42 protein-coding genes are annotated in these 54,461 nt (G+C 55.5%); 20 read left to right on the top strand and 22 right to left on the bottom strand.

Going from position 1 to position 54,461, the window contains the following annotated elements:
• A partial coding sequence (locus ACSZO1_RS07135; protein WP_437610945.1) for a hypothetical protein occupies window positions 1-203 on the top strand: 203 nt, incomplete at its 5' end.
• A gap of 85 nt (window positions 204-288) precedes the next feature.
• Here the strand turns inward: ACSZO1_RS07135 and ACSZO1_RS07130 are convergent.
• Entirely contained in the window at window positions 289-1,881 is a 1,593-nt protein-coding gene (locus ACSZO1_RS07130) for an ABC transporter substrate-binding protein (RefSeq protein ID WP_437610943.1), read from the bottom strand.
• 129 nt (window positions 1,882-2,010) lie between these two features.
• Between ACSZO1_RS07130 and pepT the strand changes: the two genes are divergently transcribed.
• Complete coding sequence (pepT, locus tag ACSZO1_RS07125; protein WP_437610942.1) at window positions 2,011-3,237, top strand: peptidase T; 1,227 nt, start codon at window positions 2,011-2,013, stop codon at window positions 3,235-3,237.
• A gap of 39 nt (window positions 3,238-3,276) precedes the next feature.
• Here the strand turns inward: pepT and ACSZO1_RS07120 are convergent, their stop codons facing one another.
• A complete protein-coding gene (locus ACSZO1_RS07120; protein WP_437610940.1) occupies window positions 3,277-4,053 on the bottom strand; it encodes an ABC transporter substrate-binding protein in 777 nt (258 codons plus the stop codon).
• Between the two features lie 24 nt (window positions 4,054-4,077).
• A complete protein-coding gene (locus tag ACSZO1_RS07115) occupies window positions 4,078-5,247 on the bottom strand; it encodes a methionine aminotransferase (protein ID WP_437610938.1) in 1,170 nt (389 codons plus the stop codon).
• A gap of 136 nt (window positions 5,248-5,383) precedes the next feature.
• Here ACSZO1_RS07115 and ACSZO1_RS07110 point away from each other — a divergent pair, with 136 nt between their 5' ends.
• Window positions 5,384-6,226, top strand: coding sequence for a LysR substrate-binding domain-containing protein (locus ACSZO1_RS07110; RefSeq protein WP_437610936.1), 843 nt, complete (start codon window positions 5,384-5,386; stop codon window positions 6,224-6,226).
• Here the strand turns inward: ACSZO1_RS07110 and ACSZO1_RS07105 are convergent.
• Window positions 6,223-7,890, bottom strand: a complete 1,668-nt coding sequence (locus tag ACSZO1_RS07105) for a methyl-accepting chemotaxis protein (protein WP_437610934.1) — start codon at window positions 7,888-7,890, stop codon at window positions 6,223-6,225. The two genes, ACSZO1_RS07110 and ACSZO1_RS07105, sit on opposite strands and share 4 nt — an antisense overlap.
• Before the next feature lie 282 nt (window positions 7,891-8,172).
• A complete protein-coding gene (locus ACSZO1_RS07100) occupies window positions 8,173-9,693 on the bottom strand; it encodes a carboxylesterase/lipase family protein (protein WP_437610932.1) in 1,521 nt (506 codons plus the stop codon).
• 132 nt (window positions 9,694-9,825) lie between these two features.
• Between ACSZO1_RS07100 and ACSZO1_RS07095 the strand changes: the two genes are divergently transcribed.
• Complete coding sequence (locus ACSZO1_RS07095) at window positions 9,826-10,260, top strand: DoxX family protein (RefSeq protein ID WP_437610930.1); 435 nt, start codon at window positions 9,826-9,828, stop codon at window positions 10,258-10,260.
• Window positions 10,261-10,395: 135 nt separating this feature from the next.
• Here ACSZO1_RS07095 and hglS read toward each other — a convergent pair whose 3' ends face one another.
• Together hglS and ACSZO1_RS07085 are read right to left on the bottom strand one after the other, a co-directional pair.
• On the bottom strand, window positions 10,396-11,736 hold the full coding sequence (gene hglS / locus ACSZO1_RS07090) for a 2-oxoadipate dioxygenase/decarboxylase HglS (RefSeq protein ID WP_437610928.1): 1,341 nt from the start codon (window positions 11,734-11,736) through the stop codon (window positions 10,396-10,398).
• Window positions 11,737-11,835: 99 nt separating this feature from the next.
• Window positions 11,836-13,161 carry an MFS transporter gene (locus tag ACSZO1_RS07085; RefSeq protein WP_437610926.1) on the bottom strand — a complete coding sequence of 442 codons (1,326 nt, stop codon included), beginning with the start codon at window positions 13,159-13,161 and terminating at the stop codon, window positions 11,836-11,838.
• Between the two features lie 302 nt (window positions 13,162-13,463).
• Here ACSZO1_RS07085 and ACSZO1_RS07080 point away from each other — a divergent pair, with 302 nt between their 5' ends.
• A complete protein-coding gene (locus ACSZO1_RS07080) occupies window positions 13,464-14,387 on the top strand; it encodes a LysR substrate-binding domain-containing protein (protein ID WP_437610924.1) in 924 nt (307 codons plus the stop codon).
• A gap of 68 nt (window positions 14,388-14,455) precedes the next feature.
• On the opposite strand, the gene ACSZO1_RS07075 is transcribed toward ACSZO1_RS07080, so the two are convergent.
• On the bottom strand, window positions 14,456-15,730 hold the full coding sequence (locus tag ACSZO1_RS07075; RefSeq protein ID WP_437610922.1) for an esterase-like activity of phytase family protein: 1,275 nt from the start codon (window positions 15,728-15,730) through the stop codon (window positions 14,456-14,458).
• A gap of 112 nt (window positions 15,731-15,842) precedes the next feature.
• Entirely contained in the window at window positions 15,843-16,406 is a 564-nt protein-coding gene (gene smrA, locus ACSZO1_RS07070) for a DNA endonuclease SmrA (protein ID WP_437610920.1), read from the bottom strand.
• Window positions 16,407-16,579: 173 nt separating this feature from the next.
• Between smrA and fnr the strand changes: the two genes are divergently transcribed.
• From fnr to ACSZO1_RS07055, 3 genes are all read left to right on the top strand, one after another.
• On the top strand, window positions 16,580-17,323 hold the full coding sequence (gene fnr, locus ACSZO1_RS07065) for a fumarate/nitrate reduction transcriptional regulator Fnr (RefSeq protein WP_437610917.1): 744 nt from the start codon (window positions 16,580-16,582) through the stop codon (window positions 17,321-17,323).
• 127 nt (window positions 17,324-17,450) lie between these two features.
• Window positions 17,451-18,401, top strand: a complete 951-nt coding sequence (gene uspE / locus ACSZO1_RS07060) for a universal stress protein UspE (RefSeq protein ID WP_437610915.1) — start codon at window positions 17,451-17,453, stop codon at window positions 18,399-18,401.
• A 158-nt stretch (window positions 18,402-18,559) separates the two neighbouring features.
• On the top strand, window positions 18,560-19,690 hold the full coding sequence (locus tag ACSZO1_RS07055) for a hypothetical protein (protein ID WP_437610914.1): 1,131 nt from the start codon (window positions 18,560-18,562) through the stop codon (window positions 19,688-19,690).
• 52 nt (window positions 19,691-19,742) lie between these two features.
• Here the strand turns inward: ACSZO1_RS07055 and pntB are convergent, their stop codons facing one another.
• Both pntB and pntA read right to left on the bottom strand, forming a co-directional pair.
• Window positions 19,743-21,137, bottom strand: coding sequence for a Re/Si-specific NAD(P)(+) transhydrogenase subunit beta (gene pntB / locus ACSZO1_RS07050; RefSeq protein WP_437610912.1), 1,395 nt, complete (start codon window positions 21,135-21,137; stop codon window positions 19,743-19,745).
• A gap of 11 nt (window positions 21,138-21,148) precedes the next feature.
• Window positions 21,149-22,681 carry a Re/Si-specific NAD(P)(+) transhydrogenase subunit alpha gene (gene pntA, locus ACSZO1_RS07045; RefSeq protein WP_437610910.1) on the bottom strand — a complete coding sequence of 511 codons (1,533 nt, stop codon included), beginning with the start codon at window positions 22,679-22,681 and terminating at the stop codon, window positions 21,149-21,151.
• A 551-nt stretch (window positions 22,682-23,232) separates the two neighbouring features.
• Between pntA and ydgH the strand changes: the two genes are divergently transcribed.
• Window positions 23,233-24,189, top strand: coding sequence for a DUF1471 family protein YdgH (ydgH, locus tag ACSZO1_RS07040; protein ID WP_437610908.1), 957 nt, complete (start codon window positions 23,233-23,235; stop codon window positions 24,187-24,189).
• Between the two features lie 210 nt (window positions 24,190-24,399).
• Window positions 24,400-25,791: a basic amino acid/polyamine antiporter gene (locus tag ACSZO1_RS07035; RefSeq protein WP_437610906.1), complete on the top strand. Its 1,392-nt coding sequence runs from the start codon at window positions 24,400-24,402 to the stop codon at window positions 25,789-25,791.
• A 246-nt stretch (window positions 25,792-26,037) separates the two neighbouring features.
• Here ACSZO1_RS07035 and ACSZO1_RS07030 read toward each other — a convergent pair whose 3' ends face one another.
• Entirely contained in the window at window positions 26,038-26,487 is a 450-nt protein-coding gene (locus ACSZO1_RS07030; protein ID WP_437610905.1) for a hypothetical protein, read from the bottom strand.
• 139 nt (window positions 26,488-26,626) lie between these two features.
• Here ACSZO1_RS07030 and rstA point away from each other — a divergent pair, with 139 nt between their 5' ends.
• Genes rstA through ACSZO1_RS07015 form a run of 3 tightly spaced genes read left to right on the top strand, consistent with a single transcriptional unit; the run spans window position 26,627 to window position 30,176 of the window.
• Window positions 26,627-27,361 carry a two-component system response regulator RstA gene (rstA, locus tag ACSZO1_RS07025; protein ID WP_437610903.1) on the top strand — a complete coding sequence of 245 codons (735 nt, stop codon included), beginning with the start codon at window positions 26,627-26,629 and terminating at the stop codon, window positions 27,359-27,361.
• The gene (rstB, locus tag ACSZO1_RS07020; RefSeq protein WP_437610901.1) at window positions 27,358-28,668 is read left to right on the top strand and encodes a two-component system sensor histidine kinase RstB; all 1,311 of its coding nucleotides are present in this window, start codon (window positions 27,358-27,360) and stop codon (window positions 28,666-28,668) included. The genes rstA and rstB overlap by 4 nt, the downstream gene beginning before the upstream one ends.
• A gap of 20 nt (window positions 28,669-28,688) precedes the next feature.
• On the top strand, window positions 28,689-30,176 hold the full coding sequence (locus tag ACSZO1_RS07015; RefSeq protein ID WP_437610899.1) for a carboxypeptidase M32: 1,488 nt from the start codon (window positions 28,689-28,691) through the stop codon (window positions 30,174-30,176).
• Window positions 30,177-30,241: 65 nt separating this feature from the next.
• Here the strand turns inward: ACSZO1_RS07015 and ACSZO1_RS07010 are convergent, their stop codons facing one another.
• Entirely contained in the window at window positions 30,242-32,971 is a 2,730-nt protein-coding gene (locus ACSZO1_RS07010) for an InlB B-repeat-containing protein (protein ID WP_437610897.1), read from the bottom strand.
• 108 nt (window positions 32,972-33,079) lie between these two features.
• Window positions 33,080-35,794, bottom strand: a complete 2,715-nt coding sequence (locus ACSZO1_RS07005) for an InlB B-repeat-containing protein (RefSeq protein WP_437610895.1) — start codon at window positions 35,792-35,794, stop codon at window positions 33,080-33,082.
• Between the two features lie 749 nt (window positions 35,795-36,543).
• Between ACSZO1_RS07005 and asr the strand changes: the two genes are divergently transcribed.
• Window positions 36,544-37,005 (top strand): acid resistance repetitive basic protein Asr, encoded by a 462-nt coding sequence (gene asr, locus ACSZO1_RS07000; protein ID WP_437610893.1) that lies wholly within the window; start codon window positions 36,544-36,546, stop codon window positions 37,003-37,005.
• 276 nt (window positions 37,006-37,281) lie between these two features.
• Complete coding sequence (locus ACSZO1_RS06995; protein ID WP_437610891.1) at window positions 37,282-38,094, top strand: trypsin-like serine peptidase; 813 nt, start codon at window positions 37,282-37,284, stop codon at window positions 38,092-38,094.
• Window positions 38,095-38,135: 41 nt separating this feature from the next.
• Here the strand turns inward: ACSZO1_RS06995 and hrpA are convergent, their stop codons facing one another.
• Window positions 38,136-42,038, bottom strand: coding sequence for an ATP-dependent RNA helicase HrpA (gene hrpA, locus ACSZO1_RS06990; protein WP_437610889.1), 3,903 nt, complete (start codon window positions 42,036-42,038; stop codon window positions 38,136-38,138).
• A 266-nt stretch (window positions 42,039-42,304) separates the two neighbouring features.
• Between hrpA and azoR the strand changes: the two genes are divergently transcribed.
• Complete coding sequence (gene azoR / locus ACSZO1_RS06985) at window positions 42,305-42,904, top strand: FMN-dependent NADH-azoreductase (protein ID WP_437610888.1); 600 nt, start codon at window positions 42,305-42,307, stop codon at window positions 42,902-42,904.
• Between the two features lie 39 nt (window positions 42,905-42,943).
• Here azoR and ACSZO1_RS06980 read toward each other — a convergent pair whose 3' ends face one another.
• Genes ACSZO1_RS06980 through ACSZO1_RS06970 form a run of 3 tightly spaced genes read right to left on the bottom strand, consistent with a single transcriptional unit; the run spans window position 42,944 to window position 46,091 of the window.
• A complete protein-coding gene (locus ACSZO1_RS06980) occupies window positions 42,944-43,267 on the bottom strand; it encodes a YdbL family protein (RefSeq protein ID WP_437610886.1) in 324 nt (107 codons plus the stop codon).
• A 12-nt stretch (window positions 43,268-43,279) separates the two neighbouring features.
• Entirely contained in the window at window positions 43,280-43,474 is a 195-nt protein-coding gene (locus ACSZO1_RS06975) for a YnbE family lipoprotein (RefSeq protein ID WP_437610884.1), read from the bottom strand.
• Complete coding sequence (locus ACSZO1_RS06970) at window positions 43,458-46,091, bottom strand: YdbH family protein (RefSeq protein WP_437610882.1); 2,634 nt, start codon at window positions 46,089-46,091, stop codon at window positions 43,458-43,460. The genes ACSZO1_RS06975 and ACSZO1_RS06970 overlap by 17 nt, the downstream gene beginning before the upstream one ends.
• A gap of 162 nt (window positions 46,092-46,253) precedes the next feature.
• On the opposite strand from ACSZO1_RS06970, the gene ACSZO1_RS06965 reads away from it, so the two are divergent.
• Window positions 46,254-47,246, top strand: a complete 993-nt coding sequence (locus ACSZO1_RS06965) for a 2-hydroxyacid dehydrogenase (protein WP_437610880.1) — start codon at window positions 46,254-46,256, stop codon at window positions 47,244-47,246.
• Window positions 47,247-47,285: 39 nt separating this feature from the next.
• Here the strand turns inward: ACSZO1_RS06965 and ACSZO1_RS06960 are convergent, their stop codons facing one another.
• Entirely contained in the window at window positions 47,286-47,561 is a 276-nt protein-coding gene (locus tag ACSZO1_RS06960; protein WP_437610878.1) for a putative hemolysin, read from the bottom strand.
• Window positions 47,562-47,901: 340 nt separating this feature from the next.
• Between ACSZO1_RS06960 and ACSZO1_RS06955 the strand changes: the two genes are divergently transcribed.
• The 3 genes from ACSZO1_RS06955 (at window position 47,902) to ACSZO1_RS06945 (ending at window position 50,470) form a co-directional block, all read left to right on the top strand.
• Window positions 47,902-48,792 carry a LysR substrate-binding domain-containing protein gene (locus tag ACSZO1_RS06955; protein WP_437610876.1) on the top strand — a complete coding sequence of 297 codons (891 nt, stop codon included), beginning with the start codon at window positions 47,902-47,904 and terminating at the stop codon, window positions 48,790-48,792.
• Between the two features lie 140 nt (window positions 48,793-48,932).
• A complete protein-coding gene (locus tag ACSZO1_RS06950) occupies window positions 48,933-49,925 on the top strand; it encodes a zinc-dependent alcohol dehydrogenase family protein (RefSeq protein WP_437610874.1) in 993 nt (330 codons plus the stop codon).
• 266 nt (window positions 49,926-50,191) lie between these two features.
• Entirely contained in the window at window positions 50,192-50,470 is a 279-nt protein-coding gene (locus ACSZO1_RS06945) for a putative quinol monooxygenase (RefSeq protein ID WP_437610872.1), read from the top strand.
• Window positions 50,471-50,669: 199 nt separating this feature from the next.
• Here ACSZO1_RS06945 and dbpA read toward each other — a convergent pair whose 3' ends face one another.
• The 3 genes from dbpA to ACSZO1_RS06930 all read right to left on the bottom strand — a co-directional run bounded on the left by dbpA (window position 50,670) and on the right by ACSZO1_RS06930 (window position 54,410).
• Complete coding sequence (gene dbpA / locus ACSZO1_RS06940) at window positions 50,670-52,049, bottom strand: ATP-dependent RNA helicase DbpA (protein WP_437610870.1); 1,380 nt, start codon at window positions 52,047-52,049, stop codon at window positions 50,670-50,672.
• 131 nt (window positions 52,050-52,180) lie between these two features.
• Complete coding sequence (locus ACSZO1_RS06935) at window positions 52,181-53,005, bottom strand: sugar phosphate isomerase/epimerase family protein (RefSeq protein WP_437610868.1); 825 nt, start codon at window positions 53,003-53,005, stop codon at window positions 52,181-52,183.
• A 10-nt stretch (window positions 53,006-53,015) separates the two neighbouring features.
• Entirely contained in the window at window positions 53,016-54,410 is a 1,395-nt protein-coding gene (locus tag ACSZO1_RS06930; RefSeq protein WP_437610866.1) for a sugar porter family MFS transporter, read from the bottom strand.
• Between the last annotated feature and the right edge of the window lie 51 nt (window positions 54,411-54,461).

Raw genomic sequence — 54,461 nt, 5'->3', positions numbered from 1 at the left:
TTCAGGCAACCGTCTGTGGTGTTTGCAGAGCTAAGATTGGCGGCTTAGCGTTGCACTTCGGAGTTGAATCCGCCGTTTTCTTCATCAGAATAACTTATCGTTTAACAGGTAACAGCAGGACGTTTTGGACGGGTTTACAGAATAAAAAAAACCTGACCTCGGTAAGATCAGGTTGCCACTTGGCCAACACCAGGGAAAATTAATACTTTATTATGTTTTTGCTTGCCTCATATAGTCAAGCAGTTTTGCTGTGCGCGTGACACGCGCCTCCCTGCCCCTTTTCGCACGTCATTTGATATCCACCTGATAAAAGATATGTTTGCCAAACGGATCAATCTCATAGCCTGAGACTTCCTTACGTACCGGCTCAAAAATGGTGGAATGTGCAATCATCACGGCTGGCGCCTGCTCATGCATAATCTGTTGCGCCTGCTGGTACATGGCAAAGCGTTTATCGCGGTCCTGCTCAGCGCGTGCTTTGGTGATCAGCTGATCAAACGGCTGGTAGCACCATTTGGCTGAGTTGGAACCACCCTGCGCAGAAGTACAGCTGAACAGCGGGCCAAAGAAGTTATCCGGGTCGCCCGTCGCCGTCGTCCAGCCCATCAGCGCCGCCTGATGTTCACCACTTTTCACGCGCTTCAGATATTCGCCCCACTCAAAGCTGACAACCTTCGCGTTGATGCCCACTTTCGCCCAGTCCGCCTGAATCATCTCCGCCATACGGCGTGCATTCGGGTTATACGGTCGCTGGACGGGCATCGCCCACAGATCGATAGCAGTGCCTTCCGCAATCCCCGCCTCCTGCAGCAGCTTTTTCGCCTGCTGCGGATCGTAAGCGTAATCCTGCAGCCCCTGATCTGCACTCCAGACGCCCGGCGGCAACAGATTTTTCGCCGCCGTGCCGGTGCCGCGGAATACCGCTTCGATAATCGCCGGTTTATTGATTGCCATGGTCAGCGCCTGGCGCACCTTAACATTATCCAGCGGCGCTTTTTGCGTGTTAAAGGCGAGGAAACCGGTGTTCAGGCCCGCTTTCTGCTGCAGGACAATATCCTTGTTCTCACGCATCGCTGGTAAATCAGCCGGGTTCGGGAACGGCATCACCTGACACTCATTTTTCTCCAGCTTGGCGAAACGCACCGAGGCATCTGGGGCGATGGTATACACCAGCCGATCCAGTTTCGCTTTGCCCTGCCAGTATTGCGGGAACGCTTTATACAGAATGCGGGAGTCTTTCTGATACTGCACCAGCTGGAAAGGCCCGGTGCCAATCGGGTCCATGTCCACTTTTTCTGGTGTGCCCGCTTTCAGCATCGCATCGGCATATTCAGCCGAGTGAATCGAGGCAAAATACCATGCCAGGTCCGCGAGGAACGGGGCTTCAGCATGCGCCAGAGTAAAGCGCACCGTATGGTCATCCACTTTGTCGATGGCGGTGATCAGGGAGCCGAACTCCAGACTGTCGAAATTGGTGTACGCCCCGCCAGATACCTTATGATACGGATTACTGGCATCTTTCTGGCGCATAAACGAAAAGATCACGTCATAGGCGTTGAAATCGCGTGTCGGGGTAAACACTTTATTGCTTTGGAACTTAACTCCTTTACGCAGATGGAAAGTATATACCTTGCCATCCGGGCTGATCTCCCAGCTTTCCGCCAGGCTCGGCACCAGTTCGGTGGTGCCAACTTTAAAATCAACCAGACGGTTAAATATCGGCGCGGCGCTGGCATCAACACTGGTGCCGGAGGTATACAACTGAGGGTTAAAATTTTCCGGCGAACCTTCAGAGCAGTAGACCAGCGTTTTCCCTGTCGCGGTGGCGGATAACGCCAGTGTCAGCGCAGCCAGCGCCAGTCCTGTTACTTTTTTTTGCATCCTGAACCTCGCTTTTTATTGACTTCCATCCCGGTGGATGAGTAAAACAAAAATACATCTGCTTAATAAATAACATGATTTATTACCATAGCGAACTGTTACCGCTATCGACAACGTTAAGGAAGCGCAATGAACGAGGATTTAGCCCGGCAGCTGACAGACCGTTTTTACCGTTATCTGGCGGTTACCAGCCAGAGTGACGCCAGCGCCACCACCCTGCCCAGCACGCCGCAGCAGCATGATATGGCCAGACTGCTGGCTGCCGAATTAGGTGAACTCGGCTTACAGAATATTGAGATCGATGAGCATGCCACGGTCACCGCCGTGAAGCCGGGTAACCGCTCTGATGCACCACGCATTGGTTTTATCACCCATATCGATACGGTCGATGTCGGCTTATCGCCGGATATTCACCCGCAGACGCTGCGTTTCGACGGCGCGGATCTGTGCCTCAATGCCGCTGAAGATATCTGGCTGCGCACTGCCGAGCACCCGGAGATCCTGCCGTATCAGGGGCAGGACATTATCTTCAGTGATGGCACCAGTGTGCTTGGTGCGGATAACAAAGCCGCGGTCAGCGTGGTGATGACGCTGATGGCAAATCTGTCGGGCGATCACGGCGATATCGTGGTGGCCTTTGTGCCCGATGAAGAGATTGGCCTGCGCGGTGCGAAAGCGCTGGATATTGAAAAACGTTTTAATGTCGATTTTGCCTACACTATCGACTGCTGCGAACTGGGCGAAGTGGTGTATGAAAACTTTAACGGCGCTGCCGCCGAGATCCATTTTACCGGCGTCACGGCGCATCCCATGTCTGGCAAGGGTGTGCTGGTCAATCCGCTGCTGATGGCTCACGACTTTATCAGTCACTTTGATCGGCTGGAAACCCCCGAGCATACCGAGGGGCGTGAAGGTTATGTCTGGTTTAACGATCTCAGTGGCAACGCCAGTGAAGCGCGCCTGAAAGTGTCGATTCGTGATTTTGATCTGAACACATTTGCCCAACGTAAACAGCATATCGCCGATGTCGCGGCGAAAATTGCCGCGCAGTACCCTACCGGCAAAGTGGAATACCGTATCAGCGACATTTACAGCAATATCAGCAACGCACTGGGAGAGGATCGCCGCGCGATTGACCTGCTGTTTGCAGCGCTGAAGCAACTGGATATTACGGCGAAAGTGATTCCGATGCGCGGTGGCACCGATGGCGCGGCGCTGTCGGCGAAAGGTTTGCTGACGCCTAACTTCTTTACCGGCGCGCATAACTTCCACTCGAAGTTTGAGTTTTTACCGATACCGTCGTTTGTGAAGTCGTATCAGGTGGCGGAAGCGATCTGTCAGCTGGCCGCGAAATAGGATCAGGATACAGGGAGGGAAACCCCTCCCTTACCGCAATTACTTCACACTGACATCAATACCCGGGAAGTATTTCTGCGCCAGAGTGGCAACTGTGCCATCCTGTTGCAGCTTCACAATTGCCGCATCCAGCTGTTTTTTCAGCTCTGCATCGTCTTTGCGCAGGCCATAACCGATACCGGAACCGAGAATTTTATCGTCTTCCACCGCCTTGCCGATAAAAGCAAAACCTTTACCCTGCGGTTTGCTGAGGAAGCCAGACTGACCCGCAGCAGACATCACCAGCGTGCCATCCACACGACCTGCGACCATATCGTTATATACCTGATTCTGATCCTGGTAGGATGTCACGGTCACGCCTTTGGTTTCCCAATGCTGTTTGGCATAGGTTTCCTGAATAGACCCCTGCAGCACACCGATATTTTTCCCTTTCAGCCCTTCCGCAGTGGGTTGCAGGCCCGCGCCTTCACGCCCGACCAGCTGGCTTGGAATACGGTAAATCGGCGTGGTGAATGCAATGCTTTTCTGGCGCTGTTCGGTAATATTCATCGCCGAGTTAATCGCATCAAACTTCTTCGCCGCCAGCGCCGGGATCAACGCATCAAAACTGCTCTCCACCCAGCTGCAGGTGATATTTGCAGCTTTACAGACAGCATTACCCAGTTCGATATCAAAACCTTCCAGTTCCCCGTGCGCATTACGGCTTTCAAACGGCGGATACTGTGACTCCACACCGTAACGCAATGACTGCTGCGCCATCACCGAAACAGAAGAAAGCAAGCCTACGGCAATCAACAGCGCATTCATTTTTTTCATCAACTTCCCCTCAGGATGGTTATTTTAGCGTGGCTTAACCTGGCACAGTGCCTGCGCACCTGCACGTAAGGTTGCCTCGTCTTTGGCGAACGAAAGACGGATTAATTTATGATCCGTGCCATCGGTATAAAATGCTGACAGCGGAATGGTCGCCACGCCGTGATCAACAATCAGACGTTTTACCATTTCGCTATCGGACTCGTCACTGAAATGCTGGTAGCTGGCGAGCATAAAGAACGATCCTGCCGACGGCAGCAGGCGGAACGATGAATCCTGCAGCAGCGACGCCAGTAAATCACGTTTTTGCTGGTAAAAGGTTCCCAGCAACAGATAGTTCTGCGGCGTGCGCAGATAGTCGGCAAACGCCACCTGCATCGGCGTATCAGCGGCATACATCATAAACTGATGCACCTTCAGCACTTCTTCCATCAGCGCCGCAGGTGCCAGGCAGTAACCGACACGCCAGCCTGTCACGTGGAAGGTTTTGCCAAACGACGAAACAATCACACTGCGCTGCGCCAGCTCCGGGTGTGTCGCCATCCCCTGATGCTGACGGCCATCAAACAGAATATGTTCATACACTTCATCGGACAGCAGCACGATATCGGTATGACGCGTGATTGCCGCCAGCTGCTCCAGATCGTCACGACTCAATACCTGTGCGCTGGGGTTATGCGGTGTATTCAGGATCATCATGCGGGTGCGCGGCGTGATGGCGGCACGGACTTCATCCCAGTTAATGGTGAAATCAGGTGCCTGCAGTTTCAGGCCGATGGCTTTCGCCCCCTGCAGCCGCACGATAGGCGCATAACTGTCGAATGCCGGCTCGAAGAAAATCACCTCATCACCCGCATGCACCAGACCCGCGATCGCCGAGTATAGTCCTTCGCTGGCACTGGCGGTGATCAGCACTTCGCTGGCAACATCATACTGCTGGCCGTAAAGATTCAGCACTTTCTCTGCCAGTGCCTCTTTCAGCGCGGCGTTGCCGGTCATCGGTGCATACTGGTTATGCCCCTGCTGCATCGCACGGGTAACGCCCGCCACCAGTGCTGCATCGCAGGGAAAATTCGGCGCGCCCTGTGACAGATTGATCGCGTTATGCTGCGCCGAAAGCTGACCAATCACGCTAAAAATAGTGGTTCCCACATCAGGTAATTTCGAACGTTGCTGCACTGCGGCGGTGATCGTCATAAACACTCCAGGCAAAAAGACAACTGCATAACCAGTTAGCAAAAACAGAATTCTATTCAACGCGCTGCCGCTTGAGCCGACAAGGGAAATGTTGTCATAATAGCCATGCATAAAACTCATAGCTCAGGAAACCGCAATGACCCGGCGTTCACTCCCGCTTAACGGCATTCACGCATTTATTGTTACCGCGCGCCATCTTAATCTGACGCGTGCCGCCACTGAGCTATGCATCACCCAGGGAGCGGTAAGCCGTAAAATCGCCGCACTGGAAGCCTGGCTGGGTTTTTCCCTGTTCGATCGCCACGCCCGTGGCCTGACGCTGACACCACGCGGTGCGGCGCTGTTGCCGGAACTGAAAAGTGGTTTTGAGCAGATGGTGAACGCCACCGAGCGGGCCAGTAAATCCGCCGGGACGGTGCGGCTGAAAGCCCCCACCTGTGCGCTGCGCTGGCTGCTGCCGCGGCTGGTGGCGCTGGAGCAGCAGCGGCCGGATATTCATATCTCGCTCACCACCACGACGGAGCACAGCACTCAGCTGGAAAATTTTGATGCGGCGATCGTCTACGGCCCGCCGCTGGAACAGGGACGTCTGCTGTTTGCCGAAGCGCTGACGCCGGTGCTGGCGGCCAGCCTGCTGAAGAAGACACCGTTGCAGCCAGCGGATTTAACGCAACTGACCTTTCTGCATCCCACCACCGACAGTACCGACTGGCAGCTGTGGTTACGGGCGCAACAACTGGAACTGGTGATGAAGCGTAATCAGCACTTCGCCACCATGGATCTGGCGATTAGCGCTGCTGTGCAGGGCTATGGCGTCACGGTGGCTGATGTCACACTGATTCAGGATGATCTGGCCGCGCAGCGTCTGATTGCACCGTTCAGCGCCAGTGTCAGAACCGGCGCGGTGTACAGCTTACTGCAGCGACCAGAGAAAGATGCGCCACCGTTCCTGGCGGAACTGGTGGCGTGGCTGAGTTAGAAGGAAATCCACTCGTCAGATTTTGCAGCAGACGCAGCCGCTACCGCAGGCCGCTTCAGACCGGCAGCTTTCGGCAGCGCATGCGTGGCAGTAGCAACAGCCGTGTCATGCTGTGACAGGCGGAACTTCGCCACCGAGCTTTGCAGCTCCTGAGTCTGACGTTCCAGCGCACTCGCCGCCGCAGAAACCTGCTCCACCAGCGAGGCGTTCTGCTGGGTCACGCTGTCCATTTCCGTAATGGCAACGCCCACCTGCGAAATACCTTTGCTCTGCTCTTCGGATGCCGCGGCGATCTGTTTCATGATTTCCGTTACGTCAGTGACTGACTTGAGGATTTCATTCATCGTCACACCGGCTTCATTCACCAGACGTGAGCCGTTATCGACGCGCTGTACCGAGTCGGCAATCAGGCTTTCAATCTCTTTCGCCGCACCGGCGCTGCGCTGGGCAAGGTTACGCACTTCGCCTGCAACTACCGCAAAGCCACGGCCCTGCTCACCGGCACGCGCCGCTTCTACCGCCGCGTTCAGCGCCAGGATATTGGTCTGGAAAGCAATGCTGTTAATCACGTTAGTGATTTCAGCAATCTTCTGCGAACTGCCTGAGATACCCTGCATGGTAGAGACCACATCGCTGACCAGTTTGCCACCTTTGCTGGCGGTAACGGATGCGTTGTCTGCCAGTGCACTTGCCTGACGGGCGTTGTCGGCGTTGAATTTCACCGTTGCCGTCAGCTGCTCCATACTGGCCGCCGTCTCTTCCAGTGCTGCCGCCTGCTCTTCAGTACGTGAAGAGAGATCGTTATTGCCGGAAGAAATTTCCGACGCACCGCGCCAGATATTGTCCGTACCACTGCGAATCGCCCCGACTGCATCACGCAGGCTGTCCTGCATCGCCCGCAGCAACGGCACCAGTTTACCCACGCAGTTACGTCCCATATCATCCACTGGCTGGCTAAGATCGCCATCCGCAATAATACGGAAATGTTCGCGGATTTTATCCAGCGGACGTACCAGCATGCTGACCAGATAGCGATCAGTAAACAGCAGGATCACCAGACCGGCGATCACTGCCGCAACAATAATGATTTTGGTCATCTGCGTCAGATGATCAACGGTCACACGGGTATCATCCAGCATCGCGTTAGCCGCAATATTAAACTTCTCGGCACTGGCGCCAAACGCGCGGCTCAGTGGCGGGGTGACATTGCGCGACTGCTGACGATACGCGTCCAGCGTGTCCTGCTGGGCTGTCTGGAACTGCGGCACCACGCCCTGATCCAGCAGTTTCTGCCAGTTTTCAATCACGTTATTGACCACGTCCGCATCCAGCGGACCCGGCGCCAGCTGCTTAAACTCTGCCAGCAGCGAACTCATGTTATCCAGAGACTTCTGTACAGAAGCCATATCAGCCGGGTCCACTGCTGCACCAGACTGACGCGTTTCAATTACCCGTGATAAACGTGTAACAAAGCGAAAATATTGATCGTTACCCTTACTCAGCAGGGTCATCTGATTAACGATATGACGATCGACTTCATTACCTTTCCCTAATGCGTTCAGGGAATAAACGCTGTAAAGACCGACACACAGCCATAACAAACAAAACAGGCCGAGTATCCACAGCATCACCGCTCGTATGGTGAAATTTTTTAAAATGTTCATAACTGCTCCAAATCGGTTGCAAGCCGGTTAGCGCCCCGGCACAGCCTGGGACTCATCACAGTTATCGGCAGAGCTTATGCTTATACATAAATAATTAACACGATAAATTCTTGTGCTTTATGACCATAGGATGACAAGGGATATTCGATGACCCTTTGTTTAAAAAGGATTTTTCGGCAAAACAGGCGAAAAAATATACATAATGCGGATTTATCAATAAACCTGGTAACAGATGAGCAGGTGACGATTCAGCACAAAAATACACAAATCGCGTGATGTCAGTCAGCTTAGTCTTACCAGACGCCGCATCAGCAGACGAAACAACTGCATCCGCCGTTTCATAAAACGCCGTATCAACGCGATATCCGCTTCCCCTTTTACCCCAAAATGCAGGGTCTGGTCACTGCGGCTTTGCCAGACCGGCCAGCGTACTTCGCCGTCAATATACTGCGATGCCGGATTCACCTCACGGGCGAAGCGCAGCCAGTATTCACTGACGCGCCAGGCAAACTGCCGGTCACCAGCGCTATAGGGCCGCTCACGGTCTGCCGGTGTCATATTGTGCAATGTATCAAGAACATAAGGCACTTCATTGCCATGCCAGACGCCATAGCGATACAGGCCGCGTGACTGTTCGGAGACGTAATCAAAGTAGTAGCGCCAGCAGGGTGCGCCCGCCCGCTGCTGCGCCTGCGCCACTACATATCCCATGGTGGTAAACACTAAATCACGCACCACCTGACGCCCCAGCAGGCGATCGTCCTGTCGCGGGTACAGCAGCTTAATCAGATAAAAGCCTGGCTTATGTTTCTGGCGCATCTGCCTCACGGCATTGCCGGTATCCAGGCCAAAGTGCTCCAGCACGCTGGCCTCATCACTGTTGCTGCCGATGATCAGGGGATAACGATGCTGGCGCGCGGCGCTGAATACGGTCAGCGGTGACTGCGGCAATACCCGGTCACCGGCAATCGCCACCGGGCCATTGCCCAGTTCGCGCGCCAGCGGCCAGAAGGCATCCGCAGGCAGTGCACGCAACTGTTCCGCTGTGGCATCAGGCAGATTTAACTGCCGCGCCACCGCCACCCCGTTTGCCAGTGCATCGCTGCGTGGCCGGTCTGGCAGTCCATACACGCTCTGTACAATTCCTTTATGAAACAAACCGATCGCCAGCGGCGAAGTAAACAACGCCAGCACACTGTGGCCACCACAGGATTCTCCCATAATGGTCACGTTGTGGCGGTCGCCGCCAAAAGCGTGAATATTACGCTGCACCCACTGCAGTGCAGCAATCTGATCCAGCAGGGCGAAATTATTGATCGCTTCACCTGGTGCATATTCAGCATCCAGAGCCGGATGCGCGAAAAAACCCAGATGCCCGAGACGATAATTCAGCGTCACCATGACCACTCCACGCGCCGCCAGTGCCGCACCGTGGTAGGGAGGCAAACTTCCGCAACCCAGCCGGTATCCTCCGCCATGGATCCATACCATCACCGGCAGTGGTTTTTGCGGCTGAAGATCTGCTGTCCAGACGTTTAAATACAGACAATCCTCATCCGGCTCCCCCGGGTCGCCGCCACCATAGGCGATACACTCCTCCCGGTTTTGCCAGCTGGCGTTCCCCCAGCCACTGGCATCGCGCGGCTCGCGCCAGGGTGGCACCGCATGCGGTGCACGCCAGCGTAATGGCCCCACCGGTGGTGCAGCGTAGGGAATCCCGCTGAAGACAAAAATGTCCTCTTCCATACGGCCATACAGTATCCCTTCCGCGATTTCCGCCGTGAATCGTTGCTCATTTTTCATTATTCTTTCCGTCACAGTCCTTCCGATCGGTAACGCGCGTAATAAATTGAAAAATATAGTCAATGAATTCCGGTTTGCTAGCCCGATCAAATTGACTACAGTCAACAGGTCTGTGACTTAAAGGAAAAGTTTATGTTTACTGCCATCAATAATGCCTTTGCCCGTTTTACCGATCACCCGGATTTTGGCAAGCTGCTGTTGCGGCTGACATTCGGTATCCTGTTACTGTTCCACGGCGAAGCAAAAATTCAGCATGGTGTAGGCTGGATCGCCAAACTGCTGACCGCACACGGGCTGCCCGGTTTTATCGCTTATGGTGCTTATATCGGCGAAGTTGTTGCCCCGGTGATGATTATCATCGGCCTGCTGACCCGCCCGGCAGCGTTTATTATTGCGGTGAATCTGCTGGTCGTCACCTGGCTGGTGAAAACAGGTGCGTTCTGGGCACGTACTGACGTCGGCGCATGGGCGCTGGAAGGTGAGGCACTCTACTTCTTTGGTGGGGTGGTCATCATGCTGCTGGGCGCGGGGAAATACTGCCTGGTGCGCAATCCGCGCTTACAGTAAAAGTTTAGTGATAGCAGAGAGGGAGAATGCTGGTTCGGTAACACTCTTGCTGCGCCGACTCCGGTGTTCCCCCTCCCTGACCTCCCCCATTTTATGGGTGGGGGAATCAGCCTGGCGATACCTGATCGCGCAGGTTCATACTAAGCCACAGCGCTGTTTACTGGCGCGTTCACGCAGAGCGTACAACTCAAGTTCATCACTGACGGGTGCACCCAGTGCCTGCTCAAACTTCTCGCGGCTGGCATGGCCTTGTGCCTGCGCCCGTGCCTCATCGCCCAGATTTGACTGGAAAATGCCTGCGGCGCTGACCGGCAGAAAATCTTCATACACAATGGGCTCCGCCAGCAGTAAACCGCGTTCGATTAGCGTTTCAATATCACTGTCCGCCGCGAAGGTCATCCCTGCCGCCTGTTCCGTACGGCGATACGCAAACCACGCCAGCTGTTCGCGGCGTAATGTCGCTTCATCATCGGGAAATGCGCTGAACACCTGTGCGAGATGCTGTTGATGTTGCTGGTTCTCGGCGCCACTGCCCGCCTGCGCCAGTAAACGATCATACAGCGCACGCCCTTTTGCCGTCAGCGCCACGCCACGCTGTTCAATCTCGCCAAAACGCGCAGTATGCGTGCCCTGTTCGCCGTCACGGAAACGCACCGGCTCATCCAGCGCTTTAAAACTGGTCTGCCGTAACAGAATCGGTATCCGCCGACGCGGCGGTCCTTCGATAATCGCCTTCGGCGCAATTCCCTGTTGTGGCATCAGTAACTGCACCTGATCGATATCGAGGGTGCGTGGCGTCAGATGATTAATATGGCACCCCGGGAAGCTGACCACATCCGCTACCAGCCGGTGCTGCTGATTCAGCGCCTGCCAGGTAGCGCGATCAACCGTGGTCTGCTGATGCCAGCGGAAGGTTTCCAGCGCCTCGCGCACAAACTCCTCTGCCTGCAGCTGATCAAAACCACCCTGCTGCTGATGTACCGCCACCAGTTCGCGACAGCGCGGGGTAAAAATATCGCGTGCGGCAAGGATTTCGCTGGCCTGCTGACGCAGCGTGTCGTCTTCAATCAGCTCCAGACGCAACAGCGAGGTAAACAGGCGGAAGGGATTGCGCCGCAATGCGGCGTCGTCGATTGGGCGAAAAACGGTGGAGTGCACCGGCACACCCGCCTGCGACAGATCGTAATAGCCCACCGGATACATGCCCATAATAGCAAACAGCTGGCGCAGCATTGAAAGTTCGGCAGCCGTGCCGACACGGATCGCACCGTGGCGTTCCACACTGATACGATCCAGTTCACCGGCATCGGCCAGCCGCCGCGCCAGGGCGCTGTCCTGCTGCAACACCTGCTGGTTAACCTGCGCCACCAGCCGCAGCAGTGCGCCATATTGTGGTACTTCCTGCTGATACATCGCCGACATCGCCTGGGAAAAGCGGTCGCGCAGCGTATCGGTACTGACCCAGAAGTCGCTCATTGTGCTTCCCTCATTTGCAGCGTTGCTGCAACTGTAGAGGATTGGCGACCCGCCGGAAAAAATTATGCTGGATTTGTGATCGTGGACTCAGGCCTGCGATCACGCAGGACGCTGATAGCCGAAATATTTTTTCCCCACCAGCATCAGCGTGGTCAGCAATGCCGGGAACGCGAGCAACAGAAAGACCTGCGAGAAACTCCAGCCCAGCGATAACAACTCCGCTCCGGCAAAAGCGCTCAGAATCGCGCCGACACGGCCGACAGCATGCATCCAGCTGGAGCCAGTGGCGCGTGCATGCGTGGGGTAATAACTGGCGGACAGCGCGTTCATCCCCGTATTGGCACCATTGAGACAAAAGCCGCTGCTGAACGCAATCACACTCAGCAGCAAGGCATCTGCAGGTGCAAAACCAATCGCCACCGTTGCCATGCCACCGCAGGCATAAATCACCGCCAGCGCCAGATTGGCGTTAAACCGATCCATCAACCAGCCCGCAAACAGTGAGCCAAGGGTGCCGCCCGCCTGATACATCGCGGTCACCAGCGCCGCCTGGGTGACACTCATGCCGATATCTTTAATCAGCGAGGGTAGCCAGCTGCCGAGCAGATACACCAGGAACAGCCCCATAAAGTAGCTCCCCCACAGCATCATACTGCCCGGCAGATAGTGGCGTGACAGCACGGTACGCACCGCCCCTTCATGGCGTGCCGGAATCGTGTGCTGGAAATGAGCATCGGCGGGCGTGCTGCCGGGTAATATTCTTTCGATGATGCCGCGCACCTGCGACGCGGATGCGCCACGGGTCAGCAGAAAGCGGACGGACTCGGGTAAATATTTGATTAGCACGGGCGCGACCAGCAATGGCAGCAAACCGCCCATCAGCAATACGGAATGCCAGCCAAAGCGCGGGATCAGCCATGAGGCGGCAAAACCGCCCGCTGCGGCGCCAAAACTGAAACCGCAGAACACCACGGTGATAATAAATGAACGTTTGCGTTCCGGAGAAAACTCCGCCACCAGCGTCCCCACATTGGGCATCGCCGCCCCAAGACCCAGCCCGGTGAGAAAGCGGAAAATCATCATCTGTTCGAGATCCTGCGACAATGCTGTCGCCAGGGTCCACAGGCCAAAGAAAAACACGCTGGCAATAATAATGCGCCGGCGGCCAAAACGGTCGGCCAGCGGACCGGCAAACAGTGCCCCCAGCGCCAGACCAATCAGCGCCGCGCTGATGACCGCCCCCAGCTGATGGTTGCTGACTTGCCATGATTCTTTCAGTGCTGGCGCAATAAAGCCCATCAGGGCGATATCCATACCGTCGAGCGCGACCACAATAAAGCAGAGCAGGATGATAAATTTCTGATAACCACTCAGTGCCGCCGTATTAATCAGCTGGCGCACATCAATTGTCTGACCACTGCTCAAGCTGTCGCTCCCTGTTACGCCGAAACCGCCTTCAATGACGTCAGCTACATCATCCGTCAGGTTTCATCAAAAAAAGTGAGCGCTATGATAGCGGATTGCTCAGGCGATGACGCGGGAAAATCAGACGCGGAACAGAAATATTCTCTGGTTTTGTGCGGCAGCAGACACTGTGTACCACCGGCAATATTGCACTGATGATATTTTGTTCAGAAGGCGAGAATGTTAAATTAAATTTGCAATAAAGTTAACAAAATCCAGTTATCGCACTTGCGTCACGGCTTCTCACCTCACTAACCTGTGGCATGGACAAAAATTACGTTTTTAATCAGCGCATTCGCCTGCGCCATCTGCACACATTTGTCGCCGTCGCACAGCAGGGCACGCTGGGGCGAGCGGCAGAAACTCTCAGCCTTAGCCAGCCAGCGTTGTCGAAAACGCTGAACGAGCTCGAGGAGCTGGCGGGCACCCGTTTGTTTGAACGCAGCAGGCTCGGCGCTCAGCTGACGACGATGGGCGAGCAGTTTCTGACGCATGCGGTGCGGGTGCTGGATGCCCTCAATCACGCCGGTCAGTCGTTCAGCAGCGCGATCAACGATCAGCCAGTGGTGCTGCGTCTTGGCGCACTGACCACGGCCGCAATGGGTATGCTGCCGGGCATTCTCGATCGCTTTCATCAGTTACAACCACAGGCGACGGTACAGGTCGCCACGCTGCACAACAACGTTTTAATCGCCGGGCTGAAAGCGGGTGAATTTGATATCGGCATTGGTCGTATGGCGGATGCCGATATGATGGCGGGCCTGACCTATGAACTGTTGTTTCTTGAATCCCTGCAGCTGGTTGTGCGCCCGGACCACCCGCTATTAAGTGACAATGTCACGCTATCCAGAGCGATGCAGTTCCCAGTGGTGATTTCGCCCGAAGGCACCGCCCCGCGCCGCCTGGCGCAGGCAATGATGGATGATCAGGGAAGCGCATTGCCACCAAACTGCATCGAAACGTCGTCGACATCGCTGGCACGTCAGCTGGCGTTGCGTTACAACTACGTCTGGTTTGTGCCCTCAGGGGCGATTAAAGAAGATTTGCTGCACAACGCGCTGGTGGCGCTGCCGATAGCCTCCCATGGCCCCGGGGAACCGGTGGGGATTATCACCCGCACCGGCACGCAGCACTGCCTGAGCGCTGAAATACTGCTGGCAACCATCCGTAAGAACCATTCAGTCTGAATCAGACACCCGATTAAGCCTGTTGCGGTGCAGGGGTGAATCCCCTTACGCCGCAACAGCGCTGCGTTTTACTTCAGGGGCTGGGGCAGATGCAGCAGCCACAGCTCACTGGTGGCTTCCTGCACGGGCAGCGGTTTAATCGCGAGGCTGCCATCCGCTTTTTTATCCACGGTCAGACCGAAGTCATTGTCGTTGGCGATAGCCAGCGTCTTATTATCGACCAGCGCCAGCCCTTCAGCTTTCTCCTGCTGCCAGCCCAGTTTACGCAAATCTGCCACCAGGGTTTTGCTGGCCAGTATGATGCCGCGCTGTTGCAGCTGATCAGCAGAGTCAAACTCCGGCGGCGGCTGATCGTATGCCGCCAGATCACTGGCTTCACGCAGATCCACCAGCCAGATTTTATTCTGCGGCTGCTTATCCTTATCACTGCCCTGTTCAATCAGCAGCAGACGATCATTATCCAGCGCCACCACGTCGCCGATTTTCGCATCTTTGGCTTTCTTATAGCTGCTGATATCAATCGGATAACCGTACATCGCGGTTTTACCGCTGGCCGGGTCATAGCTCACCAGGCGGGTAAACTGAGCGCTGTTTTTGCTTTTACCGTCAATATCCAGCGTGCTCTGCACCGCCCCGATAATCCGCCCGTCCGGCATACGGGTGATGCCTTCAAAACCGCGGTTCGGCTGCCGCCATTTAATAATTGACGGCAGGCCGCTGGCGACACTTTTCTCGCCTTCGGCGGGCGTCGGACCTTTTTTCTCCAGAATATTGCCGTTAGCATCCACGTGAATCATAAACGGACCGTATTCATCACACAGCCAGAATCCCCCTTTGCCATCCGGGGTGATGCCTTCCGTGTCCAGCCCGCGGCGGTCGTAACGCAGCCGTTCCAGCGTATCGCTAAGCGGCACTTCGCCCGTGGCGCCAATTAAATTATCCGGCAACGGCAGACCACTGACGGGCGCCCCCTGTTCCTGTAGTGGATGGGCGTTCGAGGCCTGCGCGCTGTTACTGTCCACCGTGATGGTCATCAGTAATGGCGTGAAATCTGGCGCGGCAAAAATCTTCGCTTCCCGTCCGTCGGTTTGCGGTGCATCGGCATTCGGGCCACGATCGGTGACGGTGGCAAACACCAGTTTTCCCTGCTCTTTTTTCATAAAACTCAGCCCGGAGCCGACACCGACCGGAAAGCCCTGCGGGAAAGCCTGAGTAAAGGCGCCATGATACGCCACGCGGTCGTGCTGAGGAAAAGTGACAATGTAACGTTCGGTTTTGATGTCCGCCGCCTGAGCGGTGACAGCCGCAGCGAATAACGAAATTGCCAGCAGAGATAAGCGCATGATGACCCTCATTGAGTAAGCGATGCATCAGCATAGGCAAGCTTTAAGACAGAATTGTGACACTGCGCCAGCGGATGTCGATGTGATATGCCGCTGGCGATACGCGGCGCTTTCAGCGGCTGCGTTTGGCGTGTTTCTCGCGATTATCGAGGCGCGCCTGTTCCGTTTTGCGTAACCCGACATACATCGCCCCGCTGCCGCCGTGATACGGCTGCGCGACGCAGAAAGTCTGTACCTCTTCAAACTGCTGCAGCCAGCGCGCCAGATAACTGCGCACAATATTGGCATGGGAACGATCATCACGCGCTTTACCATGAATAATCAGCAAATTGCGCAGATTGTCTTTACGCGCCTGCAGCATAAAATCAAACAGCGCGCGACGGCAGTCCGCGACAGGCTGACGTAGCAGGTTCAGGCTGGCGTCCAGCTGATATTTTCCCTGCCGCAGCTTATCCAGTACCCCCTGCTGAATCCCTTCCGCTTTAAACTCCAGCGGTGTCGCCAGCGGCAGCACGTCGATAAAACCATCAATAAGAAAATTTTCCGGTTTTTCTGGCGCTTTCTGCACCACTTTCGTCTCTGCTGACGTTTTCAACCAGATGATATTGTTGCGACTTTTCAGTGGCGTGACATCTTCCATGGCGTGTTTAAACAGCTCATCTTCGTCAGGGTTCATGATCACTCCTTAAGGCATACGACAACTTACACGGTCATTTTTTGATGTAATCGGGTTGTTTGTTGTGCAACAGCCCTGATCTTAATGTGCCTAAAACTGCTCAGATGAGTTTCTTTCTGTAACCGAAAAATGTTAAAATTGACCACAGTCAATTATCCTCTGAGCGTAAACTTATGATCCCAGAAAAACGCGTTATTCGTCGCATTCAGTCTGGCGGTTGTGCGATTCATTGTCAGGATTGCAGCATTAGCCAGCTGTGTATTCCGTTCACTTTAAATGAACACGAACTGGATCAGCTAGACAATATTATTGAACGCAAAAAACCGATTCAGAAAGGACAAACACTGTTCAAAGCGGGTGACGAGCTGAAATCGCTGTACGCCATCCGCTCCGGCACCATCAAAAGCTACACCATCACCGAGCAGGGTGATGAGCAGATCACTGGCTTCCATCTGGCGGGTGATTTAGTGGGCTTTGACGCCATCAGTTCCGCCCATCATCCCAGCTTCGCTCAGGCGCTGGAAACCGCGATGGTGTGTGAAATCCCGTTTGAAACTCTCGACGATCTTTCCGGCAAAATGCCGAGCCTGCGCCAGCAGATGATGCGTCTGATGAGCGGCGAAATCAAAGGCGACCAGGACATGATCCTGCTGCTGTCGAAGAAAAATGCCGAAGAACGCCTGGCCGCGTTTATCTGGAATCTTTCCCGCCGTTTTGGTCAACGCGGTTTCTCGCAGCGCGAGTTTCGTCTGACCATGACGCGTGGCGATATCGGCAACTACCTCGGCTTAACCGTTGAAACCATTAGCCGTCTGCTGGGCCGTTTCCAGAAAAGCGGGATGCTGGCGGTGAAAGGTAAATATATCACCATCGAAAATCACGATACGCTCGCCGAGCTGGCTGGCCACAGTCACTGATACCGCTGACTCTTTGCCGGGTTAATAATTGTTATTTTATTGATCCGGCAACAACTTTTTCCCTTCTTCCCTGACCGCGATTGGGCTATCTTTATCCTGACGCCTCGTCGTGTATGGAGAACTCAGTATGGTTAAGTATCAAAACATCCTTGTGGCGATCGATCCTCAACAGGATGACCAACCTGCGCTTCGTCGGGCGGTCTATCTCGATCAACGCATCGGCGGCAAAATCAAAGCCTTCCTGCCTATCTATGATTTCTCGTACGAGATGACCACCCTGCTGTCACCCGATGAACGCACCAGTATGCGTCAGGGGGTTATCAGCCAGCGTACCGAATGGATCCGGCAACAGGCGCATGCCTATTTAGACGCGGGTATCGATATCGAAATCAAAGTGGTGTGGCACAACCGTCCATTCGAAGCCATTATCCAGGAAGTGGTCAACCATCAGCACGATCTGGTGCTGAAAATGGCCCATCAGCACGATCGGCTGGAAGCGGTGATCTTTACGCCAACCGACTGGCATCTGCTGCGTAAGTGCCCGTGCCCGGTATGGATGGTGAAAGACCAGCCGTGGCCGGAAGGCGGCAAGGCGCTGGTGGCGGTGAATCTCGCCAGCGAAGAACCGCATCATGACCTGCTCAATCAAAAACTGATCCGCGAAACCGTTGAACTGGCACAAATGGTTAATCAGACGGAAGTGCATCTGGTCGGCGCTTATCCGGTGACGCCGATCAATATCGCCATCGAACTGCCGGATTTTGATCCCAGCGTCTATAACGATGCTATTCGCGGTCAGCATCTGGTCGCGATGAAAGCACTGCGGCAAAAATTTGCCATGGATGAAAAGCTGACGCATGTGGAAAAAGGCCTGCCGGAAGAAGTCATCCCGGAACTGGCACAGCATCTTGATGCCGGTATTGTGGTACTGGGCACCATTGGCCGCACCGGGATTTCCGCCGCTTTCCTCGGCAATACCGCAGAACAGGTTATCGATCATCTGCGCTGCGATCTGCTGGTGATTAAACCGGATGGTTTCGCCAGCAATATTGAGCCAGATGATGATGAAGATGATTAACGGGCTCCGCTGGCGTTAGCTGCGGGCTCTGATGGTGCCGTTGCGGATTAAGGATAACCGCAATGGCGCAGTTAACTTTTTAGTGGCGCAAACTTCTGCAGGGGCGGACTTACCGCCTCTTTTCACACTATCCCTTTCACGGACAGAAAGGAAAAATCATGCTGAACAGCACCATCATTTCCACCGCACCCTCGTGCAGTGCATGGAACATATCCGCACCTTTGCCAGCATCGGTGACGGCAATCACCCGTGTTGGCAATACCTCACTCTGTTTAAGCAACAGCAACCCTGGCTCATCAGCAGCAAAAACCCGCCCTGCGTCAGAGTCCACTATTCCAGCAGAGGCACTTGACTGGGCGATAAAGTCCTGGTCTGAAGCCCCAGGGGAGACATCAGAAGAAAAAATCGACCACCAGCTGAAAAGCCCAGACAAGCCAGAAAACCTCTCCGGGCCGATGTTTTCCGCTATCATGAGTTCACTATCCGACGGGCCAGCGCTCAGCGCAAGGGCCATTGAGGATCTCTACTATCTTTCACAGGCACAACCTGCCGCAAATGTGCAGAACTGGATTACAGCTGGCTGGCCCAATGCTCAGGGGAAAAGCGACAGTGCAAAACTAAACTTCCTTTTACAGCAACGAGACAGCCTGGAGAGGCTTCAGGCGAAAGATATTTACGCGGCAATGCAGAATTTACCCGTTGTGCCTCAACTCGTGATAAAAACAATAGCCAACCTGCTTGCCGCCGCCAAAAAACACCCGAAGTTTTGCCAGCAGACCACCTTACAACAATGCCCGCAAGTACGCCGCACACAGGCTGCCTTGCAAAATGTCCCGCGGATGCGCCATATGCAGGTCCAAAAAGAGGCTGAGCCCTCTGTACGACCTTGTTCTGACTGCCAGTCTGAAAACCCGATAGTGGCACCTCCTGCAGCTATTTCATGGCCATGTATCGAGCAATGGCTGCAGATGTCATCGCCGTGGCTTCCTGAAGTGGATACAACGAACTCATCTGCATCGGGTGTGCTGGATACAGCAGCATCGCATGCGCCGATCTCATCTGCAGCGGATATGGCAAGATCGCCAGCATCAGAGGACTCGATCTCAGTTACATCCTCGACGCAGGCTTTTTGTGATCTGATCGCATCAGATTCCTGTTTCCTGCCTCGGAGTGCGATCCCCTTTTCCGAAGGGAGTGATACAACAGAAATCTGTTCAGTTTTTTTTGAAGAGGATTTACAGGGGAAGTCAGCAGAGCCTTCGTCAAACAGCGAAGATTTTAACCGCTAAAAAAAGAGTCCGGTAATGTACCGGACTCTTTTATTGCCACAGCAGCCGGGGATTACTTGCTCAGGGCACGCAGAATCGCTTCCACGCTCTCTTTCGCATCACCGAACAGCATCTGCGTGTTCTCTTTAAAGAACAGCGGGTTCTGTACACCAGCGTAACCGGTATTCATTGAACGCTTAAACACCACCACGTTGCTGGCCTTCCACACTTCCAGCACTGGCATACCCGCAATAGGACTGCGCGGATCTTCCTGCGCCGCCGGGTTAACGGTGTCGTTCGCGCCGATCACCAGCACGGTGTCGGTATCAGAGAAATCATCGTTGATTTCATCCATTTCCAGCACCACGTCGTACGGCACACGCGCTTCCGCCAGCAACACGTTCATATGGCCCGGCAGACGACCGGCAACCGGGTGGATACCAAAGCGCACTTTGACACCACGCGCACGCAGTTTCTCGGTGATTTCCGCCACCGGATACTGTGCCTGCGCCACCGCCATACCGTAGCCAGGGGTGATGATCACAGATGTTGAGTTTTTCAGCAGTTCCGCCGTCTCTTCTGCGCTGATTTCACGGTGTTCGCCCGCTTCTTCCGTTTCACCGGTCGAGCGGCTGTCTGTACCAAAACCACCGGCAATCACGCTGATAAATGAGCGGTTCATCGCCTTACACATAATGTAGGAGAGGATGGCACCAGAAGAACCCACCAGTGCACCGGTGACGATCAGCAGGTCGTTGCTCAGCATAAAGCCCGCTGCCGCCGCTGCCCAGCCGGAGTAGGAGTTCAGCATTGAGACCACGACTGGCATATCTGCGCCACCAATCGATGCCACCAGGTGCCAGCCAAACGCCAGCGCGATAATGGTCATCAGCAACAGCGCCAGAACCTGCACGCCCACGCTTTCAGTACGTACAAACGCCACCAGCAGCAGGAAAGAAACCACCAGCGCCGCCAGGTTGAGTTTATGACGATGTGGCAGCATCAGCGGGCGGGAAGAGATCTTACCGCGCAGTTTGCCAAACGCCACCACCGAACCGGTAAAGGTGACCGCACCGATAAAGATGCCAAGGAACACTTCGGTCAGATGGATATTCTCCATCACGGCTTCCAGGCCCGGTGCGTGGTCAAGGTAGCTGTTAAAACCAACCAGTACCGCCGCCAGACCGACGAAGCTGTGCAGAATCGCCACCAGTTCCGGCATTTCGGTCATCTCGACTTTCTGCGCCAGACGCACGCCGATTGCGCCACCAATCACCATCGCCAGCAGGATCCAGACCACATTGCCGGAATCCGGGCCGAAGATAGTGGCGATCAGCGCGATCGCCATCCCGCTCATACCAAAGATATTACCCTGCTTCGAGGTCTCGTGTTTGGAGAGACCGGCAAGGCTGAAAATAAACAGAATTGCGGCAACAATGTATGCTGCAGTCACTAATCCGCCAGACATATTGTTCGCCCTTAGTTCTTACGGAACATTTTCAGCATGCGCTGAGTTACAGTGAAACCACCAAAGATATTGATGCTGGCAATCAGCACCGCGACAAAGGCAAAGAAGGTTACCCATCCGCCGTGTCCAATCTGCAATACCGCACCAATGACGATGATCCCCGAAATGGCGTTGGTGACCGACATCAGCGGCGTATGCAGCGCATGGCTGACGTTCCACACCACGTAGTAACCCACCACGCAGGAGAGCGCGAACACGGTAAAGTGCGACAGGAATTCTGCCGGTGCCACATTCGCCAGGCAGGCGAACAGCACGATCGCCAGTGCGATCAGCAGATACTTACGCAGTGGTGACGCAGGTTTTGCCGGTGCAACCGGAGTGGCTTTGACTTCCGCTTGTGCCGCTTTCGGCGCAGCAGAAACCTGAATCGGTGGTGCAGGCCAGGTCACTTCGCCATCGAGAATGACCGTCACACCACGGATCACAACGTCTTCGAAGTCGATAGTGATCTCGCCGTTTTTCTCTTTGCACAGCAGTTTCAGCAGGTTGACCAGGTTGGTGCCATACAGCTGCGAAGACTGGGTTGGCAGGCGGCTTGGCAGATCGGTATAGCCGATGATCTTCACGCCGTTATCGGTGACGGTGACAGTATCCGCCACCGTCAGCTCACAGTTACCGCCGGTCTGAGCGGCCAGATCGACGATTACACTGCCAGGCTTCATCGATTCAACCATTTCACGCGTGATCAGTTTCGGTGCCGGACGGCCCGGGATCAGCGCAGTGGTGACAATAATATCGACTTCTTTCGCCTGGGCAGCGAACAGTTCCATCTCCGCCTTAATAAAGGCTTCAGACATCACTTTGGCATAACCATCGCCGCTGCCGGCTTCTTCTTCGAAGTCCAGTTCGAGGAACTCAGCGCCCATACTTTGCACCTGCTCCTTCACTTCCGGGCGGGTGTCAAAAGCACGCACAATCGCGCCGAGGCTGCCTGCCGCGCCAATCGCGGCCAGACCGGCCACACCGGCACCAATCACCATCACTTTCGCTGGCGGTACTTTACCCGCAGCAGTGATCTGACCGGTAAAGAAGCGACCAAATTCGTGGGCGGCTTCCACAATCGCACGGTAACCGGCGATGTTAGCCATTGAACTCAGCGCATCAAGCGACTGAGCACGGGAGATACGCGGCACCGCGTCCATTGACAGCACCGTCACCTTCCGCGCCGCCAGTTTCTCCAGCAGGTCCGGATTCTGCGCTGGCCAGATAAAGCTCACCAGCGTGCTGCCTTCACGGGTCAGTTCGATTTCTTCATCCGTAGGTGCATTGACCTTCAGGATAATGTCGGACTGCCAGACGGTGGCTTCATCACTGATGGATGCGCCCGCGTCAACGAAAGCCGCATCATCAAAACTGGCGAGCTTGCCCGCGCCGCTTTCGACTGCCACTGTGAAGCCAAGTTTTAACAGCTGCTCGACCGTTTTCGGCGTGGCAGCGACTCGCGCTTCATTGGGCAACCGCTCTCTCGGTACTCCAATTAACATAGTATTCCCTTTCATCGGTTTTCCCTCTGGTTGACGCTTAAACGGCGCGCCAGAGGCAGATACAGAATGGTTTCTTTTACCCGCCGTGGCGCTATCCGCCGCGGCGTGGGTGTTGCAAACTGTTTATAACCTACTGAAAATGTGTCTTCCGATCCAGACACCACGCGCTATCGCCGCAACTTTCACATTAAAATTCAGAGCCAGGTGGAAAAAACGCTATGTTGCCACTGAATTTAGCGGCAAATTACGCATAATCTGCTACGGGAAATCACTTCACTACATATTTATTACCAATAAAAACCATTATTTAACAATGAATTAACTAATTAATCGATATTGTTAACCAGCATAAGTGGTAACGGTGCTCTCTGACTGCCTGTTTCGCTGAATTCTCCTGCATTAATGACAATTCTGTTACGTCGTAAGAAATGGCATAAATTGCCTGAGACAGCGGCCATTATTACATGCCATAATCGGCAGCTAATCTGTTACACATCAAGAGTCCAGCACGTTTTCGTACTCCTTTTTTTCGTAAGGCGAAGGATTATTTTATGAAGCTGAAGAACACCATTCTGGCGACTGCCCTGCTGTCGATGACGACATTCACCGCTTACGCGGCGCAGGAACTGTCCCCGGAAAAGGCGGCCGAGCTAAAACCATTTAAACGTATCAATGTCACCGGTCGTTTTATTTCTATTGGGGATGCCAACGAAGCCGTTTCCAGACAAGCGGATAAAGAAGGCGCCGCATCGTTCTACGTGCAGGGCATCAACGATACCAACGGTAATGGCGGCAACTGGCGTGTTACTGCTGATCTGTATAAAGCCGATGCACCGGCAGCTGATACGGCCACCCGTTACCGCATCGTGAATGGTGTAAAAGAGCTGCCGAAAGCGGAAGCTTACGAACTGGAACCGTTCGACACGGTGACCGTCAAAGGTTTCTATCGCAGTCAGCCAGATGTGAGTGATGCCATTTCCAAAGCGGCGAAAGAGAAAGGCGCAGCATCATTCTTTATCGTGCGTCAGGTCGATGCGAACAGCGAAGGTGGCAACCAGTACGTTACTGCCTATGTATATAAAGCAGATGCGGCAAAACGTCAGGTTCAGAGCCCGAACCTGATCCCGGCGGACTCCGAAGCGGGTCGTAAGGCGCTGGCGGAAGGCGGTGAAGCGGCGAAACGCGTGGAAATCCCTGGCGTGGCATCGTCAGAAACGCCAAGCAGCAAAGTTGGCCGTTTCTTTGAAACCCAGTCTTCCAGCGGCAAACGTTACACCGTGACAATGCCGGACGGCACTGAAATCCAGGAAGTGAACAATATCACTGCCGCGCAGATGCAGCCGTTTGACACCGTGACCTTTACCGGCCACTTCGGCTCGCCGACGGAGGTTTCACACGAAGCCGCTCGTCAGGCCGCCAAACGCGGCGCGAAATACTATAACGTGACCCGCCAGTGGCAGAACCAGAGCGGTGGTAACCTGACCGTTACAGCTGATCTGTTCAAATAATTCGCACTCAGGGCAGCATCGCGCTGCCCTGTTTGTTGCTGCATAACCCTTAACGCTTTTTTGCATACTCAGTCATTGCACTCCGCCCCACCTCTCCGTAGAATCTGCCGCCTGTTTTAGCGGTTTCCATCGAAAATACTCACAAAAACCTGAGTAAAATTCGTTCGATAGCCGGTTTATTGGTTATTTATGCTGTAGTCAGGTTCTCTCTTGGATAAAAAACTCGGACTTACCGCTCTTACCGCGCTGGTGCTCAGTTCCATGCTTGGCGCGGGCGTTTTTAGTTTGCCGCAGAATATGGCGGCCGTTGCCAGCCCGGCGGCGCTGCTGATCGGCTGGCTGATTACTGGCGTGGGGATTGTGTTGCTGTCACTGGCATTGCTGCTGCTGACGCGTCTGAAACCCGAACTGGATGGCGGTATTTTTACCTATGCCCGCGCCGGATTTGGCGATCTGGTCGGCTTCTGTTCCGCATGGGGTTACTGGCTGTGCGCGGTGATCGCGAATGTCTCTTATCTGGTGATCGTCTTTTCCGCCCTGAGCTTCTTCACCGATTCGCCTGACCATGTGGTGTTCGGCGATGGCAATACCTGGCAGGCGGTGCTGGGGTCATCCATTTTGTTATGGCTGGTGCACTGGCTGGTGTTACGCGGTGTGCAGACCGCCGCCAGTATTAATCTGGTCGCCACTCTCGGCAAGTTGCTGCCGTTAGCCCTGTTTGTGGTGCTGGCGCTGGCAGCATTTAACCTTGATCGTTTTTCCTTCGATTTTAGCGGCATCAGCCTCGGCAAGCCGGTCTGGGAGCAGGTAAAGGAGACCATGCTGATTACCCTGTGGGTGTTTATCGGTGTGGAAGGTGCGGTGGTGGTCTCTGCCCGCGCGCGCAACAAGCAGGATGTTGGCCGTGCCACGCTGCTGGCCGTGCTGGCGGCGCTGGTGGTGTATCTGCTGGTGACCCTGCTGTCGCTGGGTATCGTACCGCGCGCGGAATTAGCGGAAATGCGTAATCCGTCGATGGCGGGTCTGATGACCCGGCTGATCGGTGGCTGGGGCGATGTGGTGATTGCCGTTGGTCTGATTATTTCAGTCTGTGGCGCGTATCTGAGCTGGACGATTATGGCCGCTGAAGTGCCGTTTATCGCCGCCCGCGAAGGGGCGTTTCCACGCTCCCTGAGTCGCCAGAATGGCCGTAATGCGCCGGCAGCGTCGCTGTGGCTGACCAATGGCAGTGTGCAGCTGTGCCTGATTCTGATCTGGCTGACCCATGCCGATTACGGCAATTTGCTGACTATTGCCTCAGAGATGATTCTGCTGCCCTATTTGCTGGTCGGCGCGTATCTGTTCAGGGTGGCACGCAAGCTGAATAAACCGTCGGTGACGCTGGTGGCGGTCGGCGCTTCCCTTTATGGCTTATGGTTGCTGTATGCGTCAGGTCCGCTGCATCTGCTGCTGTCCGTGGTGCTGTACGCGCCAGGCCTGCTGCTGTTTCTGTTTGCACGCCGCGGCGGACGCGCACAACAGCGCTTGTCGCGTGTGGAGTCGGTTGCCATTGTGCTGCTGATTGTCGCGGCGTTTCCGGCGTTATGGATGTTGATGCGGTAGTCACTCAGGACACTGAGTTGCGATTTTGCCCCTTCCCCCACGGTGTGGGGGAAGGCTGGGATGCTGGAGCAAACAACTCAGCACCTCGGCCGTTTCTCCCCCTCTCTGGCCTTCTCCCGCACGCGATGGTGAGAAAAATACAGTCCTCTGCGAGCAAGAGGCTCCGTAGCCATTGCAATGTATCCCCTGAGAATCAGGCTTTATGTGTTGTATGCGGAAAGTCGTTTGGCGGGGTTGCCGATGCCCTTAATGGGCAGCCGTCAGAAAATGGACGCTCAGGCGGTCGTCTTGCTGGGTAAGATCCAGTGGTTTGCGATACTCCTGCTGAATTTTTTCCAGTTGCTGGCTGGTCAGCGTATACGGCAGCAAAATATCCAGCTGATCAATCTGTTGCTGTTCCGCGAGAGTAATCAGGCGTGCGATGTTAATTTCGTCGCTCACCTGGGTTGAAATAATTTGCAACGCTAATTCTTTCAACCGTTCGGCGGGGGCTCGCTGGCTGCTGGCGGGCTTTCGCGTCACCATGCCGAAGATCGGCATCACGCCATAAATGGCATCGACAAAGCTCCAGCGTTTTTTGCAGGAAGCTGAGAGAAAGTCCATATAATTGAAGCAGATGCGGTCACTGTATCCGGCTGACGCCAGTTTATTTTCAGACACCCTCAACCTCCTCCCTATGGAAAAAAAATGGTTCATACGATCCTCAACCATGCCAATATAATGGCATATTTTGCGACGGCTGTACTATACATCTTGAGTTATTTAACTCCTATTCATAGTGGTTACCTGTAAGAAAGGATATGCTGCACTCTTTCCAGGCTTGCACACTGGCATTATGAGCAAAATTGTATTCGTTGAAGATGACCAGGATGTCGGTGAACTGATTGCCGCGTACCTTGGCCGTCATGATATTGAGGTCATTGTTGAGAGCCGCGGCGACCGTGCGGAACAGGTGATTGCCGACGCCGCACCGGATCTGGTGATGCTGGATATTATGCTGCCAGGCAAAGATGGTATGACGCTGTGCCGCGATCTGCGCGCCAGTTCGCGCTGGTCAGGCCCGATCGTGCTGCTCACCTCGCTGGACAGTGATATGAACCATATTCTGTCGCTGGAAATGGGCGCCAATGACTATATTCTGAAAACCACGCCGCCTGCGGTGCTGCTGGCGCGCCTGCGTCTGCATTTGCGTCAGGCGGGTGGTGCCAGCCGCAGCGAGGAGATCGCGCCAGCGCGTCCGGCGCAGCAGGCATTGCGGTTTGGTACGTTATTTATCGATCCGGTTAACCGCCTGGTGGTGCTGTCGCAGGAGAATATTGCCCTCTCCACCGCCGACTTTGACCTGTTATGGGAGCTGGCCACCCATGCCGGGCAGATCCTGCATCGTGATGTGCTGTTAAAAGCGCTGCGCGGCGTTAGTTATGATGGGCTGGATCGCAGCATCGATGTTGCTATCTCACGTCTGCGCAAGAAACTGCACGACAGCGCCACCGAACCTTATCGCATTAAGACAGTGCGCAATAAAGGTTATCTGTTTGCGCCGCATGCCTGGGACACCCACTCCGCATGAGAAAGCTTTTTATTCAGTTTTACCTGTTGCTGTTCGTCTGTTTCCTGGTGATGGCAATGCTGGTGGGGCTGGTGTACAAATTTACCGCCGAGCGCGCCGGTCGTCAGTCGATGGACGACCTGATGAAAAGTTCGCTGTATCTGATGCGCAGTGAACTGCGCGAGATCCCGCCGCGCGACTGGAACAAAACCATCAATAACCTCGACCTAAATCTGTCGTTTAAACTGCATATCAAGCCACTGAATAAGATTCAGCTCGACGAGCCCGCGATGCGTCGCCTGCGCGCGGGGGAAATTGTGGCCGTCGATGATCAATACACCTTTATGCAGCATATTCCGCGCAGCCACTATGTGCTGGTGGTCGGGCCGATACCCTATCTGTTTTTCCTGCATCAGATGCGTATTTTCGATATTGCGCTGATGATTGTGATCGGTATTTCGCTGGCATTGCCGGTATTTATCTGGATGCGTCCGCACTGGCAGGACATGCTGAAACTGGAAGCGGCCGCACAGCGCTTCGGTAAGGGTCATCTGGATGAGCGCATTCATTTCGACAGCGCATCCAGCCTGGTGCGGCTTGGTGTCGCATTTAACCAGATGGCGGACAATATTAATAATCTGGTGGTGAGTAAGAAACAGCTGATCGACGGTATCGCCCATGAGCTACGCACGCCGCTGGTACGGCTGCGTTACCGGCTGGAAATGAGCGACAACCTGAGCGAAGCCGAATCCGCTGCACTGAATCGCGATATTGGTCAGCTGGAAGCCCTGATTGAAGAGCTGCTGACCTATGCGCGCCTTGACCGCCCTAAAGTGGATTTGACGCTGCAGCAGATCGATCTCGCTGTCTGGCTGCAGGAGCGGCTGACAGATTTCCGCGCCCTGAATCCCGACTACCAGATTACGCTCGACACGCCACAGCGCGACAATGTCGGTATCGCCGATACCCGGCTAATGGAGCGGGTGCTGGATAACCTGGTGAATAACGCCCTGCGCTATGCCGGTCAGCAACTGCGCGTGGGGCTGTGGTTTGATGGCAATATCGCCTGCCTGCAGGTGGAAGATGATGGTCCGGGGATCCCGCAGGCTGAACGCGAGCGGGTGTTTGAGCCGTTTGTCCGCCTTGATCCAAGCCGCGACCGCAGCACCGGTGGCTGCGGTCTTGGTCTCGCCATCGTCCACTCCATCGCTCAGGCCCAGGGGGGTTACGTGATGATCGACAGCAGCCCGTTAGGTGGCGCCAGTGTTCGCTTTTGCTGGCCCGTTGATTTACCCTTGCCGGATAGCCAACCACATAACATCGCCTAATGTTTTCAGGGAGTTCCACTATGACATCTGCGTATCAGCATCTGACTCACACCTTCCGCCGTCTGGCGCACTTCGGCCATCTCGGCGCGATTGCTGGCTGGGATATGCAAACCATGATGCCTGCCGGCGGCAGCCAGGCGCGCGGTGAAGCGCTGGCAGAACTGAGTGTACTGCGCCATGAAATCCTGACGGCAAAAGAAGTGGGCGTCTGGCTGGATCAGGCGCAACAGGAAGATCTGAATGATGTTGAAGCCGCCAATCTGCTGGAAATGCGCCGCGCATGGCAGCAGGCATCGTTACTGCCAGCTTCGCTGGTGGAAGCCAAATCCATCGCCGGTTCGCGTTGTGAGCATGCATGGCGTCAGCAGCGTCCAGCCAACGACTGGCAGGGTTTCGCCGCCAATCTCAAAGAAGTGGTCAGATTAAGCCGCGAAGAGGCGGAAATCCGCGCGCAGGCGAATGGCTGTTCACGTTATGATGCCCTGCTCGACGTTTTCGAGCCGGGTATGACCAGTGCGCAGCTGGACCGTACCTTTGGCGATCTGAAACAGTGGCTGCCACAGTTGCTGCAACAAATTGTGGATAAGCAGGCGCAGGAATCGGTGACACTGCCGGAAGGACCGTTTGCCATCGAATCACAACGCCAGCTCGGTCTGAGCATTATGCAGCGGCTGGGCTTTGATTTTAATGCCGGACGACTGGATGTCAGCGCGCATCCGTTCTGCGGCGGTGTACCGCAGGATGTGCGCATCACCACCCGCTACCGGGAAAATGAGTTTCTCAGCGCCATGATGGGCGTGATCCATGAAACCGGTCACGCACGTTATGAGCAAAATCTGCCTGCCGCCTGGGCCGATCAGCCGGTGGCGCATGCCCGCTCGACCGCCATCCATGAATCCCAGAGTCTGTTCTTTGAAATGCAGCTGGCGCGCAGTACAGAGTTTCTGCAGCTGATCCTGCCACAGGCGGTGGCGCAGTTCGGTGCACAGCCCGCTCTCAGCGCAGAGAACTTTGTCCGCCTTAACCAGCGGGTCAAACCGGGCTTTATCCGCGTTGATGCCGACGAAGTCAGCTACCCGGCGCATGTCATTTTACGTTATGAAATCGAGCAGGCATTGATCAGTGGCGAGATCGAAGTCGACGATATTCCGGCTATCTGGCAGGAAAAAATGCAGTCGTATCTCGGCATTGATACCCGCGATAACTATCGCGACGGTTGCATGCAGGATATTCACTGGACTGACGGCGCCTTTGGTTATTTCCCAACCTATACACTGGGCGCGATGTATGCCGCACAGCTGTTCCAGGCAGTAAAACGCGCTCTGCCGCAGGTGGAAAGCCTGATCCGCAACGGTGAACTGCAGCCGGTGTTTGACTGGCTGCAGCAGAATATCTGGCAGCACGGCAGCCGCTTTAGCACCCGCCAGCTGATTACCCAGGCGACGGGTGAAGATCTCAATCCGCAATATTTCCGTCAGCATCTGGAAAATCGCTATTTGCCGCGGTGATTTTCCCCGCTGCGTCAGCAGGCAACGGCGCCCTTCACCCTCAGCGTTAAGGGCGCCGCAGTTTTTTACGACTCAGTCACATGGATCGTCATCGTAGCCGGATCGCAGTGCTCTGAGTACAGCGTCACGCTGGCTGTGCCCGCAGCGGTTGGCGCCGTCAGTGTGACGACTTCCGTTCCCCCGACCCACATCGTCTCCGTGGCGGTTAAATGCATTCCGGTGCTTCCGCTGTCAATGCTGTAAGTCACCGGCACACCGGGTGCGGGTATCGCAAGGCTGTTTAAATTTAAACCCGACTCTTCACGGTCAGGATAATGCTCTCTGACCGCAACCAGCCTGAAGCGAAAATAGGGCTGTGGCCAGGCATCATTTACCTTTTTCACCTGCAGTGGATTGTCACTCATCATTGAGAAACGCCGGTACAGAGGCAGTATGTTAATTTTCGCATCTTCCCTGGCATGCGCATCCGGGGAGATAACCGAAACTGTCGCCTGACCATAATGCCCCTGAGTGTGCGGGGCAAACACCACCGTGGCCCTGCCATCCTCTCCCGACTGCGAATGCGCATCCGCCACCGTAATGCCGTGCGCAGGAGGAACGATCGTGACATTCAGTATTGCCGCAGCAGGCAGACCGCCGCGTGTCACATTCAGCACCACTGGCGCAGGGGTTGCCCCTTCGAGGATTTGCTGACTCTGTTGCTGCGTAATGGCCAGCATATAAGGTTCGTTCAGGTCAGAAACCAGGTGCGATGTCACGGACAGGCTGATCAACACGCGGCTGCGCTCAGGCGCATCCTTTAAACCCACCTTGAGCAGCAAATCGCCTTCCTCATCGCCTGTTGTCACGTTCACCCGCACGAGGCCATCAGCATCGGTTGCTGTCTCGCTGAAAACCACGATGGTTCCTTCCGGCGCAGCAGCAACGTCAATTTCAACCGGCAGTGAGGCGGGATACGAGAGGCCGCTTAACACGTTGCCACTTACTGCCTGTAACGTGATCACGCTGGTCGCGTTAGTCGCCAGGCTGCGCTGGCCTTTCACATCAAAACTGAGTTCTGCGGGCAGCAGATCGACGATAAAGTCCTGCTCAAGCATCAGCCATTGCGTTACGCCATGGCTTAGCGGAACCGTCAGCAAGCCAACGCCGCCTTCCACCAGCCACACCAATGGCACTGTCGCCTGCAGGGCCGCCGCACTGGCGGCCACCTCGACATACACGACACTACCCGAGGTAAAGTCCGGACCTGGCGGTTCGGTGTGCAGAATACATTGATAGCGCTGCGCCAGCGGCCCCAGCCTGACGCCGGGCTGTAACCCCTCGCCCGCAGCAAATACCGCTTTCAGCTTATGATCGTGGTCCATACGCAGTGTCAGTATCGCGCCGTCTGTCAGCACGTCATCCCGTTCCCAGTGCCTGAAGACATAGCCAGGACGTGCGATGGCACGTACTGTCGCCAGACTGCCCTGCGGATAGGGTCCCGGCTGATCGGGTGAGACAAACCCGCCTAATGCAGGTTCGATACTGATAGCTAAATACGCTGGCTGCCAGCGCGGAGTATGATCACCACGATAACGCGCCACAACACGCGTGCTGCGCCGGAAAAGGTGCGCATCATCGGCTGCATCGGGTTTGCCAATCGCGATGCCGACAGGCTGCCCCTGCCAGCTTTTATCAGGCGTGGAATAGCTGGGAATACGGTACATTTTCGTTTCATCATTCGGGTATCCCATGATGGTCACAAACGCGCGGTTAGGCGGAATATAACCACGCGCGTAGTCATATTCGGGCCTGAGAGCGACCACCGGGTTCTGATAACCCGGCTGAGTGAGGCGATCGTGCTTGCCTCCCAGCAAATGCCCCAGTTCATGCGCGAAGACATAACTGGCGTTATACCCCTGCCGCGGCATAACCGAGATGCTAAAGACAGCGAGGGAAAGATCTGAACGATCGAATTGTGCAGGTTCAGGGATACATGACGCCACGCCGTGCAACGGATCAATCTGCGCCGACAGCATCACCACGAGATCTGCCCCTACCGTGTCGCGCAGCTGGTTCACCACCGGCCAGTTGACTCCCGGTATCCAGCGCTGCTGCTCCCCCGCTCTCTGGTGGACAACGACGAGATCCAGCATCTCGCTGACCGTTGAGCCCTGCAGACTGTTCACCTGCATAATATCCACGATGCGCACTCGCGCAGAAATATCACTGTTACTGAAAATCGTATTGGTGACGGTTTCCGCTTCACGCATAATGGCAACGATATCGTCATGTCCGCCAGAAAAGGGGGTGGCGGTGGCGGGCGGATACAGCGCCAGAATGTCGATCACCACCGGAATGCTGTCATCTTCTGCGGCAAAGTATTCCTGTTCAGGCTCTGCCGGGCGTACTACCGGATCATTGCAGGTCAGCATGCCTGGCCGTGAGGGCATAATCCATACCCCTGCCGACGGGCCACGCGGGCGGATCAGCCAGTCGTTCCCCAACGCAATCACCAAACCTGACAGACGCACGCCATCTTGCGTGAATTTCATACCAAGATGTGCACTGGTGTCGGTAAAATTGGGCAAAATGCCGTGCCAGGCCGCACTTCTGTCGTCAAACCTTTGCACCGAAACCGTCTGACAGTCGAGGGTTAAAGCATCAGGAAGATTGATACGAAGTTGTGGCGCAGGTTCGCCATTGCCGGGTAATTTCAGTGCCTGCTGCAGCGCGTCGACATTGATGGTGGCAACGCGGGCATCCGGATACAAAGGATCTGGCAGCTGATTGAGATAGCGGAATAATTCAGTCATGGGAGACTCTCCTGCAGGAAAGATCAAACTGACTATCAACCTCACCGCGCCGAAACCGCCTCCCTGCCGGTTAACGACTGGCGCGGACCTTACTCATCTGCTGGCGCATCAACTGACGTTAATCGTGATAACGATCGATTCGGCGTATTGAGAACTCACGGTGACTTTTGCCGTACCCGGGCCGGTGAGCGCTGTCGCCGCCACATAGACGGTCTTACCCAGATACGTTACGTCCGACGCGGCCAGCGTAATGCCGGTGGTTCCGCTATCAAGGGTGAGGCTGATGTTGATGCCCTGCGGCAGCGTGATAAAATTGCTGGCTTCGGACTCGCTGTACGACAGCAAGACGGCAAGGGCAAAGGGCTGATAGTGGCCTTGTTCCGGCTGGATATTCATCGTCAGTCCCAGCGCGGAGAAAAGATACTGTTGACGCGGCAGCACACCAATCTGCACCCGCACACGGGTTCGCGAGGCCGCTTCAGTGATAAACAGTGTTGTCGGGCCAATACTGCTGCCGCTCTGCGGTGCAAACATGACTGTCGCGACGCCATCTGCGCCACTGCCGGGGTGAGCATCGATGACGCTGAGACCATGAGTCGGCGCGCTAACGGCCACCTCCAGCGTTGCTGCCACAGGTTTCCCCTGGTGTGAAACGAGCACCTTAACCGGTGCTGGCGTTGCCCCTCCCGGGATTTGCTGTGCGCGGTTTTCGATCACCGTCAGGGCGACAGGTTCATCCTGCTGCTCCGGATGCGTCGATACCGCGACGACGACCAGTACCGTGCTGCGTTCGGGCGCGTCCTTCAACCCGACCTTCAGCGCCAGCTCGCCCTCTTCATCCCCGGTCTTCACCGTCAACCGTATCAGACCGCTGGCATCCGTCACCGTCTCATGCGCGGTAAGTGTCGTCCCCTCCGGTGCGGCTGCGACATCGATCTGTACCGGTTCACCCGCAGGGTGCGAGAACCCTTCCTCCGCTGATCCCCAGGTGGCCTGGATAATCAGCTGGCTGGTACTATTAAGGCTCAGACTGCGCTGCCCCCAGACAGTAAAAAGCAGCCCAACCGGCAGCAAATCCACAATGAAATCACGCTCAAGAATCAGTGACTGCGTGATATGGTCGTACAGCGGCAGTGTCACCCCGCCGATTCCCCCCTCCAGCAGCCACACCAGCGGCACTTCAGACTGCAGCGCGGCGGCGGTGGCTAAGGCCAGGACTTTGATATCGGTGCCCGCAGGATAGGCGGGACCGGGTGGCGGCTGAAACTGCAGCTGACAGCCATAGCGCCGTACCAGCGGGCCTAACCTGACCGCAGGCTGAGCGCTACTGCCTGTGACAAACACCGCTTTCAGGCTATGGTTCTTATCCATCAGCAGCGCCAGCGTCGGCGCCATCAGTGACACACCATCCAGCACCCAGTGATCGAAAACATAACCGCTGCGTGCGATAGCACGAACAGCGACCTGACTGCCCTGCGCATAAGGACCCAGCTGGTCTGGGATGACAAAACCGCCGAGGTTTGGCTCGATCATCAGGTTTAAGTAAGCAGGGTTCCAGCGCGGGGCATTGTCGCCACGATAACGCGCCATCACCCGTGTGCTCAGGCGAAAAAGCCGTGCCATATCGGACGCACCTGGTTTTCCCAGCGCGACGCCGACCGCCTGTCCCTGCCACATTTTTTCCGGGTTGGAGAAATAGGGGATCCGATATGTCCCCCTCTCCGGGTGGTCATAGCCCATGATGGTGACAAATGACCAGTTCGGCGCGATATAGCCGTGAGCATAGTCATAAGTTGGGTCCAGAAACGAATGCTGTGGCTGGGTGAGGCGGTCATGTTTGCCGCCCAGCAGATGCCCCAGTTCATGAGCGAACGTGTGACCGAGATTATAGGTTTGCGAAGACGACACCAGCAGCAGACTAAACAGCGCCACATTCAGCGAGGAGTGATCAGCCAGCGCCGGTTCCGGGATAGACGCGGCAATCCCCTGCACACTGCCCGTCCCCACCACTCCGGGCATGTCCGACAGAAGCACCACTACGTCAGCCCCCGCAGCATCGCGCAGACCACTGACCAGTGCCCAGTCCGTTCCGGGTGCAAGCTGTAATTTGCCTGCGGCGTCGTAAGTCTGCACGATCACAGCAGCGAGTAACTCGGTGACCGTTGCGCCATGTAAACCCGTCACTTCCTCAATGGCAAGGATGCGGACACGCGCATTAATGTCACTGTTACTGAAGACCGTATTTGTCACCGCTTCCGCCTGGCGCAGATAAGCAACGACATCATCATGTCCATGAGCCAGCGCTTTCGTCTCCACCGGAGGATACAGAACCAGAATATCGATCACGGCTGGCGTGGCATCGTCTTCAGCAGAATAATAGTCAGCCGCGGACGACTCACTGCCCTGTTGCGGATACACGCCAGGGTTGCCACAGCCCAGCGAATCCAGTCTGGCTGGGGTAATCAGGACGCCTGTCGGCGAGTGATGCGGATGAATCAGCCAGTAACCGTTCGGCGTAAACACTAAACCCGAGAGGCGCACCGCGTTTCCCGTAAAGGTGATACCGAGATGAGCGCTGACCGCCTCAAGGCCCGGCACAATACCGCGCCAGGCGACACTGCCATCATCAAACCTTTCGACCGCTGCCGTCTGGCATTCCACGGTCACCTGATCCGATAAATTCAGGTTCAATGTCGATGGTGCTTCGCCACTGGCGCGTATCTGCAATGCTTTGCGTAACTCAGCGACATTCACTGTCGCGAGGCGGGCATCAGGATGCGCGGGGTCTACCAGCTGATCTGGCCAGGTAAATAATTCAGTCATAAGGCTCCACTCTGTGCAGAAAAGATCAAACTGACTTTGTCTGGGCGATACGGAATGCGACGACAACGGCAGATCAGAGCAGGAAAAGCATAACGCCTGTCAGATGCGGGTTCTTTGGCACACAGTCACCCGGAGAGCGAATGGCTGTTGCCACCGTTGTTGCTATGTCCGCCAGTTGACAGACACCGACAGGAGCAGTTCCCTTCGCCGGGCGATGCCATGCTCAGGTTCACAGAAGACAGAGCGCCACAGCGCGCCAGAATCAGGGAGAGCTGAGTGTGATCTTCAGACTCAGAAAATGACTGACCGATCCGCATTAATGGTTGCCTGATTGCCAGCAACAAACACAAACATCGTTCATAAAACAACCTGCAGATGAAGCTTGTGTCAGCCCGCAGTAAAAGGCAAATGGCCCCTTTGCGGGCAACAAACGTAATCCAGGGATCTGATTTTCCCTATTTTTTGTCACGCAGAGCGCAATGTTTCCAGCTCCTGAGGACTGAATTCAGGTGCATCGCAATACCAGCGTTCAGTAAAAAAAGGGGGTTTCCAGAAAATTTTTATCTGCGTTTCACGATCGCCGTCACGCAGCAGCAAAACAGCCTTTATTTTTCAGTATATTAGCGATTGTACATTCCGTTACACGCCGATACCAAACACTCACGGAAACCTGAGCGCGATTTACCTATAGTCTCTTCACCGGCCCCGCAGTGGGCTAAATGATGAAAATCTCTTTTGAGGATTCTGTGATGAAAAAATTAGTCTCTCTGGTTGTTGCCGCTGCTATGGGCCTGTCTTCAGTTGCTTTCGCTGCTGAAACCACTGCAACGCCAGCACCAGCTGCTGCACCAACCGCCACCGCGACGACTGCCGCACCAGTGAAAGCCACTGCACAGAAAACCGTGCATAAAAAACATAAAAAAGCCGAGCAGAAAGCTCAGGCTGCGAAAAAGCACCACAAAAAAGCCGCTAAACCAGCTGCGCAAAAAGCCCAGGCGGCTAAAAAGCACAAAAAAGCGACTAAACCAGTAGCCCAGAAAGCGCAGGCTGCTAAAAAACTCCACAAAAAAGCGACTAAACCAGCCGCTCAGAAAGCGCAGGCTGCTAAAAAGCACCACAAAAAAGCCGCTAAACCAGTCGCTCAGAAAGCGCAGGCTGCTAAAAAGCACCACAAAAAAGTGGCTAAAAAAGCAGTAACCCCAGCAGCGTAATCTGCCAGCCAGCAACACCCCACTATGACAAACACCCGGATTATCCGGGTGTCTCTTTCATGGAGTAGCGGAAATGGTGCGTCGCTATCTGTTCGAGATCATCCTTGTGACGATGATCCTGTGCGGGATCATTACCGCCCTCTTCTGGCTTTAGCTGGTGTAGTGCCCTGATATTACAAATTAAACTCCCTTTATTCCGTCTCACCGTCTATAGTTAAACGCGTAACACGCGTGATAAAAACCAATAGCAATAGTTTCGCCCTTCCTGAGAGTGATATGCGCATAACGGCTGTTTTATTAGTAGGATTGCTGTCGCTGGCTCCGTATTGCCATGCTGATGATGATGACGATACCGCGAGCAAAGAGGACACCCAGACGCTGTTTTTTGGTCATGATGACCGTAAACCTGTCGATGCCATCAGCCGCGCGCCCTGGGAAGCGATTGGTCAGCTGGAAACCGAGAGCGGTAACCTGTGTAGTGCAACGCTGATTTCCGCCCATCTGGCACTGACCGCAGGCCACTGTCTGCTGGCACCGCCCGGTAAACCCGATAAACCCGTAGCACTGCGCTTTATTTCTGGCGCCAGCGGCTGGCGTTATGAAATTCACGATATCGACGTGCGCGTGGACAGCTCGCTGGGGAAAAAATTGAAGGCCGATGGCGATGGCTGGATTGTGCCGCCGGCAGCGGCGCCTTATGACTTTGGGCTGATCATTCTGCGTAACCCGCCATCCGGCATCACTCCCGTGCCGCTGTTTGCCGGTTCACGTAACGAACTGACCGCCGCGCTGAAAGAGGCCGATCGCAAAGTGACCCAGGCAGGCTATCCGGAAGATCATCTCGATACTCTGTATTCGCACAGCGACTGCCTGGTCACGGGCTGGGCACAGCGTTCGGTGCTGTCGCACCAGTGCGATACTCTTCCCGGCGACAGCGGTTCACCACTGCTGCTTAATACGGCTGATGGCTGGCAACTGATTGCAGTACAGAGTTCTGCCCCGGCGGCGAAAGATCGCTATCGCGCCGATAACCGCGCTGTGGCGGTAACCGCTTTTCGCGATCAGCTGGAACAACTGGCGCAGCAATAAACGCCCTTTCCCCCACAATGTGGGGGAAGAGCATATCCCTATCACACCGCAATCTGCTCCATCGCCTGCAGAATACGTTTATCCGATACCGGATACGGCGTCCCCAGTTGCTGGGCGAAGTAACTGACACGCAGCTCCTCAATCATCCAGCGAATCGTCTGCACCTCGTCGTCATAACGACGCGCAGGCGGCAGTTTATTCAGCCAGTTCTGCCACGCCTGTTGCACCTGTTCCACTTTCAGCATGCGGGCACGATCGCTGTGCGGATCGGTCGGCAGCTTCTCCAGACGTCGTTCGATGGCCTGCAGATAACGCAGGGTATCTGGCAGACGCTTCCAGCCATTGCCGGTGACAAAGCCGCGATACACCAGCCGGTCCATCTGCGCTTTCACATCCGACAACGCCAGCGCCATCGTCATATCCACACGCCCTTTCAGACGCTTATTGATACTGAAGATAGTGGTCAGAATCTGCTCCACCAGTTGCGCAATCTCCACCACCGTCTCATTCAGTTCTGCACGCACTTTATCGTGCAGACGGGTGTAGTCCGCTTCCTGCCAGCTCGGGCCACCGAATTCCGCCATCAGCTTATCGACGCCGCAGGCTATACAGTCGTCGATCAGCTCCAGCACCTTGCCGTAAGGGTTAAAATAGAGTCCCAGTTTGGCTTTATTCGGCAGTTTTTCATGCAGATACTTAATCGGCGATGGAATATTCAGCAGCAACAGGCGACGCTGTCCGCGCCACATCATCTTCTGCTGCTCCTGCGGGCTGTCGAACAGACGAATCGCCACACTGTCTTTTTCATCCACCAGTGCAGGCCAGGCTTTCACGCTGTAATTGCCACGTTTTTGCTCGAAATGGTCTGGTAAATCGCCAAAACTCCACAGATGCAGACCACTCTGTTCCAGTCCGTCATCCGCCACCTGCGACAGGGTTTCCTGCACCTTTCCCTTCAGCGATTCACGCAGTGCGGTAAGATCTTTACCTTCCTGCAGCTTACGATTGTTTTCATCAACCACGCGGAAAGTGATTTTCAGGTGATCGGGCACCTGATCCCACTGCCAGGCATCACGCGGGAGGGTCACTCCGGACATGCGGCGGAATTCGCGTTCCAGCGCCTCCAGCAGCGGCATTTCCAGTGGCGTTACGCGATCGAGAAACGCTTCCGCATAGTTCGGCGCCGGCACAAAGTTACGGCGTAACGGTTTCGGCAATGACTTAATCAGCGCAATCACCAGTTCGCGGCGAATGCCCGGGATTTGCCACTCAAAGCCCGCCTCTTCCACCTGATTCAGCAACGGCAGCGGGATATAGACGGTGACGCCATCAGCATCCGCACCCGGTTCAAACTGATAACTCAGGCGCAGCTTGAGATTGCCCTGATGCCAGAAATTCGGGTAATCCAGCTTGCTGACATTGCCCGCGCCCTCTTTAATCAGCATCTCTTTGGCGAAGTTGAGCAGTTCCGGCGTCTCTTTGCTGGCGTTTTTCCACCAGCTGTCAAAATGACGGGCAGACACCACCTCATGGCCGATACGCTGGTCATAGAAAGCAAACAGCGTTTCGTCATCCACCAGAATATCGCGCCGGCGCGACTTGTGTTCCAGCTCTTCAATCTCACTGCGCAGTTTCAGGTTCGCTTTGAAAAACGCATGACGCGTCTGCCAGTCACCTTCCACCAGCGCATGGCGGATAAACAGCTCGCGCGACAGTGCCGGATCGATCTGGCTGTAGTTCACTTTGCGCGCAGCCACAATCGGCAGGCCATACAGCGTGACTTTTTCCATCGCCATCACCGCGCCCTGCGCTTTTTCCCAGTGTGGTTCGCTGTAGCTGCGCTTCAGCAGATGCTGCGCCAGCGGTTCAATCCACTCTGGCTCAATACGCGCGGCAATCCGTCCCCACAGGCGGCTGGTTTCCACCAGTTCGGCGACCATGGTCCATTTCGGCGGCTTCTTAAACAACGCGGAACCGGGGAAGATGGCGAAACGGGCATTACGCGCGCCGGTAAATTCCTGCTTTTCCGCATCCTTCTGACCAATATGCGACAGCAAACCGCTTAACAGCGCCAGATGCACCTCGCGGAACTCTGCAGGTTCGCTGTTAACCGGCAGTCCCAGTTCACGCACCACCTGGCGCAGCTGGGTATAAATATCCTGCCATTCGCGCACGCGCAGGTAGTTAAGGAAATCAGTTTTACACTGACGACGGAACTGGCTCGAGGACAGCGCTTTCTGCTGCTCCTGCAGATAGTTCCACAGATTGACGAACGCCAGGAAATCGGACTCTTTATCGGCAAAACGACGATGTTTCTCGTCAGAGGCCTGCTGTTTTTCAACCGGGCGTTCGCGCGGGTCCTGAATCGACAATGCGGCGGTGATGATCATCACTTCACGCACGCAGCCATGATTCTGCGCCGCCAGCACCATCCGCGCCAGGCGCGGGTCAACAGGCAGTTGTGCCAGCTGACGACCGGATGCCGTCAGCTTGTACTGCTGACCATCTGGCTGCGTAATCGCCCCCAGTTCTTCCAGCAGGCGCACACCATCCTGAATATTGCGTTTATCCGGTGCTTCGACAAACGGGAAGGCGCTGATATCGCCCAGCCCGAGCGCGGTCATTTGCAGAATAACCGAGGCAAGGTTGGTGCGCAGAATCTCCGGATCGGTAAATTCCGGGCGATTATTGAAATCCTCTTCCGCATACAGGCGGATACAGATCCCTTCCGATACACGGCCACAACGCCCTTTACGCTGATTAGCAGACGCCTGTGAAACCGGCTCAATCGGCAGGCGCTGCACTTTGGTGCGGTAGCTGTAACGACTGATACGCGCAGTGCCGGGGTCGATAACATATTTGATGCCCGGCACCGTCAGCGAGGTTTCTGCCACGTTGGTCGCCAGCACGATACGGCGGCCCACATGCGGCTGGAACACCCGGTTCTGCTCGGCATTCGACAGCCGCGCATACAGCGGCAGCACCTCGGTATGCGGCAAATCCCGTTTCATCAGTGCATCGGCAGTATCGCGGATTTCACGCTCACCGCTCATAAAAATCAGAATATCGCCGTGCCCCTCCTCGCCCAGCTCATCCACCGCATCAAAAATGGCCTGCAGCTGGTCACGGTCACTGTCGTCACCGTCTTCCATCATCGGGCGATAGCGTACTTCCACCGGATACGTCCGGCCGGAGACTTCGATAATCGGCGCGTTATTGAAATGGCGCGAAAAACGCTCAGGGTCGATGGTTGCGGAGGTAATAATGATTTTGAGGTCGGGACGGCGCGGCAGCAGCTCACGCAGGTAACCCAGCAGGAAATCGATATTCAGGCTGCGTTCGTGGGCTTCATCGATAATGATGGTGTCATACTGCATCAGCAGACGATCCTGCTGGATTTCTGCCAGCAAAATACCGTCAGTCATCAGCTTCACCTGCGTGGTGTCGCCCACCTGGTCGTTAAAACGCACCTTATAGCCGACACAACCGCCGAGCGAGGTTTCCAGCTCGTCGGCAATACGGTTCGCCACCGTGCGTGCTGCCAGACGGCGCGGCTGGGTATGACCAATCAGCCCTTTGATGCCGCGTCCCAGCTCCAGACAAATTTTCGGCAGCTGAGTGGTTTTCCCCGAACCGGTTTCACCGGCGACAATCACCACCTGGTGATCGCGAATCGCCTCAGCAATCGCCTGTTTTTTCTGGCTAACCGGCAGATTATCTGGAAAGGTGATTTTCGGCGTGGCCGCCTGGCGCAGCGCTACGCGCTGTTCCGCTTCGGCTATCTCTTTCAGCAGGTCGTCGGCAATGCCCTGCTGCGCTGCGGCATTTTTGACCTTTTTCGCGCCGTGCAGGCGGCGCTGAAGACGCTGGCGGTCGCGCAGCATCAGATTATCCAGTCGCGACCAGAGCGCCTGTAAAGGGGAATTGTTGCTATGTTCAGACATGCGTGTTCAGTACCTGGTTGCTGCGGCAGCAGTTAATTATCAGAGGAAGCGCCACCGCCATATGCCAGCTGTGCTGGCTGTCAGTTATTTATCAGTCGGCGCGCAGTTTAGCACAGGGGATTAAATGTGATCGCCATCTCTCAGTATGATTGTTCAATATTTTCGAACATAGGTCTCGAAATATTGCGCTATCACTGCGCCATAAATACTCCTACAGTGTAAATCATTGAGCGGACAGCCTCCGCGTTAACAGACAGGAAATAATCATGAGTAAAGTATTAGTTCTGAAATCCAGTATTCTCGCCGGTTATTCACAGTCAGGTCAGCTGGCTGATTTCTACGCTGAAGAAGCGAAAGCCGCAGGCAATCAGGTAACCGTGCGTGACCTGGCTGCAAATCCAATCCCGGTACTGGATGGTGAACTGGTTGGCGCACTGCGTCCGTCCGATGCACAGCTGACCCCACGTCAGCAGGAAGCACTGGCGCTGTCTGATGAACTGATTGCTGAACTGCAGGCACACGACACCGTGGTAATTGCTGCACCAATGTACAACTTCAACATCCCAACGCAGCTGAAAAACTATTTCGACCTGATTGCCCGTGCTGGTGTTACTTTCCGTTACACCGAAGCAGGCCCGGAAGGTCTGGTGAAAGGCAAACGCGCTGTGATCGTGTCCAGCCGTGGTGGTATCCACAAAGACACCCCAAGCGACCTGCTGACGCCATACGTTAAACTGTTCCTGGGCTTTATCGGTATCACTGATGTGAACTTCGTGTTCGCAGAAGGTATCGCTTACGGTCCGGAAGTGGCGACCAAAGCAACTACCGACGCGAAAGACGCCATCAAGCAGATCGTTGCGGCTTAAGTCTTTCTCCTTCCCCCGCCACGCGGGGGAAGGAAATGATTACTCTTTCTTCAGCCACTGCCCGTTAATACCCCGCACATATTCCCCCGACTGCGCTCTCTGCACCAGCTTCTCACCGGCAATCCGCGCCACTTCGGCCGTCGACAGATTATTGCGGCTCGCCAGCTGCCGATACTGCTGCTCACGCCCCTGATTGATTTTTGCCACCAGTGCCAGCGTGTCAGTGTCCTGTTTAATCGCCGCAATATAACCACTCAGGGTTTCCCCTACCCGTCCCTGCTGGCGTGCTTCATCCAGCGATAACGCCCACGCCGACGGTGACAGCAACACGCCCAACAGCACCAGCCAGATTACCTTCTTCATCGCCAGCTCCCGTTAGAACAGATCGCTTTGGTTTTTCAGCAGGGCTTCCACATCTTTATCAACCCGGATATGGATTTCATGCTCAATTTTGACATTCATATTGATGGTGATCGGCTCTTTCGGCGCGGCAACCTCAATGCGCGGCACGCAGCCTGCCAGCACACCGGTCAGCGGCAGCAGCCACAACGCCTTAGTTATTGGTGTCATCACTCTTGATTTCCTTTTGCGACGGCAGAGTGGCATTTTGCTCCACCCATGATTGCAGATTATCGCCAAAGCGCAGACTGCGCCACAGCTGAAACAGATTCTCGCGATGGGTGTAATTCAGCGACACGCGCTGCGTTTTATCGCTGAAACGGCTGCTGCCATCCACGCGCGCCTGCATGGTCAGTTCGCCGAGATTACTGAGATTAAGGGTGGCCCACGAGCGTGATATTTCCATATAGCGCAGCCAGTCCATTGCCGCGCCGGCAGCCATATTATTGCCGGAAATCGCATCGGCCATCGCCGGATCAATGCGCAGCGTCAGCGGGCCGTGGTTGGCAATCCAGCCCTCTTTCACCAGCCACTGCGGATGATTGAGCCACAGCGGCAGTGCGCCATTGACCCGCCCGGACATGGCGATTTGTTTCGGTTTAATCGCCGTAATCAGTTCACTGAGATCGATATCGCGCAGCTGAATGGTGGCAGCCTGATGCTGCGGCAATGCCAGTTGTGCCATCATCAGTTTGCCGCCCAGCAGATCCACACTGACATCGGTTAAGCGCAGTGGCTGCTGTTCACTCCACGGATAATGCCCCTGCAAATCGGCCGCCACATTGGCAATCGAGAACTGATTTTTAATCTCTTTGATACGCAGCGACACCGGGCCACGCAGGCCGAAGGTCCACTGATGATCTTTCAGGCGGAACGGCAGCGAGAAGTCGACACCGTTAATCTCATTATCCGGCATCCAGAGACTGCCATTACTGACCACCCAGTGGCCGCCCGCCTGGAACCCCTGCCCGGCCGCGGCAGAGAAGGCCACCTGCGCTTTCAGCGTGCCGGACTGAATCTTCATTTTCAAATCACGACTCAGCAGTGGCTGGAAGACGATCAGCGCCTGTGCGGGCCACCACGCCTGACCACGCAGGCGTTCGCCATCCCAGCGTCCGTTGACCTGCACCGGGCCTATCGCCTCAGCGTTCAGATTGCCACGGAATAAAAAGCCCGCCGGATCGCGCCCTTTCAGCTGAACATCGAGCGTCGCAGGTGGCAGAAAACCACCAGCGCTAAAGGTGGTTTGCTGCGCCGCCAGCTGCAGTGCGCCGGTAAATGCCGGATCATCCTGCGCACGCTGCCAGCGCAACGGTGCAGTAAGCGTCAGGCGCGGCGCGTTGACATGCACCATGCCGTAACTGAGTTGGTCGAAGCCGGTTGACAGTGTATCCAGTTCAATGGTGCTCTGCTGCCAGCTGCCCGTCCCCGTGGCATCCCATTCTGCCGCCAGAGGTGCCATATAGCCTTTGCCCCAGTAGCGCCAGTTCCAGCGCCCCTGGTCTGGCCAGAAGTCACTGGCGCGCCCGTCCAGATGCAGGGTAAAGCGCCCCATTTCTGGATCGTGCGCCTGCAGAATTGCCTGTAAACGACCGGAAATGCCCGCCGACGACACCTTAACCCCCGCCAGCGGCCAGCGTGCTTCATCCACTTCCAGCGTAGACAGCAGACGGCCCCGCATCCGCAGCAACGCGCCAGGATGCAGTGCCAGCTGCGGCGCCAGCAACGGGCCGGATATCTCGCCAGGCAGTGAACTGTAAAACTGTAAATCCGCCAGTTTGCTTTCACCGGTCAGGCGCAGCGGTAGCTGGCTGTTGAGCATATCCAGATGACCCGGCCCGACGGTCAGCACCACGTTGCCCTTACCACCGCGTCCGCTGGTGAGCAGGTTGAGACGCGCCTGGATTTCTGTCGCTGCCAGTCCCTGCTGCCAGTTATCCAGCGTCAGCGCAATGCCACCAGACAGCGGCTGAGTGCCATACGGCCAGCGCCAGCTGCCCTGTTCGATGGTGATTTGTTGCGGCGTGATTTGCCACGGCACGCTCAGCAGCGGCGTGGCATTCTCTGGCGCGTTAACCTGTAAGGTGCCGCGCTGCTGCTGCCAGCTCAGCTGCACACTCAGTGGCTGCGGCAGGCCCTGCAGCGCCAGCGCACCATGTAACTGACCGGCTTGCGGCAGATGATCGGGGATAAGCGGCAGGGTTAACTGACCATCGAGCTCCACCGGCTGCGCCAGTGCCGGATGGCGAATACTCAGTTGTGCAATATCCAGCGTCTGTTCCTGCAACCGGGCAGCGAGCTGCAGATTGTCACCACGGTACACCAGTTGCTGTTGCTGTTCATCGAGCGTCAGTTGTAACTTCCCGGCGTATTGCTGATAAGGCGCGATCACCAGCTGATCAATCGTGACGCGGGCGGACGGCAGCATCGACTGCCACTCGGCCAGCGAACGCGGTGCGGCGGGGTTTTCCTCTGCAGGGAGTTTACTCAGACAGGGCGTATTGAGACTCAGCTGTGCGGCACTCGCCTGCCAGCGCTGGTTATCACGGGTTAAGTGAACATCGCTGAGTGCCGCCAGTTCGCAGTCAGCGGCATAGTAACGCACGCCCGGCAGCCAGATACCACCGTCACGCCAGCGCGGGTTGCCGTCCAGCTCCATATGACTGCCGGGTGGCAGCCAGATGCCCGCCAGCTGCGGCAGCCACTGCGTGACCGTCAGCATCAGGCCGGCCAGCAGCAAAATCAACGCCAGCAGCGCAGCAGTGAATCGTAAAAAGCTCCGTCTCATGGCTCCGAATCATCACCCACCGTTTTCATCCTGCATGGATGATGGCATGTAACCGCCCGGGGGTGAAGTTTTAACAAAAATAATCCCCCAGGAATCCTCTCTCTTTTCCCTCTGCTCAGCATGTTACACTCAATTCAGTGGTTCTTTAAAAGGAGCGTAACGATGAAACTTGCGGTGTACAGCACAAAACAATATGACCGTAAATATCTCGAACAGGTGAACGAAAGCTACGGCTATGAGCTGAAGTTTTTTGATTTCCTGCTGACTGAGCATACGGCGAAAACCGCTATCGACTGCGACGGTGTCTGCATTTTTGTCAATGATGACGGCAGCCGGGCGGTGCTTGAAGAGCTGGCAGCGCTGGGGGTGAAATTTATCGCACTGCGCTGTGCCGGCTTTAATAATGTCGATCTTGATGCAGCAAAAGCACTAGGACTGAAAGTAGTACGGGTGCCCGCCTACTCACCGGAAGCGGTGGCGGAACACGCCATTGGGATGATGATGACGCTGAACCGGCGCATTCATCGCGCGTATCAGCGTACCCGTGATGCCAACTTCTCGCTGGAGGGGTTAATCGGTTTTAATATGCATGGCCGTACTGCCGGGGTAATTGGCACCGGCAAAATCGGTATCGCCGCGCTGCGTATTCTGAAGGGTTTCGGCATGCGCCTGCTGGCGTTTGATCCCTACCCGAATCCCCAGGCGCTGGAGCTGGGTGCGGAGTATGTTGATATCAAAACGCTGTTCCGTGAGTCCGATGTTATCAGCCTGCACTGTCCACTGACACCGGAAAATCATCACCTGCTGGATGCCACGTCATTTAGCCAGATGAAAGATGGCGTGATGATTATCAATACCAGCCGCGGTGGCCTGATTGATTCACAGGCGGCAATTGATGCCTTAAAACAGCAGAAAATTGGTTCGCTGGGAATGGACGTGTATGAAAATGAACGCGATCTGTTCTTTGAGGACAAATCGAATGACGTGATTCAGGATGATGTGTTCCGTCGCCTGTCAGCCTGTCATAACGTGCTGTTTACCGGTCATCAGGCGTTTCTTACCGCTGAGGCACTGACCAGTATTTCGGCAACCACGCTGGAAAATCTGCGTCTGCTGGCGAAAGGCGAACCCTGCGCCAACGAAATCACCGCCTGACGGCGTTCCGGGTCACGGTTGTGGCCCGGTTTTCTTTTCTCAGAAGCGCGCGCAGCTGCCGTTCAGCAGTGCCGTCTCGCTGCAACGACGTCCGTTCGCCATCTGACACATACCCACTGACGAGCCATCCAGCTGACGCGAAAACGCCAGCGTGCCGCCTGCACTGGCACAATTAGACGTGGCGACAGCAGACATGCTGACCGCAGCCGGAACGTGGGCGGCAGTGGCCTGTTGCGGCGGTTCATTATCGACGTTGCTGCTGCATGCGGCTAACAGCAGCGCCGCGCCGGCCAGCAGAAAGGTGGCTGCTTTCATGTGTCAGGCTCCGGAAAATGGGCGAAAAAACCTTGCCAGCATAAGCCACGATGCGGATCAGGTCGAGTGGTGAAATACTGTTTTGGCTAATTAATTTAAAAAAATGCAATAGCTGGCGTTCTGAATGTCGGCATTTTTCAGACAATACGCGCCAGAAAACACTCGCTGTATGCGATAACGGCGGCAACCCGTTAAACCTGCGATCACGCAAACTATGTTATTTTCATGGTCACAATGCTCTGAAGCGGCAGGTCGACCTGCGCGAAAATCACATCCTGTGCATACAGGACAGAACTGAGCAGAGACGACGGGTATCAGGTGGGATGGCATGCGGGCAAACATGATTGAATACATTAATATTTTTGTGCAGGTTGTTGAACAGGGCAGCTTCACCAAGGCTGCAGATATCCTGCAGCTCCACCGCCCGGCCGTCAGTAAGGCGATTCAGCAGCTGGAAGATGACCTCGGGGTAAAACTGATTCAGCGTACGACACGCAAGCTGAACGTGACGGCTGAAGGTGATGCGTTTTATCAGCGTTCGAAACATCTTATCGCCGAAGTGGATGACATGATGGCGAACTTTTCACCCACCCTGCCACCCCGCGGCAGGCTGAGACTGGATGTGCCGCTGGCACTGAGCCACACCATTCTGATCCCTCATCTGGCAGAGTTCACCACCCGCTATCCTGATACCGACGTGGTACTGGTTTCTTCAGATAAAAAAACCGATCTCATTGCTGAAAGCGTGGACTGTGTCGTGCGTCTCGGTGAGTTACCGGACTGCAGTTTTATTTCCCGGCGACTGGGTGAAATACGCATGGTCACCTGCGCAGCACCCGCCTATCTGAAGCAGCACGGAACACCATCCAGCCTGGCGGATCTGGACAACCATAAGGCGATTAATTTCTTCAGCGATCACAGCCGCGAAGTGATGGAGTGGAAATTTACAGATAACGGTGAGATCGTTTCACGCCGCCCCACCAGCAGCGTGCTGGTCGATAATTCAGATATCCTGCTGTCCTGTGCTTTGGCCGGACTCGGTATTATCCAGGCGACCTGTAATGCCCTTGCTCCCCATATCGCGTCGGGCAGACTGACGGAAATCCTGACCCAGTATCCTCCGGTATCGAAGCCGGTGTCGGTCATGTATCCCGACAGGCGCTATCTTGCGCCAAAGGTACGGGTGTTTATCGACTGGTTCAGCGGGATATTGTCTCTGCAGCGTAGCTGAGGCTGATTGTTACGAAATCAATAACAGTGAAGTTCCTTCGCGACTATTTTTACTCCGCTCACCACCCCGTAGAGTGCACGCAGATGAACCGGGCATACTCCCCTTTTGCGGGTATGCCGTTAACCTGCGAGGTCTGACAAATGTCTAAAGTGGTGACGTTCAACCGTACCGGCGGTGCGGAAGTGCTGGAAATTATTGATGTGCAGGTGCCTGCACCGGCAGCCAGCGAGGTGCGGATTCGTGTCCATGCGATCGGCCTTAATCGGGCAGAAATCATGTATCGCAACGGCCAGTATGTTATTGCGCCGGTATTCCCTGCCCGGCTTGGCTATGAGGCCGCTGGCGTGGTCGACGCTGTCGGCGAAAATGTAAACCAATTCTCCCCAGGCGATCGGGTCAGCGTCATCCCCTCTTTTATGTTCAGTGAGTACGGGATGTATGGTGAAGTGGTTAACGCACCCGTCCATGCCGTGGTTAAGCATCCGGAAAATCTCTCTTTTGAAGAGGCCGCCGCCAGCTGGATGATGTACGTGACCGCCTACGGCGCACTGGTCGAGTACGGCAGGCTGCAGGCGGGTCAGAATGTGGTGATCCGTGCAGCCTCCAGCAGCGTCGGGCTGGCCGCGATTCAGATTGCCAGGATGCTGGGAGCCAGACCGATTGCGTTAACCCGCAGCAGCGATAAACGCGAACTGCTGCTGAACGCAGGTGCGGCCGCGGTTATCGCCACCGCCGAACAGGATATGGTCGCCGAAATCAGTCGCGAAACCGCGGGTCAGGGAGCGCATATCGTCTTCGATCCTGTGGGCGGCCCGGACGTGGCGAAGCTGACTCAGGTGATGGCGCCTCAGGGCATGTTTTTCCAGTATGGCGCGCTCGACAGCCGCGACATGCTCGTTCCCGTGTTTGATATTCTTGGCAAACACCTCACGCTGCGCGGCTATGAACTGTTCGAAATTACGACTGACCCGGAGAAAATGGCGCGCGCGAAGTCCTTCGTCAGCGCAGGACTGCGTTCTGGCAAGCTGAAACCGGTGATTGATAAAACCTTCACTCTGGATGAGATCGCCGATGCACAGCGTTATATGGAAACCAATGGTCAGGTGGGCAAAATCGTGGTGACCATAAAGTGATGCCTTTTTCTGCATCCCTGTGCCACCGGGAATGACTTCTCTGCCAGATGCGCAGCGCAGTAACCTCTCCGGGAGCATCATCCGGCAGCGTATTCTCAATCATTGCTCTTTATTGCTTACACCCCTTGTCGCGATCACGGGTATGATTTAACACAGCGTCACGGTCAGCGGCGGTAAAGGATGACCGGAGAGGAAGTGAGAACGGAGTCGTTTCAGGGTGGCAGCGGCAACACCGCTGCACTCATCATAATGACAGGAGAGAAGAAATGAGCGTAATGATTGTTGCTAAATTTGTTGCCACCCTGGGAAAAGCCGATGAGCTGAAAAAAGTGCTCAGCGCCTGTATCGCCCCGAGCCGCGCGGAAGCGGGCTGCGTGCATTACGATCTCTATCGCAGTACGGAAGATGGCAATGTGTTCCTGTTCCATGAAACCTGGCAAAGCGCAGAGGCGATTGCCGAACATGAACAGCAGCAGCACTTTAAGGCGCTGGTGAAAGGCTGTGACGGCTTGCTGCAACGCGCGCCAGAAGTGACGAAATACTAAAATATAGCGTGGTCTTGAGCCAACAGGCAGCTCATCAGCCCGAAGTGCAGGGAACACGGTCAGAAGAGGAAAGCGTCCCGCGCCAGGGATGGCGCGGGCCGAGCGGTCATGGATGACGCAAAGCGACTTTCCGATCTGACCGTGTTCCCTGGGCAGGCACGGTGTCCAAACCATCACCCTGCGATATGAAATGTAATGCCTACTTCAGCAAACGTGCCCGGCAGGTTTTCCCTTTAATTTTCCCCTGCAGCAGTTGCTTCAGTGCCTGCCGTGCAACATCCACGCGAATCGCGACATAAGCATGGGTCTGCGTCAGGGCAATTTTCCCTACCTGCTCCCCCGCCAGGCCGGCATCACCGGTCAACGCGCCCAGGATATCGCCCGGACGCATTTTCGCTTTACGGCCACCATCAATGCACAGTGTTGCCATCGCGGCCGGCATCGGCTTCGGTTTCTGTGATTTCAGTTCTGCTGATGGCTGCCAGTTCAGTTTCATCTGCAGATAATCTTCCAGTGCATGGGCGCGCACCATCTCATCTGCGGCCACAAAACTGACCGCTTTGCCCTCTTGCCCGGCGCGGGCCGTACGGCCGATACGATGCACATGCACTTCCGGATCAAACGACAGCTGGTAGTTCACCACCATTTCAAGTTCTTTAATATCCAGCCCGCGCGCCGCCACATCTGTCGCCACCAGCACCCGGCTGCTGCCGTTGGCAAAGCAAATCAGCACCTGATCACGATCGCGTTGCTCCAGGTCGCCATGCAGCGCCACCGCGCTAATCTGGCTGTCGGTCAGGGCATCAGCGATATCGTCGCATTCACGTTTGGTATTGCAGAACACCACACAGGAGGCAGGCTGCTGCTGACTAAGCAGACCGATCAACAGTGACAGCTTTTCACGGTTGCTGGCTTCATAAAACGTCTGCTCAATGGCAGGCAGTTCGGCAGCATCGTCTGTCGCTACTGCCAGCGGATCGCGCTGCACGCGGCTGCTGATATTGGCGATATCCTGCGGCCAGGTGGCAGAGAACAGCAGCGTCTGACGCTGTTCTGGCGTATAGCGGATAATCGCGTCGATATCGTCGCGGAATCCCATCTCCAGCATGCGGTCGGCTTCATCCAGCACCAGCGTGGCGATATTATCCAGATTCAGGTTTTCACGTTTCAGGTGATCCAGAATACGTCCCGGCGTACCCACCACAATATGCGGCGCGTGTTGCAGCGAGTCGCGCTGCACATTCATTGGCTGTCCGCCGCACAGGGTGAGGATTTTGATGTTGGCGGTAAAACGTGCCAGACGGCGTAACTCGTTGCTGACCTGGTCGGCTAGTTCACGCGTCGGGCACAGCACCAGCGACTGAGTGCGGTACTGCGTCGCATCGATCTGTTGCAGCACACCAAGACCAAACGCAGCCGTTTTGCCACTGCCGGTTTTCGCCTGCGCACGCACATCGCGCCCGGCAAGAATGGCAGGCAGTGCAGCGGCCTGAATAGGCGTCATCGCCTGATAGCCCAGTTCGGCAAGGTTAGCGAGCTGGCTGGCGGGAAGTTGCGTCAGGGTAGAAAATGCGGTCACAAGATACTCTCTGCAGAAATCGGGCGGTTGATGGCGCGTAGTCTAGCAGAAAGTGGCGATAAACGATGCGGGAAAGTCAGCCAGCGATAATACCGCCTCACACACAGCACACTGCGAGGCGGTTTCTGCTGTTAACCGGTATAGCGCGTCATATTTTCCATGACTTCACGTGCCAGCTGATGATGGTCCATTTCCCAGCAGGCCGGGCTGAACAGCTCCGCCGACCAGACGCCATCAAAACCGGTCGCCTTCACCGCATCAGTCCAGGCCTGAATATCGATATCCCCTTCCCCCGGCATATACGCGCGCAGCACCGTCTCTTCCCATGCCTCGCCTGCCCGCGGTGTACGGCCGTCACAGAAATGCACACCAAAAATCAGCGCCGGATCGAGCACGGCAACATCCTCCGGCCGTGTTGTTCCCGTGGCGTACAGATGCCAGAAATCAATCACCAGCCCGACATTATATTTACCGATGCGGCGTATCACCTCCAGCGCCTGCGACATCCGGTTAAACTGAGTATGGGCAATCACTTCAATCTGATAACGCACGCCATACTGCTGGCCAATGGCGGCAATCTCAGCAATATTTTCCGTCATGATGTCCATAATCTGCGGCTGTGGCAGATGATCAATGCCATGCTGTGCCAGAATCTGAATCGTCGGACATGCCAGCTCAGCAGCGACCTGCGTCAGCCGTGTTGCCTCCGCCAGCATCGTCCGTTTCTGTTCGCCCTGATAACGCTCGATATCAATCAGCGCATTCAGGCAAACAGTCTGCAGATGATGGCCGTGAACAATTTTTTTCAGCGCCGCCGTGCTGCCACCGTTGTCGAGATAACGCAGCAGTTTATAGTGCAAAAATTCCAGCCCGTCGTAGCCGGTTTCCGCGGCAATCCGCGCCTCGGTGACCACATTGCAATAGTGGGTGGAAATACCATGGAGTGCTTTAATCATGATTTGCCTCTTATTTTTGTGAAACCGGGGTGGTGGAAGCCGCGGCCTGGCGCGGTTTCAGCTGCTGCGCAATCCGTTGTTCAATATCCTCAAGCGCCACACCCCGGGTTCCCGGTACAAAGCGCATCAGAAACAGCAGGCAGAACAGATTCAGTGCGGCAAAGATCCACATGCTGAACGCGCCGTGAAAGGCCTGCTGCAAAGCAGGAATTTCATTGATGACCGGGAAGAACTGAGTCACCAGAAAGTTGAAAATCCACATCAGCCCGACCGCCAGTCCCATGCCATAGCCTTTCATGCGTGGTGGGAAAATTTCCGCAATCAATACCCAGCAGCCTGCCCCCCAGCTGATAGCAAACATCACCATAAACAGCAGCGCGGCGAAAATGGCCAGATACCCCCCCTGCTGGCTGTACATACTCCATGACAGCAGCAGTACGGCCACCAGCGAACCGACCGTACCGGCTTTCATGACCGGTAAACGACCAAAGCGGTCGAAAAGGCTCATCCCGGCAAACGCCCCCAGCGCATTCAGCAAACCGATAAAAATGGTCTGGAACAGAATAGTGTCTTTACTGATGTCCCCGGTCTGCAAAATCAGCGGCGCGTAATACATCACAATGCTGGCCCCGGTTAACTGCTGCAAAATGGCAATTGCGCAGCCAATCAGTAAGGCATAACGCAGCACCTGATTGCTAAGGATCTGACGCAACTGACCGCCCGCTTTCGCCGTTACAGGTTCCGCCGCGCGGGCAGCAAAAATCTGCCGTGCTTCCTGTTGATTCATACCGGGATAGATAGGCGACAATACCCGCAACGCCCGCTCATGCTGACGCTGACTGATACACCACTGCGGCGATTCCGGCAGGATCAGGGTACAAATCAGCATCAGTGCGACAGGAACAAACTGTGCACCCAGCATCCAGCGCCAGCCTTCGTCCGCCAGCCAGGCATCGCTCATTCCGCGTGCAATCAGATAGTTAACGAGAAACACCAGCGTTTGTGATCCCACCAGCGAGAGATTAAAGATGCCGGAGGCTTTACCGCGAATACTGGCAGGTGAGATTTCGCTCATATACATCGGCGCGACCGTGCCCGCCAGGCCAATGCCCAGACCAGCAATAATGCGTGCAACAGAAAACAGTGCAAAAGAGTCAGCGAAGGTTGTACCTGCGGCAGAAAGTGCAAAGGCAAAGGTTGCCAGCAGCAGGACGGGTTTTCTGCCGAAACGGTCAGCCAGTCTGCCTGCCGCCAGCGAACCGAGAATACAACCGACAAAAATACTGGAAACCACCCAACCGGTTTGTGAAGGATCGAGCTGAAAATATGTCTGAATCGAATCGACCGTACCGGAAATCACTCCGGTCGAGTAACCGAACATCGCGAATTCAGATAATAAGTGCAACGCTTGGTCATGTGGATGGAGGGACGGTTAGCTACCGATAAGCTATCCTGC

The sequence above is a fragment of the Erwinia sp. V71 genome (assembly GCF_965644245.1).
Classification (GTDB): Bacteria; Pseudomonadota; Gammaproteobacteria; order Enterobacterales; family Enterobacteriaceae; genus Erwinia.
Note: the sequence above shows the minus strand (reverse complement) of the source record. Positions and strands in the feature narration are given on the sequence as shown.

Bases quoted from the DNA above. Each gene is read 5' to 3' on its own strand.
- ACSZO1_RS07130 (WP_437610943.1), bottom strand. From the start codon at position 1,881: ATGCAAAAAAAAGTAACAGGACTGGCGCTGGCTGCGCTGACACTGGCG.
- pepT (WP_437610942.1), top strand. From the start codon at position 2,011: ATGAACGAGGATTTAGCCCGGCAGCTGACAGACCGTTTTTACCGTTAT.
- ACSZO1_RS07120 (WP_437610940.1), bottom strand. From the start codon at position 4,053: ATGAAAAAAATGAATGCGCTGTTGATTGCCGTAGGCTTGCTTTCTTCT.
- ACSZO1_RS07115 (WP_437610938.1), bottom strand. From the start codon at position 5,247: ATGACGATCACCGCCGCAGTGCAGCAACGTTCGAAATTACCTGATGTG.
- ACSZO1_RS07110 (WP_437610936.1), top strand. From the start codon at position 5,384: ATGACCCGGCGTTCACTCCCGCTTAACGGCATTCACGCATTTATTGTT.
- ACSZO1_RS07105 (WP_437610934.1), bottom strand. From the start codon at position 7,890: ATGAACATTTTAAAAAATTTCACCATACGAGCGGTGATGCTGTGGATA.
- ACSZO1_RS07100 (WP_437610932.1), bottom strand. From the start codon at position 9,693: ATGAAAAATGAGCAACGATTCACGGCGGAAATCGCGGAAGGGATACTG.
- ACSZO1_RS07095 (WP_437610930.1), top strand. From the start codon at position 9,826: ATGTTTACTGCCATCAATAATGCCTTTGCCCGTTTTACCGATCACCCG.
- hglS (WP_437610928.1), bottom strand. From the start codon at position 11,736: ATGAGCGACTTCTGGGTCAGTACCGATACGCTGCGCGACCGCTTTTCC.
- ACSZO1_RS07080 (WP_437610924.1), top strand. From the start codon at position 13,464: ATGGACAAAAATTACGTTTTTAATCAGCGCATTCGCCTGCGCCATCTG.
- ACSZO1_RS07075 (WP_437610922.1), bottom strand. From the start codon at position 15,730: ATGCGCTTATCTCTGCTGGCAATTTCGTTATTCGCTGCGGCTGTCACC.
- smrA (WP_437610920.1), bottom strand. From the start codon at position 16,406: ATGAACCCTGACGAAGATGAGCTGTTTAAACACGCCATGGAAGATGTC.
- fnr (WP_437610917.1), top strand. From the start codon at position 16,580: ATGATCCCAGAAAAACGCGTTATTCGTCGCATTCAGTCTGGCGGTTGT.
- uspE (WP_437610915.1), top strand. From the start codon at position 17,451: ATGGTTAAGTATCAAAACATCCTTGTGGCGATCGATCCTCAACAGGAT.
- ACSZO1_RS07055 (WP_437610914.1), top strand. From the start codon at position 18,560: ATGCTGAACAGCACCATCATTTCCACCGCACCCTCGTGCAGTGCATGG.
- pntB (WP_437610912.1), bottom strand. From the start codon at position 21,137: ATGTCTGGCGGATTAGTGACTGCAGCATACATTGTTGCCGCAATTCTG.
- pntA (WP_437610910.1), bottom strand. From the start codon at position 22,681: ATGTTAATTGGAGTACCGAGAGAGCGGTTGCCCAATGAAGCGCGAGTC.
- ydgH (WP_437610908.1), top strand. From the start codon at position 23,233: ATGAAGCTGAAGAACACCATTCTGGCGACTGCCCTGCTGTCGATGACG.
- ACSZO1_RS07030 (WP_437610905.1), bottom strand. From the start codon at position 26,487: ATGAACCATTTTTTTTCCATAGGGAGGAGGTTGAGGGTGTCTGAAAAT.
- rstA (WP_437610903.1), top strand. From the start codon at position 26,627: ATGAGCAAAATTGTATTCGTTGAAGATGACCAGGATGTCGGTGAACTG.
- rstB (WP_437610901.1), top strand. From the start codon at position 27,358: ATGAGAAAGCTTTTTATTCAGTTTTACCTGTTGCTGTTCGTCTGTTTC.
- ACSZO1_RS07015 (WP_437610899.1), top strand. From the start codon at position 28,689: ATGACATCTGCGTATCAGCATCTGACTCACACCTTCCGCCGTCTGGCG.
- ACSZO1_RS07010 (WP_437610897.1), bottom strand. From the start codon at position 32,971: ATGACTGAATTATTCCGCTATCTCAATCAGCTGCCAGATCCTTTGTAT.
- ACSZO1_RS07005 (WP_437610895.1), bottom strand. From the start codon at position 35,794: ATGACTGAATTATTTACCTGGCCAGATCAGCTGGTAGACCCCGCGCAT.
- asr (WP_437610893.1), top strand. From the start codon at position 36,544: ATGAAAAAATTAGTCTCTCTGGTTGTTGCCGCTGCTATGGGCCTGTCT.
- ACSZO1_RS06995 (WP_437610891.1), top strand. From the start codon at position 37,282: ATGCGCATAACGGCTGTTTTATTAGTAGGATTGCTGTCGCTGGCTCCG.
- hrpA (WP_437610889.1), bottom strand. From the start codon at position 42,038: ATGTCTGAACATAGCAACAATTCCCCTTTACAGGCGCTCTGGTCGCGA.
- azoR (WP_437610888.1), top strand. From the start codon at position 42,305: ATGAGTAAAGTATTAGTTCTGAAATCCAGTATTCTCGCCGGTTATTCA.
- ACSZO1_RS06980 (WP_437610886.1), bottom strand. From the start codon at position 43,267: ATGAAGAAGGTAATCTGGCTGGTGCTGTTGGGCGTGTTGCTGTCACCG.
- ACSZO1_RS06975 (WP_437610884.1), bottom strand. From the start codon at position 43,474: ATGACACCAATAACTAAGGCGTTGTGGCTGCTGCCGCTGACCGGTGTG.
- ACSZO1_RS06970 (WP_437610882.1), bottom strand. From the start codon at position 46,091: ATGAGACGGAGCTTTTTACGATTCACTGCTGCGCTGCTGGCGTTGATT.
- ACSZO1_RS06965 (WP_437610880.1), top strand. From the start codon at position 46,254: ATGAAACTTGCGGTGTACAGCACAAAACAATATGACCGTAAATATCTC.
- ACSZO1_RS06960 (WP_437610878.1), bottom strand. From the start codon at position 47,561: ATGAAAGCAGCCACCTTTCTGCTGGCCGGCGCGGCGCTGCTGTTAGCC.
- ACSZO1_RS06955 (WP_437610876.1), top strand. From the start codon at position 47,902: ATGATTGAATACATTAATATTTTTGTGCAGGTTGTTGAACAGGGCAGC.
- ACSZO1_RS06950 (WP_437610874.1), top strand. From the start codon at position 48,933: ATGTCTAAAGTGGTGACGTTCAACCGTACCGGCGGTGCGGAAGTGCTG.
- ACSZO1_RS06945 (WP_437610872.1), top strand. From the start codon at position 50,192: ATGAGCGTAATGATTGTTGCTAAATTTGTTGCCACCCTGGGAAAAGCC.
- ACSZO1_RS06935 (WP_437610868.1), bottom strand. From the start codon at position 53,005: ATGATTAAAGCACTCCATGGTATTTCCACCCACTATTGCAATGTGGTC.